A 56,626-nucleotide genomic window follows, 5' to 3' on the forward strand; every position below is an offset into this window, starting at 1 on the left:
GCACGCGGCCGCCGCCACGGGAAAGATCAGAAAATCAAGATCAAAAACCGATCCTTCAGACGTTCCTGACGCCTGCCGTGTCGACCAAGGTCGACACCCACCAGAAGCAGAATGTCGTTCCGACAGCCGCAGGAAACTGTCGAAGGCGGGGCGGGTCCGGTGGCAGCGGCGTGAGCCGCATGGATGCGGCGACCGAGCTTACATGGACGTACTTGCAGCGTCCCCTGCCACCGGACCCACCCCGCCATCCCACGGAATGCCCGCTTTTGACGTTGATGTTGACGTTGATTCAAGCAGGTGCAGGGCTGCAAGCCCTGCCAAGACCTCTCACCCCGCGGGCGTGCCGGCACCGTGCAGGTAATCCAGGCTCACCTGCATCAACGCCCGGAACCCGACATCCAGCGCCTTCTCATCCAGCAGGAACTTCGGCGAATGATTCGCCGGCGCCGTCGCCGGGTCGATGCCCACGCTGGTCGAACCGACGAAGAAGAACATGCCCGGCACTTCCTTCGCGTACAGCGAGAAATCCTCCGCACCCATCTGCAGCGGCGGCTCGTACACATTGTCCTTGCCCACCACCGCCTGCAGGCTCGGCAGCATCTTCGTGGTCAGCGCCGGGTCGTTCACCGTCGCCGGGTTGCCTTCCGACTCGTAGATGTCGGTCACCGCCTTGGCACCGTGCGCGGCCGCGGTGTGCTCGGCCACGTTGCGCAGGTCGGCGAAGATCTGCTGGCGCATGCCCTCGTCAAAGGTGCGGATGGTGCCGACCATCTCCACTTCATCGGGAATGATGTTGTAGCGGATGCCACCGTTGATCGCGCCGAAGGTCACCACCGCCGGCTGCTTGGACAGGTTGGTGCGGCGGCTGACGATGGTCTGCGCGGTGCCGATCAGGTCGGCGGTGGCCACGATCGGGTCCACGCCGTTCCACGGTGCCGAGCCATGGGTCTGGCGGCCGATCACCTTGATGCCGAAACGATCCGACGCCGCCATCAACGGGCCGCCACGCACCGCGATCTGGCCCGCCTGCACGCTGGAGAACACATGCAGGCCGAACACCGCCTCCGGCTTGAAGTCAGCAAACAGGCCTTCCTTCAGCATCAGCGCGGCACCGCCCTCTTCCGGCGGCGGTGCGCCTTCTTCGGAAGGCTGGAAGATCAGCATCACCTGGCCCGGCAGGTCCTTCTTCATCGCCACCAGCGCCTGCGCCACGCCAAGCAGGGTGGCGGTGTGCGCATCGTGGCCGCAGGCATGCATCACGCCCACGGTCTGCCCGCGGTACTGCGCGGTGGCCTTGGACGCGAACGGCAGGCCGGTCTGTTCGGTCACCGGCAGCGCGTCCATGTCCGCGCGCAGGGCGATCTTCGGTCCCGGCTTGCCGCCTTCGATGATCGCCACCACGCCGTGGTGGGCGATGCCGGTCTTCGGCTTCAGGCCCATCGCGCGCAGGCGCTTGGCGACCTCGGCCGAGGTGCGCTCCTCGCGGTTGGACAGTTCCGGATGCGCGTGGAAGTCACGTCGCCACTCCACCACCTGGGCCTGCAGGCGCTGCGCGGCGGCGGTCACCTCCGGGCGCTCGGCCTGCTGGGCGTGGGCAAGGGCCGGCAGGGCCAGCAGCAGGGCGGACAGCAGCAGGGAACGACGCATCGGGGGTCTCCACGGAAGGGGTCTGCACCTGAATGTAGGCCAACACCGCCCCCACGGGAACCTCCTCCGCCGCACCCGGTCTTAGCGCCCGTCCCATACGTCATGCAGGAAACGTAGCGGACCGCAGGTATGCTTTGCGCATTGCCACCCGGGGTCCGCCCCGTCCAGCCCTCTTGGAGTCCTTGAATGTCACGTGTTTGGAAGATCGTGCTGCTGGTCGTGGCAGTGCTGGTGCTGGCGGTGGTGGGCGTACGCATCCTCGGTGGCGGCAAGGACAAGGCCGGTGGCCAGGCCGCAGGCGCGCGCCAGGGCGGTGAGGATCCCGATGCAGGCCCGGTGCCGGTAACCGTGGTCGATGCGACGCGCCAGGACGTGCCGGTGTATGCCAGCGCGCTCGGCACTGTGACCGCGATGAACACCGTCACGGTCAGCCCGCAGGTCGGCGGCCAGCTGATGAGCATCCATTTCCGCGAGGGCCAGGAAGTGAAGCAGGGTGACCTGCTGGCACAGATCGACCCGCGCAGCGCCCAGGCCAGCTACGACCAGGCCGTGGCGGCCAAGCGCCAGAACGAAGCGCTGCTGGCCACCGCGCGTTCCAACTACCAGCGCTCCAACGCGCCGGAGTACCGCCAGTTCGTCGCCAAGACCGATCTGGATACACAGCGAAATCAAGTGGCACAGTACGAAAGCGCGGTGGCCGCCAACGAAGCCGCCGCGCGTGCCGCGCAGGTGCAGCTGCAGTACACCCGCATCACCGCGCCGATCTCGGGCATCGCCGGCATCCGCGCGGTCGACGCCGGCAACGTGGTCAACGCCGGTACCGCGCTGGTCACCCTTACCCAGATCCACCCGATCCACGTACTGTTCAACCTGCCCGAGCGCCAGCTCGGCGACGTGCGCCAGGCGCAGAACGCCGGCGTCGTGCCGGTGGCCGCGCTGGACCGCGCCGACTCGCACGTGCTGTCCGGTGACGGCAAGCTGGACGTGGTCGACAACCTGATCAGCGCCGACAGCGGCACCTTCAAGGCCCGCGCGATCTTCGACAACACCGACAACGGCCTCTGGCCGGGCCAGTTCGTCAACGTGCGCATGCAGCTGCGCACGATCGGCGGCGGCGTGGTCATCCCCACCCAGGCGGTGCTGCGTGGCCCGGACGGCGAGTACGTCTATGTCGTGCAGGGCGACAACACGGTGAAGATGCAGACCGTGCGCAGCGGCGTGGAAGTGGGCGACAGCCAAGTGCAGATCGCCGAAGGCCTGAAGGGCGGCGAGCGCGTTGTCAGCGAAGGCCAGTTCCGCCTGAAGCCGGGCAGCAAGGTGACCGCGCTGAAACCGGGCGAGACCCCGGCCGCGCCGACCGAGGCCGAACTGAAGGCCGCCGAACAGAAGAGTGGCGGCGGTGGCCGTCGTGGTGGTGGCCCGCGCTGAGCGCAGGCCACCCTTTCCTTTCGCGCCGGCCTCGCAGCCGGCGCTGCCATTGAAGCGCAGCAAGGATCAGTCCGTGGGCTTTTCGACGATCTTCATCCGCCGTCCCATCGCGACCTCGCTGTTGATGGCGGGTCTGTTGCTGCTGGGCATCCTGGGTTACCGCAAGCTGCCGGTGTCGGCGCTGCCGGAAATCGATGCGCCCAGCCTGGTGGTCACCACCCAGTACCCGGGTGCCAACGCGACCACCATGGCCTCGCTGGTGACCACGCCGCTGGAGCGCCAGTTCGGGCAGATTTCCGGGCTGGAACTGATGACCTCCGATTCCTCGGCCGGGTTGTCGACGATCATTCTGCAGTTCTCGATGGACCGCGACATCGACATCGCCGCGCAGGACGTGCAGGCGGCGATCCGCCAGGCCACCCTGCCCTCCTCGCTGCCGTACCAGCCGGTCTACAACCGGGTGAACCCAGCCGACGCGGCCATCGTCACCCTGAAGCTGACCTCGGACACGCGCCCGCTGCGTGACGTCAACAACTACGCCGACTCGATCCTCGCCCAGCGCCTGTCGCAGGTGCAGGGCGTGGGCCTGGTTTCGATCGCCGGCAACGTGCGCCCGGCCGTGCGCATCCAGGTCAACCCGGCGCAGCTGTCGAACATGGGCCTGACCATGGAGGAGCTGCGCAGCGCGCTCACCCAGGCCAACGTCAATGCGCCCAAGGGTTCGTTGAACGGCAAGACCCAGTCTTACAGCATCGGCACCAACGACCAGCTGGCCAGCGCCGCCGAGTACCGCGACACCATCATCAGCTACAAGAACGGCCGCCCGGTGCGGTTGTCCGACGTGGCCGACGTGGTCGATGGCGTGGAGAACGACCAGTTGGCCGCCTGGGCCAACGGCAAGCCGGCCGTGCTGCTGGAAGTGCGCCGCCAGCCGGGCGCCAACATCGTGCAGACCGTCGAGCGCATCCGCGCGATCCTGCCGCAGCTGCAGGGCGTGCTGCCGGCCGACGTGCACCTGGAAGTCTTCAACGACCGCACCGAGACCATCCGCGCCTCGGTGCATGAAGTGCAGTTCACCCTGATCCTCACCATCGGCCTGGTGGTGGCGGTCATCTTCGTGTTCCTGCGGCGGTTCTGGGCCACCATCATTCCGTCGGTGGCGGTGCCGCTGTCGCTGGCCGGCACTTTCGCGGTGATGGCCTTCGCCGGCATGTCGCTGGACAATCTCTCGCTGATGGCGCTTGTGGTGGCCACCGGCTTCGTGGTCGACGATGCGATCGTGATGATCGAGAACATCGTCCGCTACATCGAGCAGGGCAAGAGTGGCAAGGAAGCGGCCGAGATCGGTGCGCGCCAGATCGGCTTCACCGTGCTGTCGCTGACCGTGTCGCTGGTGGCGGTGTTCCTGCCGCTGCTGCTGATGCCCGGCGTCACCGGCCGCCTGTTCCATGAGTTCGCCTGGGTGCTGAGCATCGCGGTCGTGCTGTCGATGCTGATCTCGCTGACGCTGACCCCGATGATGTGCGCCTACCTGCTCAAGCCCGATGCCCTGCCCGAGGGCGAGGACGCGCATGAGCGCGCCGCGGCGGCCGGCAAGCAGAACCTGTGGACGCGCACCGTGGGCCTGTACGAGCACAGCCTGGACTGGGTGCTGGGCCACCAGCGCCTGACCCTGGCCGTGGCCGGCGGCGCGCTGGTGCTGACCGTACTGCTGTACGTGCTGATTCCCAAGGGCCTGCTGCCTGAACAGGACACCGGCCTGATCACCGGCGTGGTCCAGGCCGACCAGAACATCGCCTTCCCGCAGATGGAGCAGCGCACCAGGCAGGTGGCCGAAGCCCTGCGCCAGGACCCGGACGTGACCGGCGTGTCGGCCTTCATCGGCGCCGGCAGCATGAACCCCACCCTGAACCAGGGCCAGCTGTCGATCGTGCTGAAGGAGCGCGGCGAGCGTGACGGCCTGGATGAGATCCTGCCGCGCCTGCAGAAGGCCGTGGCCGGCATCCCCGGCGTGGCGCTGTACCTGAAGCCGGTGCAGGACGTGACCCTGGATACCCGTGTGGCCGCCACCGAGTACCAGTACTCGCTGTCGGACGTGGATTCGGCCACCGTGGCCACCCAGGCCACGCGCCTGACCGAGGCGCTGCGCAAGCGCCCGGAACTGGCCGACGTCGACAACAACCTGTCCAACCAGGGCCGCGCCCTGGAGCTGAACATCGACCGCGACAAGGCCAGCGTGCTGGGCGTGCCGATGCAGACCATCGATGACACGCTCTACGATGCGTTCGGCCAGCGCCAGATCTCGACCATCTTCACCGAGCTCAACCAATACCGCGTCGTGCTGGAAGTGGCGCCGGAGTTCCGCACCAGCACCGCGCTGATGGAGCAACTGGCCGTGGCCTCCAACGGTGCCGGCGCGCTGACCGGCACCAACGCCACCAGCTTCGGCCAGGTCACCTCGTCCAACTCGTCCACCGCCACCGGCATCGGCGCGCAGAACACCGGCATCACCGTCGGTGCGGGCAACATCATCCCGCTGTCGGCGCTGGCCGACAGCAAGGTCACCAGCGCGCCGCTGGTGGTCAGCCACCAGCAGCAGCTGCCGGCGGTGACGGTCTCCTTCAACATCGCCCCGGGCTACTCGCTGTCCGATGCGGTCAAGGCCATCGAAGAGACCAAGGACAGCCTGGACATGCCGGCCCACCTGCATGCCGAGTTCATCGGCAAGGCGGCCGAATTCACCGGCAGCCAGACCGACGTGGTGTGGCTGCTGCTGGCCTCGCTGGTGGTCATCTACATCGTGCTGGGCGTGCTGTACGAGAGCTACATCCACCCGATCACGATCATCTCGACCCTGCCGCCTGCCGGCGTCGGTGCGCTGCTGGCACTGATGGTCTGTGGCCTGAGCCTGTCGGTGGACGGCATCGTCGGCATCGTGCTGCTCATCGGCATCGTCAAGAAGAACGGCATCATGATGGTGGACTTCGCCATCGAGGCGCGCCGTGCCGGGGCCAACGCGCATGAAGCGATCCGCCGCGCCTGCCTGCTGCGCTTCCGCCCGATCATGATGACCACCGCCGCGGCCATGCTCGGCGCGCTGCCGCTGGCGCTGGGCACCGGCATCGGTTCGGAGCTGCGCCGTCCGCTGGGCATCGCCATCGTCGGCGGGCTGCTGCTCTCGCAACTGGTCACGCTGTACACCACGCCGGTGATCTACCTGTACATGGAGCGCTTCTCGGAATGGATGGCACGCCGCCGCGAGCAGCGCGCCCTGCGCGACGGCACGCTGCAGGAGCCGCAGGCATGATCCACGCCCCGCTGCTGCGGGGGGCCGCGCGATGAACCTGTCCGGCCCCTTCATCCGCCGCCCGATCGGCACCGCGCTGCTGGCCGTCGGCCTGTTCATGATCGGCGTGATCTGCTATCTGCGGCTGGGCGTGTCGGCACTGCCGAACATCGAGATCCCGGTGATCTTCGTGCATGCCAACCAGGCCGGCGCGGATGCGGCGACCATGGCGTCCACGGTGACCGCGCCGCTGGAACGCCACCTCGGCCAGCTGCCGGGCATCGACCGCATGCGCTCGTCGAGCTCGGAAGGCAGCTCGCTGGTGTTCATGATCTTCCAGAGCGACCGCAACATCGATTCGGCCGCACTGGACGTGCAGACCGCGATCAATTCGGCACAGGCCGACCTGCCCTCGGGGCTGGGCTCGCCGATGTACCAGAAGGCGAACCCGAACGACGATCCGGTCATCGCCATCGCCCTGACCTCGCAGACGCAGTCCGCCGACGAGCTGTACAACGTCGCCGATTCGCTGCTGGCCCAGCGCATCCGCCAGATCAGCGGCGTGGCCTCGGTGGACATCGCCGGTGCCTCGACGCCGGCCGTGCGCGTGGACGTCAACCTGCGCCAGATGAACGCTCTCGGCCTGACCGCCGACGACCTGCGCAATGCGGTGCGCGCGGCCAACGTGACCTCGCCCACCGGCTTCCTCAGCGACGGCAATTCCACCACGGCGATCATCGCCAACGATTCGGTGGCGCGTGCCGCCGATTTCGCCGAGCTGGTGGTCAAGACCCAGGGCGATGGCCGGGTGATCCGCCTGAAGGACATCGCCAACGTCTATGACGGCCAGCAGGATGCCTACCAGGCCGCGTGGTTCAACCACAAACCGGCCGTGGTGATGTACGTGTTCACCCGCGCCGGCGCCAACATCGTCGAGACCGTGGACCGGGTGAAGGCACAGATTCCCGGCCTGCGCGACTACCTGCAGCCCGGCACCACGATGACGCCGTACTTCGACCGTACGCCGACCATCCGCTCGTCGCTGCATGAAGTGCAGATCACCCTGCTGATCAGCCTGGCGATGGTGGTGCTGACCATGGCGCTGTTCCTGCGCCGGCTGGCACCTACCCTGATCGCCGCCGTGACCGTGCCACTGTCGCTGGCCGGCGCCGCGCTGGTGATGTACGCGCTGGGCTTCACCCTCAACAACCTGAGCCTGCTGGCGCTGGTGATCGCAATTGGTTTCGTGGTGGACGATGCGATCGTGGTGATCGAGAACATCATGCGCCACCTCGACGAAGGCATGCCGCGCATGCAGGCGGCCTTCACCGGTGCGCGCGAGATCGGCTTCACCATCGTCTCGATCACCGCCTCGCTGGTGGCGGTGTTCATTCCGCTGCTGTTCGCCAGCGGCATGATGGGTGCGTTCTTCCGCGAGTTCACCGTCACCCTGGTGGCGGCCATCTTGGTCTCGATGATCGTCTCGCTGACCCTGACCCCGGCGCTGTGCAGCCGCTTCCTCAGCGCCCACGACCACACCGCCGCACCATCGCGCTTCGGCCGCTGGCTCGATGCCGGGCATGAACGCATGCTGCGCATCTACACGGTGTTCCTGGACTTCTCGCTACGCCATGCGCTGCTGCTTTCGCTCACCCCGCTGATCCTGATCGGCGTCACCATCTTCCTGTTCGGTGCAGTGAAGAAGGGCGCGTTCCCGCCGCAGGACACCGGCCTGATCTGGGGCCGCGCCAACTCCAGCGCCACGGTGTCCTTCGAGGACATGGTGGCCCGCCAGCGCCGCATCACCGACATGCTGATGGCCGACCCGGCGGTGAAGACCGTGGGCGTGCGGCTGGGCAGTGGCCGCCAGGGCTCCAGCGCGCAGTTCAACGTCGAGCTGAAATCGCGCAAGGATGGCCGCCGCGAGACCACCGCGCATGCGCTGGCCCGCCTGAGTGCCAAGGCCGACCGCTACCCCGACCTGCAGCTGCGCCTGCGCGCGATCCAGGATCTGCCCAGCAACGACGGTGGTGGCAACAGCCAGGGCGCGCAGTACCGCATCTCGCTGCAGGGCAACGACCTGGCCGCGCTGCAGGAATGGCTGCCCAAGCTGCAGGCGGCGCTGAAGAAGAACCCGAAGCTGCGTGACGTCGGCACCGACGTCGACAATGCCGGCCTGCGCCAGAACATCGAGATCGACCGCGCCAAGGCCGCGCGCCTGGGCATCAGCGTGGGTGCCATCGACGGCGCGCTGTACGGCGCCTTCGGCCAGCGCCAGATCTCCACGATCTACTCGGACATCAACCAGTACAGCGTGGTGGTCAACGCGCTGCCGTCGCAGACCGCCACGCCGGCGGCACTGGACGAGGTGTACGTGAAGGCACGCAGCGGCGAAATGGTGCCGATCACCGCGGTGGCCCGCCAGGCCCCGGGCCTGGCGCCGTCGCAGATCACCCATGAAAACCAGTACACGACGATGGACCTGAGCTACAACCTCGCACCGGGCGTCAGCGCCGGCGAAGCCAAGGCGATCATCGATTCGACGGTGGCAGGCATGCGCATGCCGGGCGACATCCGCCTGGCCGACGATGCGGGCTTCGGCTTCAGTTCCGACCCCAGCGACATGCTGATCCTGGTGATGGCGGCGATCCTGACCGTGTACCTGGTGCTGGGCATGCTGTACGAAAGCCTGATCCATCCGGTGACGATCCTGTCGACCCTGCCGGCGGCCGGCGTGGGCGCGCTGCTGGCGCTGTTCGGCACCAATACCGAGCTGTCGGTCATCTCGATGATCGCGCTGGTGCTGCTGATCGGCATCGTCAAGAAGAACGCGATCATGATGATCGACTTCGCCCTGGTGGCGCAGCGCGAGCACGGCCTGGCGCCGCGCGAGGCGGCACGCGAGGCCAGCATCGTGCGCTTCCGCCCGATCATGATGACCACGATGGTGGCAATCCTGGCGGCGGTGCCGTTGGCAATCGGCCTCGGCGAGGGCTCGGAGCTGCGCCGTCCGCTGGGCATCGCGATGATCGGCGGCCTTCTGTTCTCGCAGAGCCTGACCCTGCTGAGCACCCCGGCGCTGTACGTGATCTTCTCGTGCCTGGCCGAACGCTGGCGGGCACGCCGCGCACGCAGGCGCGAAGCGAAGCTGCTGAAGCGCGCGCAGCGCGCGTGATGGGAGGTGCCGGCCAGCGGCCGGCACTACCGGTTCTGGTGGGTGCGGACCGTTGGTCCGCACGCCCCCGGATTTGACGGGCCGTAACGAAAAGAGAACAATTCTCATCCAGCTACGGTCCTGCGCCGCCTCCCCCAGCGACGCCCCGCTGCCGCTTGCCGGCATGCCTGCGTGATCCCAGCCATCGACCCCTTCCCTTCCGCCACCGCGGACGGTCGTGTGCTGTCCGCGAAGGATCCCCCACCGATGCTGCCCACCCGTTCTCCCCGCTTGGCCGTGCTGGCCATGGCCCTGTCCGCCGCCTGTGCCGCCCACGCCGAAGCCCCGGCCGACACCCGCAGTGCCACCGACCTGGATGCGATCAAGGTCACCGCCGAACGCACCCATACTGAAGCCGGCGCCCTCGGCGACCGCGCCCTGCGCGATACCCCGTTCGCCATCACCGCCGTCGGCCGCGAGCAGATCGAGCAGCGCCAGGTTGTTTCGCTGGGCGAAGTCTTCCTGTTCGACCCGTCAGTCACCACCCAGGTCAGCGCCTACGCCAGTGGCTGGAGCTCGCCGATCCGCAACCGCGGCATCGATCTGAACTACGACAGCTACCGCGTCAACGGCCTGCAGGTCTCCTCGTGGGGTACCGAATGGCCGCTGGAAGTGATGGAGCAAGTCGACCTGCTGAAGGGCCCCGGCGGCTTCCTGTACGGCTTCGGCGCACCGGGCGGCATCGTCAACTACATCACCAAGAAGCCCACCGACGTGCCCACCTTCAGCGCCCAGCTGGGCTGGCGCGAACAGGGCATCGTCAGCGGCGGCGTGGATGTCGGCGGCCGCTTCGGCAACGAGCAGATGTTCGGCTACCGCTTCAACGCGTACCAGGAAAAGGGCGAGACCTTCAACGGCGGCCACGTCGACCGCAAGGTCGGTGCGCTGTCGCTGGACGCGCGCCTGAGCGATGCGCTCACCTGGACCTTCGACGGCGTGTTCCAGTCGCGCGACCTCAGCGAGGAATCGCCGCAGTACTACTTCATCGGCCTGACCTCGTTGCCGCGCCCGATCGCCGGTGACGTCGACAACAGCGTACCGGGCACTTACTACGACACCCGCTCCAGCCTGCTGTCGACCGCGCTGAACTGGCAGATCAACAGTGACTGGAAGGCCAGCCTGAGCTACGGCGTCACCACCTCGTGGAACGACGTCAACAAGATCTTCGCCTACATCGACGACGTGAAGGGCGATTACAACGTCAACGTCTACGAGCTGGGCGGCAAGAGCGAATGGAAGCTGGCCCAGGCGCTGATGCAGGGCAGCTTCCGCACCGGCCCGCTGCAGCACCAGCTGGTGGCCGGCGTCAGCCACCAGACCGGGCTGGGGTGGGACCGCCCCTATGAGTGGAACACCATCGGCCGCGCCAACCTCTACCAGCGTTCGGCCATCCGCCACGACGCGGTGGGCTCGCGGGTGCTGAGCCGTGGGGATGAAACCGTGCAGCAGGCGGTCTTCGCCAGCGACACCATCGACTTCGGTGGTGGCTGGTCGGTGCTGGCCGGCTGGCGCTACAACGACTTCGAGACCAAGGGCAGCTACCACACCTACCCGGTCACTCCGACCTACGCGGTGATGTACAAGCCCAGCGACGCAGTGACCCTGTACGCCAGCTACATCGAATCGCTGGAAGCCGGCAGCCGCGTCGGCAACACCTACATCAATGCCGGCGATGTGCTCGACCCGACCATCAGCAAGCAGTACGAGATCGGCGCCAAGGTCGAAGCAGCGCGCTGGAACGCGAACGTGGCCGCCTTCCGGCTGGAACGCGGTGCCAACATCGACCTGCTGACCGACGCCGGCAAGTTCCTCGTGCAGGACGGCATCACCCTGTATGAAGGCGTGGAAGCCAGCGCCGACCTGCACCTGAGCGACGCGCTGACCGTCGGCGGCGGCGTGACCTGGCTGGACCCGACCTACGACAAGCTGTCCCCGGCCAGCGCCTCGCAGGAAGGCAACCGCACCGCCGGCGCGGCCCGCTGGAGCGGCGTGCTGCACGCCAACTACCAGCTGCCGTGGGTGGACGGGCTGGAAGCCTATGCCGCCGTGCGCTACTACGGCGATGTCTGGTACGACGCCGACAACACCCTGAAGCTGCCCGACTACACCCTGGTCAACGCCGGCGTGGGCTACCACCTGGTCGCCTCGGGCCATCCGGTCATCCTGCGCGCCAGCGTGGAAAACCTGGGCAACCGCAAGTACTGGTCGAACGCAGGCGTCGGCCTGCCGCGCACCTTTGCGGTGAGCGTGCGTTGGGAGATGTAACCCGGCGCTACCCAACTCGGTGGGTGCGGACCGGGTCCGCACAACGGCTGCTGAAGATGGGTGGGTGCGGACCGTTGGTCCGCACATCGGCCCCCCATTTCACGCCCACACCGCAATAATGGGGGGCATCCCGCCCCCCGAGCCTGCATGTCCACCCGCGAATCCCGCTTCAGCCGCCTGTGGGCCCACGAAAAGGCCAGCTACGGCCTGCGCGTCTTCATCGCCCTGACCACCGCGCTGGGCCTGTGCTGGCACCTGGACGCGCTGCCGGCGCTGCCCGGCGTGTTCCTCGGCATCATTGCCAGCGCCATCGCCGAGACCGATGACAACTGGTGGGGCCGGACCAAGGCCGTGCTGCTGTCGCTGCTGTGTTTCTGCATCGCCGCCGCCTCGGTCATCTGGCTGTTCCCGCTGCCGTGGGTATACATCGGCGCACTGGCACTGTCGACGTTCTGCCTGACCCTGCTGGGTGCGCTGGGCGAGCGCTACGCATCCATCGCCCAGGCCACGGTGACGCTGGCCATCTACACCATGATCGGCCTGGAGCAGCACGGCGGCGCCGACGACCTGACCCGCGCGGTGGAAGCGGCCAGCCACCTGCTGATCGGCGCGGTCTGGTACGGCCTGCTGTCGATCCTGTGGACGGCACTGTTCGCCAACCGCCCGGTGCGCGAACGGGTGGCCCGCCTGTACGTGGAACTGGGTCGCTACCTGCAGCTGAAGGCCACCCTGTTCGAGCCGGTGCGCGAAGCCGACCTGCAGCGCCGCCAGCTGGATTTGGCCGAACAGAACCGGCGCGTGGTCGGCGCGCTGAACGAAGCCAAGGCCGCGATCCTCGCCCGCTTCGGCCGCTCCGGCCGGCCGGGCGTCAATTCCGGCCTGTACCTGCGCCTGTACTACATGGCGCAGGATTTCCACGAACGCGCCAGCTCCTCGCACTATCCCTACGGCGCGCTGGTCGATGCGTTCTTCCACAGCGACGTGCTGTACCGCTGCCAGCGCCTGCTCGACCTGCAGGGCCAGGCCTGCGCGCGCCTGGGCGAGGCGATCCGCCTGCGCCGCCCGTTCGTGTACGGCGAAAGCAACCAGCAGGCCGGCCGTGACCTGGCCGATGCGCTGGCCTACCTGCGTGACCAGCAGCGCCCGCAGTGGCAGCGCCTGCTCGGCTCGCTCGACCTGCTGGTGCACAACCTGCGCAGCATCGAGCGCCGCCTGCTCGATGCCGAGCGTTCCGAGGCCAGCCTGGACAACGTCGATACGCGCCTGCGCGACAGCAACCCGCATACCCTGCGCGAGATGGGCGTGCGCATCCGCCAGCAGCTCACGCCGGGCTCGGTGCTGTTCCGTCACGGCCTGCGCATGGCGGTGGCGCTGGTCGCCGGCTTCCTCGCCATCCGCCTGTTCGACGCACAGCACGGCTCGTGGGTGCTGCTGACCATCGTCTTTGTGTGCCGGCCCAACTTCGGCGCCACCCGCCAGCGCCTTGCCCAGCGCGTGGTCGGCACCCTCGCCGGCCTGGTGCTGACCTGGGCGCTGCTGCAGCTGTTCCCGCAGCTGCACGTGCAGCTGCTGATCGCCCTGCTGTCGGCGCTGCTGTTCTTCTACAACCGCACCGACCGCTACCTGGTGGCCTCGGCGGCGATCACGGTGATGGCGCTGACCTGCTTCAACCTGATCGGCGATGGCTTCGTGCTGATCGTGCCGCGCATGGTCGACACGGTGCTGGGCTGTGCCATCGCCGCGGCGGCCGCGTTCCTGATCCTGCCCGACTGGCAGGGCCGGCAGCTGCACCTGGTGCTGGCACGCGTGCTGGACACCGCCTCGCGCTACCTCGATTCGGTGCTGGGCCAGTACCGCAGCGGCATGCGCGACGACCTCGCCTACCGCATCGCCCGCCGCGACATGCACAACGCCGACGCGGCGCTGTCCACGGCGCTGTCGAACATGCTGCGCGAGCCCGGCCACGTGCGCCGCAACCTCGACGCCGGCTTCCACTTCCTGGCCCTGTCCAACACGCTGCTTGGCCATCTGTCAGCGCTGGGCGCGCACCGCGACCAGGTGGACAGCTACGCGGGCGACCCGCTGGCCCTGGCCGCCGGTGAGCGCGTGCGCAAGGCCCTGCAGCAGCTGGCCACCGCCCTGACCGCGCGGCAGCCGGTGAGCGAGGAAGACAACGATGCCGACCGCGCGGTGGCCGCCGAGCTGGAACAGATCGAGGAGGCGATGCCGCCGAAGCTGCAGTTGATCCGCACGCAGATGGCGCTGGTGCTGCGGCTGCTGCCGAAGGTGCGTGCGGCGGCGAACCAGGCGGTGGCGACGTTGACCTGATGGGGCGAGGGATGTGCCGACCAACGGTCCGCACCTGCCAATGCCGCACCATCGTGTTGCAGCTGGCGCTGCACCCCGATAACAGCCTCGGGGGGATACTGGCCAATCTCCCCCTTGCTGGATGTTCCCCATGAAGATCGAACTGGGCGGCCGCACTGCGCTGGTCACTGCTTCCACCGCCGGCATCGGCCAGGCCATCGCCGGGGGCCTGGCCACCGCCGGTGCCACGGTGGTCATCAACGGCCGCAGCGTCGACAGCACCGAGCGCGCACGCCAGCGCCTGCTGGCCGCCGTGCCCGGCGCCGAGGTGATCGGCGTGGCCGCCGACCTCTCCGATGTGGCCGGCGTGGAGACCCTGCTGGCCCGTCTGCCGAAGATCGACATCCTGGTCAACAACGCCGGCATCTTCGGCCCGCAGGATTTCTTCGACACCGACGACGCCACCTGGGAACGCTACTGGCAGACCAACGTGATGTCCGGCGTGCGCCTGGCCCGCGCCCTGCTGCCGGCCATGGTCGATGCCGGCTGGGGGCGGGTGCTGTTCATTTCTTCTGAATCGGCGCGCAACATTCCGGCCGACATGATCCATTACGGGGTCAGCAAGACTGCCCAGCTGTCGCTGTCGCGCGGCCTGGCCAAGCGCGTGGCCGGCAGCGGCGTCACCGTCAATGCAGTGCTGCCCGGCCCGACCCTGTCCGACGGCTTCGCGGCGATGTTCGAGGAAGAACGCGCGCGCAGCGGCAAGCCGCTGGAGCAGATCGGCCGTGAATTCGTCATGGCCAACCGCCCCGCATCGGTGATCCAGCGCGCGGCCACCGTCGAGGAAGTGGCCAACATGGTGGTCTACCTGGCGTCGGCGCAGGCCTCGGCCACGTCCGGCGCCGCCCTGCGCGTGGATGGTGGCGTGGTCGACGATATCGTGTGAGCGTTGGTGGGGTGGCTGAGATGTGCGGACCAACGGTCCGCACCCACCGGAGGTAAGAGTCCGCACCTGCCGCATCCCTGCCTGACAGGCAGGGATGCTAGGCTGCGCCGGTCAAGGAGGTTCCATGTCCGGTCACAACCAGTTTGCCCTGCTGCGCCAGCGCCGCTTCCTGCCGTTCTTCATCGTGCAGGCGCTGGGCGCCTTCAACGACAATGTGTACCGGCAAGCCATCATCGGCCTGTTGTTCTACCTGGGCGTATCGGACGAGCAGCGCTCGCTGTACACCACGCTGGCACCGGCCATCTTCATCCTGCCCTACTTCCTGTTCTCCGCCCTGGCCGGGCAGATCGCCGACAAGCTGGAGAAATCGCGGCTGATCGTGATCACCACCACCATGGAGATCGTGATCATGTCGCTGGCGGCCATCGGCTTCATCACCGAGAACCTGCCTTTCCTGCTGGTGGCGCTGTTCTGCACCGGCATGCAGTCGACCCTCTTCGGGCCGGTCAAGTATTCGGTGCTGCCCTCGGTGCTGAAGCCGGAGGAACTGACCGGCGGCAACGGCCTGGTCGAAATGGGCACCTCGATCTCGATCCTGTCCGGCATGATCATCGGCGGCTCGGTGTTCCTGCTGGCCGGCAGCCACGGCCCGGTCGTGGCTGCAACGGCGGTCATCGCGCTGGCGATCTGCGGCAACCTCGCCGCGCGGATGATCCCGCGCGTCGATGCCGGTGATCCGGACCTGAAGATCAACTGGAACCCGCTGCCCGAGTCGCTGGTGGTGCTGCGCATGGCGCGGCAGCAGAAGGCGGTGCGCAACGCCATCCTCGGCGTGTCCTGGTTCTGGTTCGTCGGCACCGTGCTGACCTCGCAGCTGCCCAACTACGCGCTGGTCAACCTCGGCGGCGAGCCCAAGCTGTACCTGTTCGCGCTGGCGCTGTTCTCGGTCGGCACCGGCGTCGGCTCGCTGCTGTGCGAGAAGCTGTCGGCACGCACGGTGGAAATCGGCCTGGTGCCGCTGGGCGCCTTCGGCATGACCGCCTTCCTGCTGGACCTGTACTTCGCCCGCACCGGCGAGGCGACCGTACAGAACCTGGGCGTGCTGGCCTTCCTGCAGCAGCCGGGCAGCGTGCGCATCGTCGTCGACCTGATCGGCATCGGCCTGTTCACCGGCGTGTTCGTGGTGCCGCTGTTCGCGCTGATCCAGAGCCGCACGCCGAAGGCACAGATGTCGCGCGTGTTCGCCGCGCTGAACATCCAGAACTCCGGCTTCATCGTCGCTGCTGCACTGCTGTCGCTGGCCGCGCACCAGCTGCTGCACTGGTCCATTCCGCAGCAGTTCCTGGCCCTGGCCATCGCCAATGCCATCGTGGCGATCTACATTTTCACCATCGTCCCCGAGTTCCTGATGCGCTTCCTCAGCTGGCTGATGGTGCGCACGCTGTACCGGCTGCGCCCGCACGGCATCGAGGCCAACGTGCCCGACGAAGGCGCCGCGCTGCTGGTCTGCAACCATGTCAGCTACATGGATGCACTGATCCTGTCGGCGACGATCCCGCGCCCGGTGCGTTTCGTCATGTACTACAAGATCTTCAACATCCCGGTGATGCGCTGGATCTTCCGCACCGCCAAGGCCATTCCCATTGCTGGTGCACGCGAAGACCCGGCGCTGATGCAGCGCGCGTTCGACGAGATCGATGCGGCGCTGGCCGAAGGCGAACTGGTCTGCATCTTCCCCGAAGGCGCGCTGACCAAGGACGGCACGATGGCGCCGTTCAAATCCGGCGTGGAGAAGATCCTGGAGCGGCGTCCGGTGCCGGTGGTGCCGATGGCGCTGCGTGGCATGTGGTCGAGCATGTGGAGCCGGCGCGACACGCGCCTGGGCCGCATGCGCGTGCCGCGGCGGTTCCGCGCCACGGTGCAGGTGGTGGCCGCACCGCCTGTGGACGGCCACAGTGCCGACGCCGCGACCCTGGAAGTCCAGGTGCGCGCCCTTCGTGGCGACCACGCGTGAGCCTGGCGGCGCTGAACTGCACTGCGACCGGGCAGGCTGGTGTACGCCGCCAACCCAGGCGCGGCGGGCATGTAAACGCATACATAAGGCGTCGCTTGCGGTAGATTACGCAGCCAAAGGGGGGAGGTCAGGTCTGCACACTGCAGCCCAACCGCCAAGGAATGGAGTCTTGCTTTGAATCAACCACCATCGCTCAGCCGTCCGGTCTACATCCCCAACCATCTTGTCTGGGCGATTCTGACGACGCTGTTCTGCTGCCTGCCGCTGGGCGTGGTGTCGATCGTGTATGCCTCCCAGGTCGACGGTCTGCGCGCCGCCGATGATCTGCCGGGGGCCTACGCGGCATCGCGCAAGGCGGGCTGGTGGGCAGTGGCTTCCGCTGTCGCCCTGCCTGTCCTGTTCCTGTTGTGGCTCGGGCTGTTCGGCGGTCTCGCCGTGCTGGGCGCTCTTTCCGAACATTGATTCACCACTACCACCACCACCCAACGAGGCATTCGCACCATGAATACCACCACCCCGTACATCCCGAACAATCTGGTCTGGGCCATCCTGTCCACCCTGCTCTGCTGCCTGCCGGTCGGCATCGTATCGATCGTCTACGCTGCACAGGTCAACGGCAAGCTGGCCGCCGGTGACGTCGCCGGTGCCCAGGAATCGGCGGACAAGGCCAAGAAGTGGGCGATCTGGTCGGCCATTGCCTGGCTGATCATGGTCGTTCTGTATGTGCTGTTCTTCGTTGTCATGGGCGGCATCGGCGCCATGAGCAACAGCGGCTACTGATGCAGTGCACGGGATCCGGCGCAGTGCCGGATCCCGCCCACGCATGTCCCTCGCCCCCGTTCAATCACGCCTGGCCCGCTGGGCGCCGCTGCTGGCCTCGTCCGGGCTGGCTGCCGGTGCTGCCGTGGTCCTGCGCCACGTCAACCCGTATGTCGCCGGCAACCCGTTGCCGGGCTGCCCGCTGTACGCGCTGAGCGGCTTCTACTGCCCCGGCTGCGGCAGCACGCGCTGCCTGTATTCGCTGGTCCACTTCGACCTGCCCGGCGCCATGGCGATGAACCCGTTGCTGGTCATCGCACTGCCCCTTCTCTTCATGATGCTGCTGCACATCGCCGGCGTGCGCCCGAAGGTGCTCGATCCGTTGATGCGGCTGCTGGCCAATCCGAAATTCTGGCTGTGGGTGCTGCCGGGGTATGCGCTGCTGCGCAACCTGCCGTGGGCACCGTTCACCGCGCTGGCACCGGTGTAGTTTTGCAGCCAACGGCAGAGCCACTCGTGGCGGGCGCTGTGCCTGTGTCTCGGGCGTGGCCGAGCGGGTGGGCTGCGCAGGGGACGCTGCAAGTACATCCCTGTAAGCTCGGTCGCCGCATCCATGCGGCTCACGCCCCTGAGCAACCCACCCGCCCGGCTTCTGAAAGTTTCCGTGTGCGTCCACCACGGAAGAAAAAGAAGATCAAAAGCAAGAGCGAAAGCGGAAGCGGGTCGCTTCGCTCGGCTATGCTGGTGCGATGACTGATCGACGTGCTGGATTGATTGCCGCCATGAAGGCGGCAGGCTGTGGCGATCCCCGCAGTTGGGTGAACAGCGAACTGGGCGAGGACCTCCCACAGTTCGCGCGCTTTCTGGTGCTGCGCGATGTGCACGCGCTGGCCGATGATGTGGAGGGCGCGTTGTCGGAGGCGCTGTTTGATCGCCCGGAACTGGAACAGACGCTGGCGGCGCTACGCGGTGCGGTGGACCCGCAGGCCCTGCACGCGCTGCTGCGTGCCTACGGCAAAGCGCTCGGCAACAGCTTCGTGATGGCCGTGGACGAAGGTCCCGCGATGCGCGAAGACGGCATGCCGGGCTGGGTGCTGATGGAAACCGGCGTCGACGACGAGCCGACCGGCCGCGTTGTGCAGGGATTGCACGAGGATTACATGGCTTTCGAGGGCAGCGGCGCGCCGTAGCGCGGCCAGATCCGCATCATCCACGCATGGCGTGGATCTACGTCACCCAGCCGGCAATCACCAGCAGCGCCAGCACCGACAACCACAGCAGCAACATCCGCCACACCAGGCTCATCGCATCGCGCAGGTCCGGCAGCCGCTGCCACACCGGCAACAGGCCCGCATCGGTGTAGTCATGCGCTTCTTCGCGCAGCTCGGCATTCACGCTGGCCCGCGCCACCGCACCGAGGAAGCCGATGTCACCGGCCAGGCGCTCGCCATGGGCCTGCCGCCACGCCTTCCACGCCGTGTCGAAGTTGCCGACCAGCGCCATCGAGAACGCCATCAGCTGGGCCACCGGCCATTCAATCCAGGCCAGCAACCGCTGAGCCAGCGCCAGCGGCTCCACCGGCACCCGCGCACGCATCGGGCTCTCTGCCATCAGCGCCAGCAGGCGATAGGCCAGGGCACCGACCGGGCCCAGCAGCAGGAACCAGAACAGCACCGCGAACCAGCGCCGCAGTGCGTTGAGGACGGTCGCCTCGACCAGCGAGGGCACGTCCTCGCGCAGGCTGCCGCCGGCGGCCTGCAGGTGCCGCACCGCCGCCTGCCGGCTCGCCGCGTCGTCGGCGTCGATGATCGCTTCGATATCGCGGTCCAGGTCGCGCGGGCCCCAGCACCAGGCCAGCACTGCCACGCCCAGCAGCAGGCCAGGCAGGCCGAACAGCACCCCGCGCAGCAGCCAGGCCAGCAGGGTCATCAGCAGCAGCGGCGGCACGATCGCCAGCGCCACGCCGGCCGCTCCCTGCCATGCCCGTCCGCCATGCCCGTCCAACCAGCCCAGCCAGCGCCGGAAGCCGTCAAAACGGCGCAGCGAGGCAGCAGCGGCCGGGGCAACGTGGCCCAGGGCCAGCGCCACCAACACGGCGACCAGGGTGGTGAACATGGCAGGTCTCCCTACGAACAAGCGTTCTGCGCCGCTACCTTACCTGTCGCAGCGGCGCGCTCAGCGGTGAACCGGACTGTAACCCGACGCGTGTTCAGGTGGCGGCAATGCTGCCGCCCGCGCACGCCGGTACAGCCGCAGGGATCAGACCTGCTGCTGCCGGTACCAGTGTTCGATCAGTCCGCGCGAGATCGAGATCGGCGGCGACAGGCGGATGCCGTCCCCATCGTCCTCGACGTCACGCGCCAGCGCCGCCCCCACCTCTTCGGCGGTGAACCAGCGTGCATCTTCCAGCTCGCCATCGACGGTCGGCACGTCGTCCTGCGCCTGCGCGCGGAACCCAACCATCAACGCGCCGGGGAACGGCCACGGCTGCGAGCCCAGGTACTGGCAGGACGTCACCCGCACCTTGCTCTCCTCATGCACCTCACGCGCGACGGTCTGCTCGAAGGTCTCGCCGGGTTCGACGAAGCCGGCCAGCACCGAATAGCGGCGCGGCGCCCAGTTGGACTGGCGACCCAGCAGCAGGCGGCCCTGGTTTTCCACGGCCACGATCACCGCCGGGTCGACGCGCGGGTAATGCTCGGTGGCGCACTGCGCACAGCGGCCGACAAAGCCGCCGCGGGCGAAGGCCACCGCACCACCGCACACGCCGCAGAAGCGCGTGCGCGAATGCCAGTAGGACATGCCGCGGGCATAGCTGAAGGCGGTGGCGTCGGCCACGCTCCACAGCAGTGCCGCCTGGCGCAGGTCGAGCCGGCGCGGTGCGCTCTGGGTGACGTTGGTCGCTTCGACGGAGAACCATGCCTGGCCCGCGCGCAGGCCGAGGAAAATGGCCGAACCGGGGCCACCGCCGATCTCGGCGCCGGTCAGCGCGACCGGCTGGTCGTCCTCACCGGTGAAGGCGGTGCCGTCCTGGTCAAGGACAAGAATGCGCGCATCCGGCCACAGGCGTGCCAGGGCATCGGCATCATCGCGCAGGGCATCGGCGCGCTCGAGCGGCTCCGCCACGAAGGCGAAACCGGAAAGCGGCGAAGGAGTATTGGGCATCCGACAAGCCTGCCGCCAATTGCCGCAGGTGGCAAGGTCGGGGATGTGCGCAATCAGTCGGCGTTGCGCACAAGGGTGGCGCAGGGCATCGGCCCCGCGCCCGGCATTACATGCTGAAGCTGCTGCCGCAGCCGCAGGTGGTCTTCGCGTTCGGGTTGCGGATCACGAACTGCGCACCGGTCAGGCTCTCGGTGTAATCCACCTCGGCGCCCATCAGGTACTGCAGGCTGAGCGGGTCGACCAGCAGGGTGACCCCGCTGGTCTGCACCGCCAGGTCGTCCTCGGCGCGGTTCTCGTCGAACTCGAACCCATACTGGAACCCGGAACAGCCACCGCCCTCGATGTACACGCGCAACGACAGGTCGGGGTTGCCCTCGTCCTGGATCAGTTCCTTCACCTTGGCCGCAGCCGATTCGGTGAAGTTCAGCGGCCGCTCCAGCGACTGGTAGTCGGGAGCGGCGGCCGGCGTGGCGCCGGGCAGGGAAACTAGCGTGCTCATGGACTCAGCATGGGGGCGCCGGGGACGGCTTTCAAGCCATCGCCTCGGCCAGCTTGCGGCGCGCGGCGGTGCCGCCCTTGCCTTCGGTCGCCTCGCCCTCGCCTTCCGGCGCTGGCAGGGCCGCCACCGGGCTGCTGGCGTGGATCAGGCGGCCATTCAGCTGGGCGCCGGCGTTCATTTCCACCACCTGGTAGTGAACGTTGCCGTTCACCCGCGCGCTCGGGGTCAGCTCCACCTTCTCGGTGGCGTGCACGTCCCCGTCCAGGCGGCCGCTGATGACCACCACCTGGGCGCGGATCTCGCCCTCGATGACGCCATGCTCGGCCAGGGTCAGGGTCGCGCCGCTGGCGCCGTCCTGCGCGATCACCTTGCCGTGGATACGGCCTTCCACATACAGGCCACCACTGAATTCCACATCACCACGGATCACCACCTGGTTGCCTATCAGGGCATCCACCACCAACTGGCCATCACGGCTGGATTTGCTGTTTCCGAACATCTGCCTACTCCCCTTTGCTGGCCGGTGCGCCGGCCTGTTTCCAGTCGAATACCTGCGTGGTGCCCCCTGCACCACTCCCCAGTGTCACCCTCACCCGTTGCGGGGTGAAGTCCGTCGGCAGCATCACACTGCCGGTCAGCTGCTGGAAGTACCGGAACGAGTAATCCTGTCCCGGCACCTTGCTGCGCTGGTGCAGCTCATCCCAGCTGATCGTGGCCAGCTTGCCGTTCTTCACGCCTTCCACGGTGAAGCGCATCTGCCCCTGGCTGATGGCCCCGCGGTTGAGGTTCTGGGTCAGCACCACGGCGTACTGCCAGGTGCCGGCCGATTCGGCGCTGAACTCGATGGAATGGGTGTTCAGGCCCTTGCGCTGGCTGGTCGAGCCGACCAGGCGCTCGTAGAACGCCACGTCGGCGCGCAGGCCGGCGATCTCTTCATCGCGCTCGGCCAGCGAGGACTGCACCTCGGTGTTGGCGGCGCGGCTGATGCGGTCGGAGGCTTCCAGCGTGGCCTGCTTCTGGCCCAGTTCGGTCAGCTGCGCCTGCAACATCTCGGCGCGCTTCTCGGCGGCCTGCAGGCGCTGCCCCTGGGCATCGCGCGGCGCGCCCAGCCAGCAGCCGCCCAGCACCGCCAGCACCAGGCTGAGCAGCCAGATGCCACCGATGACCAGCAGGCGGCGACGGTCGAGCGGCGGCGGCTTGGAACCGGGCAGTCGGACCCGTGCACGCATGGGTGGGCGGTTGTTCATGGGTAGTCTCCGTGGACTCGCAATGGCGACACCAGCACGGCCCCTGTAGCAAACGACGGGCTAGTGTATGACAGGAACGGGAGCTTTCCCCGGTGCCGGCCGCCAGGGGCCGGTGGTGTTCAGCCACGTCATCGTCGATAGTGTGGCACCCCGCACAGTTCCGTCGCCGGAGCCCCCCGCCATGACCGAAGCCCACCTGTTCGTGATCGGCATTCTGCTGGCCTGGCTGGCCGGCATCCGCGTCTACCTCACCGTGTTCGGCGTCGGCCTGGCCGGCCTGCTCGGCTGGGTCGACCTGCCCCCGGCCCTGCAGGCCACCGAATCGTGGTGGGTGCTGGGCACTTCGGCCGCGCTGGCCATTGCCGAGTTCTTCGCCGACAAGATCCCCGGCGTCGATTCCATCTGGGATCTCATCCATACCCTGGCACGGGTACCGGCTGGCGCCTTCCTGGCCGCCGCCACGCTCTCGCCCGATGGCCAGCTGGGCACGGGCACCCTGCTGGCCGGCGCCGGCGTCGCCCTGGCCAGCCACGGCCTCAAGGCCGGCACCCGCGCCCTGCTCAACACCTCGCCGGAACCGGCCAGCAACTGGGTCGCCTCGGTCGCCGAGGACACCGTGGTGGTCGGCGGCCTGGCGCTGGCACTGGCCCATCCCTGGATCGCCCTGGTCGTGGTGCTGGCCTGCAGCCTGGCCGGTGCCCTGCTGGTGTGGCTGGTCTGGCGCACGTTGTGGAAGGGCGTGCGCTGGCTGGCACGCGCTGGCGGTACGGCCGCGCCAGGCCAGCCGCGCACCGGTTGAATGGCGGGCTTGGCGCATAATGGCGGCGAACACCAGGAGTTGTGATGTCCGCAAATGAATCCCCCGCGGGCGCACGCCCCGGACGCGCTGAAACCCCACCGGCCGATCATTGGCAGCGCTGGGCAAACACCTCGCCCGCCGCTGCGCCCACGCTTGTCGCGGTCTCCTCCGCACCGGCCGATGCGGGCGGCAGCCTGGGTACGCCGCCGCCGCTGCCTTCCGCGCTGATCGACGCAGGCAACGGCAACGATGCACCCGCCGCCTCCGACTCGCCGTACCGCGTGCTGATCGTCGAAGACGACCGTGCCCAGGCCCTGTTCGCGCAGAGCGTGCTGCACGGTGCCGGCATGCAGGCCGAAGTGCTGTCCGATGCCGATGGCGTGCAGCAGGCGATCCGCGAACTGCGCCCCGACCTGATCCTGATGGACCTGCACCTGCCGGGCCTGGATGGCATGCGCCTGACCGCGATGATCCGCCAGCAGCCGGGCATGCAGCTGCTGCCGATCGTCTTCCTCAGCGGCGACCCGGACCCGGAGCGCCAGTTCGAAGTGCTGGACAGCGGCGCCGACGATTACCTGAGCAAGCCGATCCGCCCGCGCCACCTGATCGCGGCCGTGGCCAACCGCATCCGCCGCGCCCGCGCGCAGGCCGCCACCCTGCCCGGCGCCAGCGGCGCACCGGCCACCAGCAACCCGGAAACCGGCCTGCCGACCCGCCACCACGTGCTGCAGCAGCTCAACGCAGCGCTGCAGCAGCGCGACCGTGGCGGTGTGTTCTTCGTGGAGATCTCCAGCGCGCTGGGTCTGCGCGAGCGCTATGGCTATGCCGCCTTCGAGCGGCTGATGGTGCAGGCCGGCCAGCGCCTGGCCGAAGCCGGCCACCCGCATCTGCTGGCCCGCCTGAACGACAACAGCTTCCTGCTGCTGGCCCGCGGCGCCGACGAGGAAAGCCTGGAGGGCATCGCCGCCGCACTGCGCGAGCAGCTGTCCGCGCGCGCCTTCGTCATCCGCGACGATGAATCGGTGCACCTGCGCGGCGTGGTCGGCTATGCGCCGCTGTCGCCGGGCTTCGACGATGCCAACAGCGCGCTGGAAGCCATCGAACGCACCACCCTGCAGGCCCGCCTGCTGACCGCCGGCGTGGCCGGCCACGTGCATCGCCAGGCGGTGACCGAGCAGGAACACCTGGCCCTGCTGGAAGGCCAGCTGGAACTGGCCTACCAGCCGATCGTGGCCGTGGCAGGCGGCGATACCGCGCAGTACCAGCTGCTGCTGCGCCTGCGCCAGGCCGATGGCACGGTGCTCACCGCCGGCCAGGTCATTCCGGCCGCCGAAGCCGCGGGCCGCATTGCCGATCTGGACCAGCAGGTGCTGGAACACGCGATGGGCCTGCTCGACCTGTACCGCCACGCGACCCAGCCGCTGAACCTGTTCGTCTCGCAGTCGCTGCGCACGCTGCAGCGCGATGCGTTCGCCGACTGGCTGCTGGAATCGCTGCAGCAGCGCGACCTGCCCGGCACCGCACTGGTGATCGACGTGCGCCTGCCCGACGCGCTCATCCACACCGTGCCGCTGCAGCAGTTCTGCCAGCGCATGGCCAGTGCCGGCGTGCGCTTCTGCCTGAGCCAGTTCGAGCCGGGCAGCGAAGCCGATGCCCTGCTCACCCAGCTGCCGCTGTCGTTCGTGCGCATGGCCGCGCGCTTCTCCAGCAGCCACTCCAATCCGGGCACCCGCGAGGAACTGCGGCGGGCGATCGATCGCGCGCATGCCGCAGGCCTGCAGATCATCGGCCAGCAGATCGAGGATCCGCAGGCAGCGGCGGCGATGTGGGTCGGCGGCGTGGACTACATCCAGGGCAACATGGTGCAGTCGGCGGGCAGCGACCTGGACTTCGACTTCCACAACGCGGTGCTCTGAGTGCCGCTGACGGTCGCGCTGCTGGCGGCTCTGGTGCTGGCCGCCGGCGTGGCGCTGGCACTTGGCCTGCGCCTGCGCCAACGCGGCCAGGCGCTGGCGGCCCTGCAGCGCGAACGCACCGTGCTGACCAGCGAGCGCGACCAGCTGCGCCGTACCACCGAGCGCCAGGGCCAGCTGGAACAGCAGTTGCTGCAGGCCAAGCAGGCCGCCGAGGCGGCCGCGCTGGCCAAGGGCGAGTTCCTGGCCACCATGAGCCACGAGATCCGCACGCCGCTCAACGGCATCCTGCCGATGCTGGAGCTGATCGCACGCGGGCCCCTGGGCGAGGACCAGCGGCAGATGCTGGCCACCGCATCGATCAGCTCGCAGCAGCTGCTGCGCATCGTCGATGACATCCTCGATTACTCGCGCCTGGAAGCGCAGGCCCTGGAACTGGAGATCACCAGCTTCAACCTGCGCGAACTGCTGGACGGCGTGGTGCAGCTGCTGCAGCGTGCCGCCGAATCGAAGGGCCTGGTGCTCGGCCTGCAGCTGGACCCGGCCGTGCGCCTGCCGGTGCGTGGCGACCCGGTGCGCCTGCGCCAGGTACTGACCAACCTGCTGGCCAATGCGATCAAGTTCACCGCGCGCGGCCAGGTGCAGCTGCGCGTGCAGCGCCTGGGCGAAAGCCCGACCCAGCACCAGCTGCGGTTTGAAGTGGTCGACACCGGCATCGGCATCGACGCCACCCTGCAGTCACGGCTGTTCCAGTCCTTCAGCCAGGCCGATGCATCGACCACCCGCCTGTACGGCGGCACCGGCCTGGGCCTTGCCATCTGCAAGCGCATCATCGATCTGATGCACGGCCAGATCGGCGTGCAGTCCAGGCCCGGCCAGGGCGCCACGTTCTGGTTCGAGATTCCGCTGCTGAAGATCCCCGGCGACCTGCCGGCACTGGCCCGCGCACCGTCGCCGCTGCTGCTGCACAGTGCCGATGTGGCGCTGCAGGCGCGCGTGGAGCGCATCGCCGCCCACCACGGGCTGCCGGTGCAGGTGCTGGCCGAGCGCGATGTGCTGCTGGAGCGCCTGCGCGCTGCCCCACGCCCGGGCCAGCCGAGCCCGGCCTGGCTGCTGGTGGACGCCCGCCAGCGCCGTGGCGGCGAGGCGACGCTGCTGCGCACGCTGGCCGAGCGCGGCGCGGACGCCACTCTGCAGGTACTGTGGCTCCAGGACGAGCCCGCCCCCGCACAGGCCCGCCAGCAGCAGCTGCCGGCCAGTTTCAACGACGCCCACCTGCATGCCGTGCTGGCCGCGCCCACCGCCAGCGTGCGACCGGCAGCCCTGCTGGCCACCGCCGAACGCGGCCAGGCACCGGCCACGCTGCCGCCGCTGGATCTGCGCGTGCTGCTGGTGGAGGACAACGCGGTCAACCGCATGGTGGCCGAACAGCTGCTGCGGGTCTTCCAGTGCGACGTGCGCAATGCCGCCGACGGCGAGCAGGCCCTGCTGGCGCTGCGCCAGGGCGGCATCGACGTGGTGCTGATGGATTGCCAGATGCCGGTGCTGGATGGCTATGCCGCCACCCGCCAGTGGCGCAGCGAGGAAGCGGCTCAGGGCCGCGCGCGCCTGCCGATCATCGCCATGACCGCCAATGCCATGGCCGGCGACCGCGAGCGCTGCCTGCAGGCCGGCATGGATGATTACCTGTCCAAACCGATCAACCGCGAAACCCTGCATGCGCTGCTGCAGCGCTGGGGCGAAGCGCCTGCGTCTGTGGAGCCGAGCCATGCTCGACTGGAAGCAGGCTCGACGCTGCCTCCCGCGCCCGACGCGGACACTCCGCCGCAGCCTGTGCTCGACCGCAGCGTGCTTGAGGAACTGCAGGATGTGATCGGCCCGGCCGCACTGCAGATCGTCGCCGTGTTCCTCGAGGATGCCCCAGCACTCGTGCAGGCCCTGCAGCAGGCAGCACAGGCCAACGACATAGAGCGCCTGCAGGCGCTGTCGCACACCCTCAAATCGTCCAGCGCCAATGTCGGCGCACTGTCACTGTCGGCCGTGGCCCGGCGCATCGAGCACGAAGCCCGCGCGGGCAGCCTGCAGCGCCCCGCCGTGGCGGTCGCGCTGCTGGTGGCCGAGTTCGCCCGCGCACGCGTGGCGTTGACCGGCTACCTGGCCCAGGAAGGGTAGCGTCGAGCTTGCTCGACGACCTCCTTGTAGAGTCGAGCCATGCTCGACTGCCGTTTTGTAGAGCCGCTGGATCAGTCTTCCAGCTTGCTCAGCAGGTACTTCGGCTCACCGATGCGCTCGACCAGGTCCAGCTGGGTTTCCAGCCAGTCGATGTGCTCTTCCTCGGCATCGAGGATGCTGGTGAACAACGAACGGCTCACGTAGTCGCCCACCGAGTCGGCATGCGCCACGGCGTTGCGCAGCACCGCCACGGCGTCCTGCTCCAGCGAGAGGTCACACTGCAGCATCTCCGGCGGGTTCTCGCCGATGCGCAGCTTGCCCAGCGCCTGGAAGTTCGGCAGGCCTTCGAGGAACAGGATGCGATCGGACAGCGCGTCGGCGCGCTTCATCGCATGGATCGATTCCTTGTACTCGTACTCGGCCAATTCCTTGATGCCCCAGTTCTTGAACATCTTGGCGTGCAGGAAGTACTGGTTGATCGCGGTCAGCTCGTTGAAGAGGACCTTGTTGAGGAATTCGATGACCTTGGTGTCGCCCTTCATGGGAATGCTCCTGCACGCTGAAAACGCAGGCACTGTATCGCTTTGAAAGCGCGCGTGAAGGAACGCGAATCGTGCGCATTGGCCTGTGAGGCCAGCGGCGGAACGTCAGGGGCGCGGCGTCAAAGCGCCGCGGGGTACGGCTCAGGCAGCCTGCAGGCCAAGCACCGGCAGCGGCAGGTCGTGAGTGGCCAGCGCCTTGGCCAGCAGATCGCCAGCCATGTCCAGGCAGGAACCGCAGGTGGCGCCGCAACCGGTACGCATGGTCAGCTCGCCCACCGTGGTGACGCCATGGCTGGCGGCCTCGCGGATCTGGTGGTCGGTGACTCCGTTGCAGATGCAGACGTACACAGGCGGGAACCGGGCTGACAGGCCGGGAGTGGCCTGGTGCCCATTCCAATGGAAACGAGAATGGTTGTCAATCAGAGACCTGAACCATTCTCGCTACCGTTCATCCACTCAGCTGGAAGGCCCGTCGCCCTGCACCTTGCGCGGCCAGTAACCCTTGCTGCGCGGGCGCTTGCGCGGGCGGTCGTGGCCTGCGGTATTGCCCGGCATCCAGGCCTCGGCCGCGGTCTTGGGCATGGCAGTCACGCCCTGCCCGGCCACGCCGCGCGCCAGAGGCGCCAGGTGGCGCAAGGCACGCGCATAGACCCCACGCTTGAACATCACCACGTGCTCGACCGGGTACCAGAAGTCGACCCAGCGCCAGTTGTCGAACTCGGGCGAGTCGGTATGGTCCAGCCGCACATGCGATTCATCGCCGGTGAGGCGCAGCAGGAACCAGACCTGCTTCTGGCCGATGCAGACCTGCCGCTCATTACGGCGGATGGCCCGGGCCGGCAGCTTGTAGCGCAGCCAACCCGGTGTCGCCCCCAGCACTTCCACGTGCTCGGGCAGCAGGCCGGTCTCTTCCTGCAATTCACGATACATGGCCTCGACCGGGGTCTCGTCGGTGTTCATGCCACCCTGCGGGAACTGCCAGCCATCCCGGCGCACGCGTCGTGCCCAGAACACCTGCCCGTCCTGCCGCATCAGCACGATGCCGACGTTCGGTCGATAGCCGTCCGGATCGATCACGATGCGGACTCCTAAGAAAATCTACTGGTCGGGACTATCCCATGCCGTCTGTCGGCCCACAAGCTCGACACAAAAGTGTTGACAGGCCCGATACACATGAGCAGAATAGCGGGCTCACCAAGGCTATGTAGCTCAGCCGGTTAGAGCACAGCACTCATAATGCTGGGGTCGGTGGTTCGAGTCCACCCATAGCCACCACACTGAAAATCAAGTTGTTTTTCAGCGTGAAAAGTGAGAAAATAGTTCCACGTTACATTGCCCCTTAGCCAAGCGGTAAGGCACCTGACTCTGACTCAGGCATCGGTGGTTCGAATCCATCAGGGGCAGCCAAATTAAAAAGAAAAAGGCCTGATCGAAAGATCAGGCCTTTTTCTTTTTAATCTGGTCGCGCAGCCGAACAGCGAGCTCCGGGGGCGGATCCTTTTCCGCAGGGAAAGGCTCTGACCCCCACCCTCTCCCATGCACGACCCCCAAACGACAAAAACCCGGCCGAAGCCGGGCTTTTGCTTTTCCAACCAGCGGGCTCCCGAAGAAGCCCGACCAGGCGCGATGGATCAGCGCTTGGAGAACTGGGTGGCGCGGCGGGCCTTGTGCAGACCGACCTTCTTACGCTCGACTTCACGGGCGTCACGGGTCATGAAGCCAGCCTTGCGCAGCTCGGACTTCAGGGTCTCGTCGTACTCGACCAGAGCACGGGCGATGCCCAGACGGATCGCACCGGCCTGGCCGGTGGTGCCGCCGCCAGCGGCGGTGACCAGGATGTCGAAGCTTTCGGTGTTCTTGGTCAGCTCGAGCGGCTGGCGCACGATCATGCGCGCGGTCTCACGACCAAAGAACTCGTCCAGCGGACGGCCATTGACGGTGATGTTGCCCGAACCCTTGCGCAGGAAAACGCGAGCGGTGGAGGACTTGCGGCGGCCAGTGCCGTAGTTTTGAGTGATAGCCATGATTAGATATCCAGAACCTGCGGCTGCTGTGCGGCGTGCGGATGCTCAGTGCCGGCGTAGACCTTGAGCTTGCGGTACATCTGGCGACCCAGCGGGCCCTTCGGCAGCATGCCCTTCACGGCGATCTCGATCACGCGCTCCGGGTGGCGCTCCAGCGCCTGTGCCAGGGATTCGGTCTTCAGGTTGCCGATGTAACCGGTGAAACGGTGATACATCTTGTCCTGCAGCTTCTTGCCAGTGACGGCAATCTTTTCTGCATTGATGACGACCAGGTAGTCGCCGGTATCAACGTGGGGGGTGTAGACCGGCTTGTGCTTGCCGCGCAGACGGCGGGCCAGCTCGGTGGCGAGACGGCCCAGGGTCTTGCCCTCGGCGTCGACGAGGTACCAGTCGCGCTGGACGGTCTCGTTCTTGGCAGTGAAAGTGCTCATGAAGAACTCTAGGTTAGGTCGGGCTCATTGCGGCGAAAGGCTCGCCGGAACTCTGCCACGCGTTGTGAAAAGGTGAAGCGTAAGAGGCGGGATTGTACTCACCCCGACGGCCGGGTGCAAGCCAGCCCCTGTACCGGGTTGGCAGGGGGCCGGGGCCGGGCGAGAATCGGGGGTCCCCCGCCCCACCCATGCCGCCATGACCGTGCTCCGCCAGACCACTCCGCTGGACCACCTGCTGACCGAGGCGCAGCGCGCCCTGAACACGGTGTTCGGCAACCCGCCGGCATCGCGCCCCTACCCGGCCGCCGATACCGATGAGCCGGGCATGGATACGGCGCAACGCCGCCACGCGGCGGGCCTGATGCGGATCAACCATGTCGGCGAGGTCTGCGCGCAGGGCCTGTACTTCGGCCAGGCCGCGGTTGCCCGCGACCCGTCCACCCGCGAGCACCTGTTGGAAGCGGCCCAGGAAGAGACCGACCACCTGGCCTGGTGCGCCACCCGGCTGGGCGAGCTGGACAGCCGCCCCAGCCTGTTCAATCCGCTCTGGTATGCCGGCAGCTACACCATCGGCACACTGGCCGGGCTGCGCGGCGACGGCTGGAACCTGGGCTTCGTGGTCGAAACCGAGCGCCAGGTGGAAGCGCACTTGGACGAGCACCTGGTCGACCTGCCGGCGGGCGACCTGCGCAGCCGCGCGGTCATCCGGGTCATGAAGGAAGACGAGGCCCGCCACGCGGAGCACGCCGAACAGGCCGGCGCCCGCCGCCTGCCGTTCCCGATTCCGGGCGCGATGGCGCTGGCGTCGAAGGTGATGAAGCACATCGCCTACCGCATTTGAACGGCCGCCCCCACCAACGGTGGGGGCCTACCAAAGAGGTGCGGCGGGGCCCCGACGGTCGGGCCGCCTCAGTTCGGCGAGACCAGCTTCAGGCCGATCACGCCGGCCACGATCAGGCCCACGCAGCCCAGGCGCGCCGGCGAGGCGCTGTCGTTGAACAGGAAGATGCCGAGCACCGCAACGCCCATGGCGCCGATACCGGTCCAGATGGCGTAGGCCGTGCCGACCGGGATGGACTTCATCGCCTGGCTCATCAGGAACAGGCTGATCAGCGCCGCCACCACGGTGGCGACGGTGGGCAGCGGCTTGCTGAAGCCTTCTGAGTACTTCATTCCGAGCGCGAAGCCGATTTCGAACAGGCCGGCCAGCAGCAGGTAGATCCAGGGCATGAGTGGGGGCTCCTCACCTTGTTGAAGAAAAACAAAACGGCCCGGTGTTTTCACACCGGGCCGTGGGTCGGTACATCACCGTGGAACTGCATACTGCGCAAAAAGCGCGTTCCACGGGGCGGGTCGTCCCGCCTGGGTGGCGATGCCGGGGGGCATCGCACACGGGTCTTACTCGGACAGGTTGCGGCCGTGGAACAGCTCTTCGATCTCGCGCTTGAGCAGCGCTTCGATCTTCATGCGTTCCTTGAACGACAGGTTCTTGGCCTTTTCCTCGAACAGGTACTGGTCCAGGTCGAAGTCCTTCAGGTGCATCTTCGTGTGGAAGATGTTTTCCTGGTAGACATTGACGTCGAACATCTCGTAACGCGACTTGATGTTCTTGGCCAGGAAGTTCTGGATCGAGTTGATCTTGTGATCGATGTAGTGCTTCTTGCCCTTCACATCGCGAGTGAAGCCACGGACGCGGTAGTCCATGATCACGATGTCCGATTCCAGGCTCTCGATCAGGTAGTTCAGGGCCTTCAGCGGCGAAATGACGCCGCAGGTGGCGACGTCGATGTCAGCGCGGAACGTCGCGATACCTTCCTGCGGATGGGTCTCCGGGTAGGTGTGGACAGTGATGTGGCTCTTGTCCATGTGCGCGACCACGGCGTCGGAGATCAGCTCCTTGCCGGCCTGCTTCTTGTCGATCACCGGCTCTTCGGAGATCAGGATCGTCACCGACGCACCCTGCGGATCGTAGTCCTGGCGGGCCACGTTCAGGATGTTCGCGCCGATGATCTCGGCAACATCGGTCAAGATTTGAGTCAGCCTGTCGGCGTTGTACTCTTCATCGATGTATTCAATGTAACGCTGACGCTCCTCTTCGGTGCGCGCGTAACACACGTCATAGATGTTGAAGCTCAGCGCCTTGGTGAGGTTGTTGAAACCCTGCAGCCTCAGGCGAGGCAACGGCTTGACCACGGCGGTCGATTCCTGTGTAAGAAGGGAAAGAGTGAATTATGGGGCAAAGTGTCCCCGGGGGGAACGTGAAGAGCTCACGACTCTGGCACACTATTTGCCCTTAACAGGAGCGCTGGTTAAGCTCCGCCATCGATCCTGTGAATCCGTTCATGCGCAGAGGGAGCGCCCCTATCGTGTCAACCGTGCGCCTAGCTAGCAGCCCATTGGCCTTGGACATCGCCACAATCGACCGCTTTCTGGCTCACAGCCACAGGCGGCGGTACCCCACCCGGACTGACGTCTTCCGCCCTGGAGACCCGGCGGGGACCCTGTATTACGTCATCAGCGGCTCGGTTTCGATCATGGCCGAGGAAGATGACGACCGCGAGCTGGTGCTGGGCTATTTCGGCGCAGGCGAGTTCGTCGGTGAGATGGGCCTGTTCGTGGAGTCGGACCGCCGCGAGGTGATCCTGCGCACGCGCACCGCATGTGAACTGGCCGAAATCAGCTACGAGCGCCTGCACCAGCTGTTCCTGGGCCCGCTCTCGGCCGACGCTCCGCGCCTGCTGTATGCGCTGGGCCAGCAGATCTCCAAGCGCCTGCTCGATACCAGCCGCAAGGCCAGCCGCCTGGCGTTCCTGGACGTGACCGACCGCATCGTGCGCACTCTGCACGATCTGGCCCAGGAGCCGGAATCGATGAGCCACCCGCAGGGCAGCCAGCTGCGCGTCTCTCGCCAGGAACTGGCACGCCTGGTCGGCTGCTCGCGTGAAATGGCCGGCCGCGTGCTGAAGAAGCTGCAGACCGACGGCCTGCTGCATGCCCGCGGCAAGACCGTGGTGCTGTACGGCACCCGTTGATCGATGCGTGTCCGCCGGGCATCGCCCGGCGGCTCCGCGGACATGCGACCTGCAATCGCACGCCCCGCACACGCGCATCCGCTAGGCTCGGTGCATGGAACTGAGCAGCGAATTCTGGTGGTTCATCCTCATCGGCCTCGGCGCCCAGCTGGTCGACGGCGCACTGGGCATGGCCTTCGGCCTGGTGTCATCGTCGGTGATGCTGGCGATGGGCATCCCGCCGGCGCAGGCCAGTGCGGCCATCCACACCGCCGAAGTGTTCACCACCGGCGCCTCGGGTGTGTCACATCTGGTCGCCGGCAATGTCGATAAACGCCTGTTCTTCCGCCTCGCCATTCCCGGCGCGGTGGGCGGTGCAGTGGGCGCCTACGGGCTGACCCAGCTGCCGGGTGACGTGATCCGCCCGCTGATCTACCTCTACCTGCTGGTGCTGGCCATCATCATCCTGGCCCGCGCTGCCGGTCGGCTGATGCCCAAGGGCGAGGTCAAGCGGGTGCCCGTGCTGGGCTTCGTGGCCGGCTTCCTCGATGCCAGCGGCGGCGGTGGCTGGGGGCCGGTGGCGACCTCCACCCTGCTCGCCCGGGGCGGCCAGGCACGCACCACCATCGGCACGGTGAACGCGTCCGAGTTCGTGGTGACCCTGACGGTGTCGGCCACTTTCCTGATGTCGATGGGCCTGCATCACCTGCAGATCGTGGCCGGCCTGCTGATCGGCGGCATGATGGCCGCACCGGTGGCGGCGCTGCTGGTGAAGCGGCTGAAGGAGCGCTGGGTGCTGATTGCGGTGGGCGTGCTGGTGCTGGCCATCAGCCTGTTCCAGATCGGCCATGCGCTGACCGGGTATCTGGGGCGGTGATTGATCGCCGGGCATGGCCCGGCGCTACCAATTCGGCGGGGGTAGTGCCGGCCGCTGGCCGGCAGATCCGTCATCGTGCGATGGGGTCAGGCCTTCTCGCCGCCGCGGTCCACGCAACCCCAGTTGAGGATGCGGGTGCCGGCCGGCAGCACGCTGCGGAAGAACGCAACCTTGCCCGGCTTCGGGTTCACCACCACCGGGGCCTTGGCCGCCAGCAGCAGCGGCAGGTCGGCGGTGCTGTCCGAATAGGCAATGTCGATCTGGCCATAGCCGCGTTCGCGCAGCATGCGCATCTTTTCTTCGTTGTGGCAGTGCCGGGTCGGGCCGACCCCGCCCAGGCGCGGGCCGACCTCGGTGCCGATCACCGGCACGTCCTGGTGGGCCACGAAGCCCAGGATGGCGCGCGCCAGTTCCGGCGGTGCGCCGGTGGCGACCACCACGCGGTCCCCCTGGGCCCGGTGCGCGGCGAACACCTCCAGCGCCTGCGGCAGCAGCTTGGCGCGCATCTGCGCCTCGTTGCGCAGCACGTAGGCGTCGATGACCTTGTTGAAGTCACGCGCCCGGTGCAGGCCGAAGCTGCCGATCCACACATAGACCGAAATGCCGGCACGACGGGTCGGCAGCATCGCCACCATCGGCCCGGCGATCGGCGTCACCAGCAGCGCGGCCAGCATGCGCAGGGGATTGCGCTTGATCAGCGAGGCGAACAGGTGGGTGCCCGAATCGCCGTCGTAGAGGGTGTGGTCGAAGTCGAAGACCACCAGCGGCGCATCCTCGCGCGGCGTTGGATAGTGCGTTGTCATGCCGCGAAGAATAGCTGACGCAGGCCCTCGCCCGGCTCTTCCACGCGCATGAAGGCCTCGCCGACCAGGAACGCATGGATGCCGGCGTCGCGCATCAGGGCCACGTCCTGCGGGCCGAGGATGCCGCTTTCGGTCACCAGCAGGCGGTCGCGCGGCACGGCTTTCTGCATGTCCAAGGTGGTCTGCAGCGAGACCTCGAAGGTGCGCAGGTTGCGGTTGTTGATGCCGATCATCGGCGCCGGCACCTGCAGTGCGCGCTCCAGTTCGTCGATGTCATGCACTTCCACCAGCACGTCCATGCCCAGCGACAGCGCCAGTTCGGACAGGGTGGCCAGCTGGGTGTCGTCCAGCGCGGCGACGATCAGCAGGATGCAGTCGGCGCCCAGTACGCGCGCCTCATAGACCTGGTAGGCGTCGATCACGAAGTCCTTGCGCAGCACCGGCAGCGTGCAGGCCTCGCGGGCCTGCTGCAGGTAGGCATCGGCGCCCTGGAAGAAATCGACGTCGGTCAGCACCGACAGACAGCTGGCGCCACCGAACTCGTAGCTGACGGCGATGTCGGCCGGGCGGAAGTCCGGGCGGATGACGCCCTTGGACGGGCTGGCCTTCTTCACCTCGGCGATGACCGCCGGGTCGCCGTTGGCCACGGCCGCCTGCAGGGCGCGTACGAAGCCACGGACCGGCGGGGCAATGGCCAGGGCGGCCTGCAGCGCCTCCAGCGGGCGCTGGGCGCGGCGCTGGGCCACTTCTTCGGCCTTGCGGGCCAGGATCGTCTGCAGGATGTCGCTCATCGTCGTCGGTTCAATGCGGGGGCGGTGAGGACGGCCATTATCGGCCATCGGGTGGGTCAGGCTGAACCGCGCGCTCAGGCAACCAGCGCGCGGGTGGTATCAACGTACTGCTGCAGGCGCTGGCGGGCGCTGCCATTGGCGATGGCGGCGCGGGCGCGGGCCAGGCCGTCGCCGATGTCGCTGGCCACGCCGGCCACGTACAGGGCCGCACCGGCGTTCAGGGCGACGATGTCCAGCGCCGGGCCCGGCATGTTGTCCAGCACCGCGCGCAGCATCTGGATGGACTGCTCGGGGCTGTCCACGCGCAGGTTGCGGCTGGCCGACATGGCGATGCCGAAGTCTTCGGGGTGGATCTCGTATTCGCGCACCTTGCCGTCGCGCAGCTCGCCCACCAGGGTGCCGGCGCCCAGCGAGATCTCATCCATGTTGTCGCGGCCCCAGACCACCATCGCGCGCTCGGTGCCCAGTTCGCGCAGCACGCGCGCCTGGATGCCCACCAGATCGGGATGGAACACGCCCATCAGCACCGACGGTGCGCTGGCCGGGTTGGTCAGCGGGCCGAGGATGTTGAAGATGGTGCGCACGCCCATCTCGCGACGGACCGGCGCCACGACCTTCATCGACGGGTGGTGGATCGGCGCGAACATGAAGCCGATGCCGGTCTTCTCGATCGCCGCGGCCACCTGCGCCGGCTGCAGTTCGATGGCCGCGCCCAGCGCTTCCACTGCATCGGCGCTGCCGGACTTGGACGACACGCTGCGGTTGCCGTGCTTTGCCACGCGCGCACCGGCGGCGGCGGCGACGAACATCGCGCAGGTGGAGATGTTGAAGGTGTGCGAGCCATCGCCACCGGTGCCGACGATGTCGACCAGGTGGGTGGTATCGGCCACCGGCACCGCCAGCGCGAACTCGCGCATGACCGTGGCCGCCGCGGCGATCTCGTCGATGGTCTCCTTCTTCACCCGCAGGCCGGTGAGGATGGCGGCGGTCATCATCGGCGAAACGTCACCGCGCATGATCTGCCGCATCAGGTCGACCATTTCGTCGAAGAAGATCTCGCGATGCTCGATGGTGCGTTGCAGGGCTTCCTGGGGGGAGAAGCTCATCGGAATACTCCTTGGATCAGGCAGCCGGGCGCTGCAGGAAATTGCGCAGCAGCGCGTGACCATGCTCGGTGAGGATCGATTCGGGATGGAACTGCACGCCCTCGACCGGGAACTGGCGATGGCGCAGGCCCATGATCTCTTCGATCGAGCCATCCTCGTTCTCGGTCCACGCGGTCACTTCCAGCGCGTCGGGCAGGCTGTGCTTGTCCACCACCAGCGAGTGGTAGCGGGTGGCCTGGTAACCGTCCGGCAGGCCGGCGAACACGCCCTTGCCTTCGTGCCGGATCGGTGAGGTCTTGCCGTGCATGATGTTGCCGGCGCGGATGACCGTGCCGCCGTAGACCTGGCCGATGCCCTGGTGGCCCAGGCACACGCCGAGGATCGGCGTGGTCGGGCCCAGCCGCTGGATCAGCTCCAGCGACACGCCCGCTTCGTTGGGCGTGCACGGGCCGGGCGAGATGACGATGCGCTCGGGTTTCTGCGCGGCGATCTCGTCCACGCTCATCGCATCGTTGCGCACCACCTTCACCTCGGCGCCCAGCGTCTGCAGGTACTGCACGAGGTTGTAGGTGAAGCTGTCGTAGTTGTCGATCATCCACAACATGGTCAGGTTCCGTCGCTTATCAGGAAAATGGCGTACACGTTTTCGGTGTAGGTGATGGGGCCGGCTTCGATGGATTCGGGCAGGCGCGAGCCCGTGGTCTCAATGCTGTTCATCGGCGCCTCGGGCGAGGGCGGCGAAGGCGGCGTCACCAGATCGCCGCTGCTGGGCCAGCTGCCTGCTTGGATTCCGTAGGCGAAGTTCGGCGCCACATCGGAAATGCTGTACAGACCGCGCAGCTGGGTGCCGTAGGCCTTGGCCAGGCCCTGCGCGGACTCGCGGGTCTTGGCTGCGGCCTCGCCCTTGAGTTCACGGCGCAGCGCCACCTCGCCCGAGTACGTCGGGGCCAGGCTGCTGACCTGTACGTTCTCGTTGGCCTTCAGCGCCCCCAGCACATCCTGCATCGCCTTCACGCTGGCAAAGCTGGCGCGCAGCTGGCGTGACACGCGGGTACCGATGAAGACCTGCCGGCTCTGCTCATAGCGCGTGGCGGGGCCGATGCGCAGGTTGTCCGCGCGCACGCTGCCCTCCACCGCTTTGTGCTGCTTGAACAGCGCCAGTACGCGGGCGACGTTGTCCTGCACGCGGCGACGTGCGGCATCGGCATCCATGTCGGTCTCTTCGATGTTCAACTGCAGGCCGAACCGGTCCGGCATCACCAGCCGGCGCGCCTCGCCCTTCACCAGCAGGTGTGGCTGCGAGGGAATGGTGTTGGCCTGTGCCCACGCAGAGGGGGCCATCGTGGCCAGCAGCGACGACCACAGCAGAACGCTCAGCAGCTTCATGCGGTACTCCTTGTCTTGAAGGGAAACAGCGAAGGGTGCTGCGGCGCAGGCCACAGCACAGGGAAACTCACAGGCCCTTGGCGGCCTGGGCGACGGCGCGGAACAGCGCGCGGCCCTTGTTCATCGTCTCGTCCCATTCCTTGTCCGGGTCGGAGTCGTAGACGATGCCGGCGCCGGCCTGCACATACAGGCGGCCGTCCTTGATCACCGCGGTGCGGATCGCGATCGCGGTATCGGCATCGCCGTGCCAGCCGATGTAGCCGATGCTGCCGGCGTAGACATTGCGCTTGATTGGTTCCAGCTCGCGGATCACTTCGAGCGCGCGGATCTTCGGCGCGCCGCTGACCGTACCGGCCGGGAACGTGGCGCGCAGCACGTCGGCATAGCTCAGGCCCGGCTGCAGCTGCCCGGTCACTTCGCTGACGATGTGCATGACGTGGCTGTAGCGTTCGATCACGAACTGCTCGCCCACTTCGACGGTGCCGGCCTTGGACACGCGGCCGGCGTCATTGCGGCCCAGGTCGATCAGCATCAGGTGCTCGGCGCGTTCCTTCGGGTCGGCCAGCAGCTCGACCTCCAGCGCCTGGTCCAGCTCCGGCGTGGCGCCGCGCGGACGGGTGCCGGCGATCGGGCGCACGGTCACTTCGCCATCCTGCAGGCGCACCAGGATTTCCGGCGAGGAGCCGACCACCTGCAGGTCACCGACATCCAGGAAATACATGTACGGCGACGGATTCAGTGCACGCAGCGCGCGGTACACATCCACCGGGCGCGCCTTGAACGGCACGCTCAGGCGCTGGCTGAGCACCACCTGGAAGATGTCGCCGGCGCGGATGTATTCCTTGCTGCGCTGGACCGCGTCGACGAAGCCTTCGCGGGTGAAACCGGAAACGAAATCGGACTCGTCCAGCACGTCGCTGGTCAGCGGTGCCGGATAGCCTGCACCCGGCGCACGCAGTTTGGCGGTCAGTGCATCCAGGCGGGCCTGGGCCTGCTCGAAGGCGCCTTCGACACGCGGATCGGCATGCACGATCAGGTACAGGCGGCCCTTCAGGTTGTCGAATACCGCCAGCTCATCGGAGTGCAGCAGCAGGATGTCCGGGGTACCAAGTTCGTCACGGCCGGCCGGCGGGGCCAGGCGTGGCTCGATGTAGCCGATGCATTCGAAGCCGAACCAGCCGACCAGGCCACCGGTGAAGCCCGGCAGGCCTTCCAGCTTCGGCACCGAGTGGGCGCTGCGCAGCGCCTCGACCTCGGCAAACGGGTCGGCGACCTCGCGGGTTTCCAGCACCTGGCCGTCCTCACGCACGGTCAGGGTGTGGCCGTGGAAGGCGTACACGCGACGTGCCGGCAGTCCGATGATCGAGTAACGACCAAAGCGCTCGCCGCCTTCGACGGATTCAAACAGGTAGGTATTGGGGCCGTCGGCGAGCTTCAGATAGACCGAAAGCGGCGTGTCCAGGTCGGACAGCACTTCACGGACGACGGGGATATGGGTGTGGCCTTCAGCGGCCTGCTGCTGAAACTGAGCGAGCGAATTCAAGACGACTTTCCTTCCGGAACACAGCGTTATGGGGACGGACGACGGCAACAGGCCACCATCGCCACCAACGGCGTGCGGAAGAAAGGGTATGCGGGGTCGTCAGGCTGGACACCCAGTGACTGTATCGCAGCTTTGGCCGCAGGGAAACCCTTTGGCGACGGGCGGTTTGTCGCCGCCCTAGCCCATCCGCCGCGCCTGTTCCTGGCCTTCCTGCACCTGCTGCTGGGCCAGCGACACCCCCTGCGCCTGCTCGCGACTGGCGTTGATCGCGTCAATCTGGGCGGTGCTCGCGCTCAGCGGCTGGGCCATGCCCGCCGCCACCTCGACGTGGGCATGGCGGCGGTGCGCGGCGTTCAGGTCGGGCGTATCCACCGCGAAGGCGCGGCGGTGATCGTCGCTGAGCACCACGTGGGAAATGGACTCCAGCCCCTCGCGCTTGGCCTGCACGGCCAGTGCACCGGCGAGCTGGTCGCTCTGCACGTTCGGCACGCGGTTGTGGGCGGCATCCAGGGCGTGCACGCCGGTCTGTGCGCCATTGAACAACCGGTAGTCGGTGTGACCAGGGTCGTTGATGCCGGGCGCGCGCGCAGTGGGTTCTGCCGCCACGCCGGCGCGACGACCATCCTCCGGATGCTGCATCCGCTGGTGCTGCTCGACCAGCTTGCGGGCGGCGGCTTCCTGCTTGATCAGTTCCGAATCCAGGCTGGGGATGACGGTCGGATCCATGCCATGGCGGGCAGTCGCCTCGCTGAAGGCCGGCATCATGCCGCGGATGACACGTTCGGACTTGTCGAGGTTGTGCAGCCTCATTGCGTCCAACGGCAGGTTGCCGGTCGGCACGTGGGTCGCTGCGGCAGCCCCGATGCCCACCGCAGCACCACCCAGCGTGGACAGGGTAATCGGCGCCTTGGCGGTGATGCCCTTCAGCTGGGACGCCACCAGGTCATAGCCACGATCGACATGGGCGCCGGCGGTGGCGAACCCGTTCTGCAGCTTGCCGGCCCCCCATTGGCCGTCGTGGCTGATGGCAGCGGCCACGCGTTCACCCGCCGCACGCGTGCTTGCGGCGTCGGCAACGGCCTGTTTCGTCGCGTGCTGCGCATGGTGCTCGCCGTGGTCACGGACAGCTTCGGCCTGCTTGGCAAGCCGGCCGGCGACGTTGTCCGCGCCCACCCGGTCAGCCACCCACGACAGTGCGGACAGGCCATGGGAGCGGGTCTGCGATTCGACGCGGTGCAGCGTGGCTTCGATGCTGCCGGTCAGTTCGCGCCCCGAAGCGATCACCGTACTGGTCGCCCGGGAGCTCACCTGCAGGCTGGTGGACCCCATGTTCACCACCTGGCCGATGACCATGCCTTCGGTCTTCAGTACGCGCTCGACACCATCGCCCACCTTGTCCAGCGCATGGGCAGTGACGGCGCCGGCCCGTTCGACTTGCTCGCCGGCCAGGCGACCGCTGCGCATGCCGTACGCCGTGGCATGCAACACGGTGGACAGCGGGCCCGCCAGTTCCGCCACCTGGCTGGGCGGCGCCACGTGCGGGCGATCGACGAGTGCCCCGTGCGCGTCGCGGGTCTTGGGCTCAAGCAACAGCTCGAGGCGCCCTGCCGCGAGCGGAATATCGCGCAGCGCCTGCTGGCCCGGCTGGCTCGCCAGTTGTTCGATGAACTGTGCAGCGGAGGTCTGCGCACCCGGGGGCAGCATCTCGCGCAGCTTTTCACCGACGACCTTCTGCATGGCCGGATCCTTCAGCACCATGCCCAGTTCGTTGGCAAGCACACCGTAGCCACGACGCTGGTGCTCGCTCAGGCGGTGCATGCCGTTCTGCACATCGTTCAGCACCTCACCGGTGGTCTGGTAGGTGTGCACGGACTGCTGCGTGTCGAAGGTCGGCAGGCCGTTGTCCTTGGCATAACGCGCCGGGGTTGCCGGATGCAGGCCGGCGGCGTTGAACGTGGTGGCACGTGCGCCGGTGACTGCGGACGCGGCGGAAGCCATGCCGCCGCCGAGGGAGTGGCCGGCGATTTCGAAGCCGCCGGGCAGACGACGGTTCATGGCTACGGCAAGTTCCATCGCGCGATCGTAATAATCGCTGCGCATGCCGATGCCCTGCTGACCGTTGTTGAGGAAATCCTCGCCGCCGGATTCACGTTTTCCATTGGGCGCCAGCGGGTCAAGAATTTCACCCGTGGACCCCTTGTAGACCACGACAGGTTTCGCATCCTCCCCGAAGACGCGCTTGTCGGGGATATAGATCTCGGCGCGGAATCCGGACTTCCTCGGCTGCAGCATTTCCTTGAGTTCAGCGTCCGAGATATTGATGCCAGCTTCGCGCAGCGCGTCGGGATCACTACTTGCGCGCACCCATCCTACCGGGGGCTTTCCCTCGTGCTTCGCTGACTTATACACGTCAGCAGCCAATCCTGACATTTCACGCGCATGGTACGTTTCCTGGAGGCGCTCAGCTTCCTTTTCGTTCCCACTGTCGCGCAATTGCTGCACGAGAATATTCTGCTCATTGACTGCGCGGGCACGCGCCTCGCTCTCCGAACCATTCATGGCAAACTCCATTGCACCTTGAAGTGCCGCTTGTTTCGCGGCACCTATGGATTACCAGAACCTTTTGCTAGTGTCACGTCATCAGCGAATAGACAGGAAAAAAATGACCGTCATTTTTCACAATATGACGACAAAATTCCTCACAAGTGTGGCATGGATCACGCTTCTGCTTGTGACAGGGTGCTCTGGAACGTCTGCACACGGTGCCGATGGCTATTTCGAGGGAGCGGCATTACGGCTGGCCATTGCTGCTGAAAGCGGCGACGCCGATGCCATACGTCACCTCGTAAAGGACGAGGGCGTCAACCCGGACAAGGCGTTTTCAACGCGGGACGGAATTCCTCTGATCGCATGGCCGCTGCGGGCCCGCAACATCGAGGGACTCAAAGTATTGCTCGACGTCGGGGCAGACCCCAATGCGCGTGAGTCAAAGCAGATGAATGGAGAGCTGATCAGGTTCGACAACGCGATGGTCTACGCGGCCAAGATGGACGACCCTCGGTTCCTGGAATTGCTGCTGAAGCACGGAGGAGATCCCAACACACGAAACGTCAACAATGAAACGCTTCTCTTCCAAGCCTTCATCAGCGGGAACCAATGGAAGAATGTCCAGACCCTGGTCAAGAACGGCGCAGACGTGAATGGATCCAACCGCAGAAGCCTGGGAGACGACACCGTTCTGAGCTGGTACACGGGAAGAGGCGGATTTGACTACGCCTACTGGTTGCTGGAGCACGGCGCAGACCCCACCATTCCCGAGCAGGTATCGGAAAGTTCGGGCAAATCTGCTCGGCAATTAATGGTCGAGGACATCTACTGGGAAATCACCACACCCGACAACCTGCCGTGGCAGAAGAAATGCCAGCAGTGGCTGATCGAACGCAACATTCCCCGCCCACCGATGCCCGAACACATCCGCAGGAAGCGCGAGGCCTTCAAATTCCCGAGCAAGGAAGAAGATATTCCGCTGCTGTAGGGAGATCAGACATGGACGTTCACCTCCGACGCTTCTTTGTACATCACGCCCTTCTGGCGGCAGCGCTGTTCCTGCTTTCGGGCTGCACACCACAGTCAACGCATGGTGCCAGCGATTACTTCAAGGGAAGGGCACTTGAGCTGGCCGTTGCCAGCGAGCAAGGGGATGCCGAGACGATCACGCGCCTGATAAAGAACGAAGGAGTCAATCCCGACAAAGTCTTCGCTCGTGACGCTGGAATTCCCCTGGTGGCGTGGCCTCTTCGGGCGAAGAATCTTGATGGATTACGCGCTCTCCTGGACAACGGCGCAGATCCGAATGCACGCGCATACAAGACCGTGGATGGACGCAGGCTTGGTTACAACAATGCGATGGTCTACGCGGCAAAGATGGACGACCCTCGCTTCCTTGAGCTGCTGCTGAAGCACGGCGGGGACCCCAACACGCGCAACTCGGCGAATGAAACCCTGCTGTTTCAGGTTTTCGTCAGTGGAAACCAGTGGAAGAACATTCAGGTACTCATTGAGAACGGAGCCAACATCAACGAATCGAACCGACGCCTGGAGGACGACACCGTTCTGAGCTGGTACACAGGAAGAGGCGCATTCGACTACGCCTACTGGTTGCTGGAGCACGGCGCAGATCCCACCATTCCCGAGCACGTATCGGAAAGTTCGGGAAGATCTGCTCGGCAATTGATGGTTGAGGACATCTACTGGGAAATCACCACGCCGGACAACCTGCCGTGGCAGAAGAAATGCCAGCAATGGCTGGCAGAGCGCAACATCCCCCGCCCACCTATGCCCGAACACATCCGCAGGAAGCGCGAGGCCTTCAAATTCCCGAGCAGGGAAGAAGACATCCCGCTGCTGTAGTTTCTGTATCAGCGGCCGGAAAGCAGGACGCAATCCACCGGCAGGTGCATCCGCACCCTGCCCGCCACGCATTCGATGCGGAAGCTGCGTGCCTGCACCGGTTCGCCGTCCAGGTTCAAGGTCAGCGGCTGCGGCGCGTCGATCTGCAGCCACGGCAGCTGCGCGCGTGTAGCCACGCGCTCCAGCGCCGCTTCCTTGCCACCGGTCAGCATCTGCCCAAGGGTGGCGGCGACTTCGCCTTCCAGTTCCGGCACCACGGTGACGTCCAGCAGGCCGTCATCGATCAGTGCCTGCGGGCACAGCTGCTGACCACCACCCGCCTGGCGGCCGTTGCCGATGCCCAGCGCGATGAACCCACCTTCCCACTGGAAATCCGGCCCGCTCAGGCGCGCGGTGATCGGTTCGATGCGCCCGAGCTTGGCGATACCGGTAATGACATACGCCAGACCGCCAAGCATCTTCTTCAAGCCCGCGTCGGTTTCCACCGTGACCTGGGTACCGAAGCCGCCGCTGGCGAGGTTGGCGCACCACCATGGCCTGCCGTCGGCATCGACACGCAGCAGATCCATCGGACGCGGCGTACTGCCGGCAATCAGTGCGAAGGCCTCCTGCGGCTCCACCGGAATGCCCGCAGCGGTTGCGAAATCGTTGGCGGTGCCCATCGGCACCAGCGCCAGCGAAGGCAGCGCCCTGGCCGGCTCGTCACGATGCGCCAACGTCTCGGCCACCGCGCTCAGCGTGCCGTCGCCACCGGCCGCTACGATCACGTCCACGCCGTGGTCGATGGCCTCGGCAACGTAGCGCTCGGCGTCACCGTCTTCCCAGGTCACCCGCACTTCCAAGTGCACGCCGCGTTCGCGCCAGTGGCCCACGGCCTCGCGCAGGTCGTCGTCGCCTGCGGACTTGCCGTTGAGGATCAGGCGCCAGCGCGGTGTGCTCATGCGGTGCTTCCAGGGAAAGGTGGCACAGGCTAGCAACCGCGCGTTCGGGACCAGTGAAAGGCGGTGGCAACCGTTCAGGTCAGGAAGTTGGGCTCGCCAATGTGGGATGTCATGCGGGTGTCATAGTCGGCCCGGAGAATGGAAGGCCATAGCAGGGACGACGGATGGAGGCAGGATCAGCCTCCCACGCATGCAGCAAGGCCACGCCAGTGTTTGGCGTGGCTTTTTTTTATCTGCTGAACGGCGCTGCATATCGGCTTACAGGTAGGCCTCGATGGGACTGTGCAGGAGGCAGCTGTCGAACGTCTCGATACTGCGCAACATCGCTTCATCGACTGCGTGCTGCTGCAGCAGTAGGGTGAGCGCCGGAATTCCAGTCACGAACCTGCGTTCCACCCGCTTCTGCGCGTCCTGCATGGCGTAGTCGTAGTCGAGGCCATGGGTGGTCTCGGTGAAACGTGCGGCATGGGTGATCAAGCGCAGCTCGTAGATCTCTTGTTCGCCGGGAATGAAATGGGCGAAGCAGCGCAACCCGGTGCCCACCGAAGCCAGCCCCGCCGCCATCGGCCATCCCTTTTCGAGCGCTGCGAACGGCTGTGGTGGCGGCAACGGGTGCCGGCGGCGCCAAAGCACGAAGGCGCGCTCGACGTCATGACCGGCAGCCTGAAGATCGATGGCGGCCTCGGCGGCGCCCGATCCTGTGCGGTGCCTGTAGTCGGCCACGAGCTGATCAACCACCAGGGCGTGCGCCTGTAGCAGGTCACCGCCGGAAGCCTGCAGCGCCTGCCTGCAGACAGTAACCGAGGCCGGCAGCCGCTGGCGGAGCGCGGCAATGGCGTATTTCATCGGCAGGCCAGTCACCAGGACACGGTCTACCCGGCGAATGCCTTCAGCGCCTCACCTTCCAGCCGGTACACCGTCCACTCGTCCTGCGGCTTGGCGCCGGCAGCGGTGTAGAAGTCGATGGCCGGCGTGTTCCAGTCCAGCACCGACCACTCGAAGCGGCCGCACCCTTCAGCCACGGCCTGGCGCGCGATGTACTTCAGCAGCGCCTTGCCGGCGCCGACACCGCGCTTTTCCTGGCTCACGTACAGGTCTTCCAGGTAGATGCCCTTGCGGCCCAGCCAGGTGGAATAGTTGTAGAAGTACACCGCATAGCCGATGGCCTCGCCGTCGGCTTCGCAGACCAGCGCGCGGGCGGTAGCGTCGGCGCCGAACAGGCTCTCGGCGATGCCGATCTCATCGGTCTGCACCGAATGCTCGGCCTTCTCGTAGATGGCCAGTTCGCGGATGAAATGCAGGATCAGGCCAGCATCGGCCACGGTGGCCGGACGGATGTTCAACACGGCCACCGTCGCCATGGCTCAGCCCCTCGCTGCGGCGACGTTCGCGCGCATCTGCGCGATCACGTCCTGGTAGCTGGTCTTGGCATTGAAGATGGCCGAGCCGGCGACGAAGGTGTCGGCGCCGGCGGCGGCGATCGCGCCGATGTTGTCGGCCTTCACGCCACCGTCGATCTCCAGGCGGATGTCCTTGCCGCTGGCATCGATCTTCTGGCGGACCACGCGCAGCTTGTCCAGCGCCGAGGGAATGAAGGCCTGGCCGCCGAAGCCCGGGTTGACCGACATCAGCAGCACCAGGTCCAGGTCATCCAGCACCCAGTCCAGGATGTCCACCGGGGTGGCCGGGTTCAGCACCAGGCCCGGCTTGCAGCCCAGCGAGCGGATCAGCTGGATGGTGCGGTGCGGGTGGCGACTGGCCTCCGGGTGGAAGCTGATGTAGGTGGCACCGGCCTCGGCGAAGTCCGGGATGATGCGGTCCACCGGCTCGACCATCAGGTGCACGTCGATCGGCGCGGTCACGCCGTGCTTGCGCAGGGCCTGGCAGACCATCGGGCCGATGGTCAGGTTGGGCACGTAATGGTTGTCCATCACGTCGAAGTGGACCCAGTCCGCACCGGCGGCCAGGACGTTGTCCACTTCCTCGCCCAGGCGGGCGAAATCGGCGGACAGGATGGACGGGGCGATGAGGCAGTTGGACATGGCCGGGGCCTTGGAGACGAGGGAAAAGGGTCAGCGCTTGCGCAGGGTCTTGATGCGGTCGTAGGCGGCGTTGATCCGCCGCGACTTCTGCTCGGCCTGCTGCTGCAGCTCGGGGGCCGCGCCGCCGAGCTTGTCGGGGTGGTACTGGGAAATGAGCTTGCGGTAGGCCCGCTCGACCTCGGCATCGGTGGCCTCGGAGGTCAGCCCCAGCTCCCGGTACGGGTTTTCCTTGTTCAGGCGGAACCAGTCCGAGTCGAAGGCATGGCCGAGCAGCAGGCCGATGACCGCCCCGAACAGCGGATTGGGCCGGAACAGCAGGGCCCCGGCGATGAAACCGAGCAGTTTTCCGTACCAGCGCATGGCGCCCCAGGGTCGGCCGACGAAATGGACGCTCATTTTACGTCACAGCGGGCCCGGACCGCTTTACACTAGGCCGCCCGCTGGTCAGCGGGCCCGCCGGGTCCGCTGGGCAGCCGTATCGACAACGCCCCAGGAGTGCCCGTGCCAACCACGCTGTTGCAATCCGATCTCCCCGGCCTGCCCTTGCGCCATCGCGGCAAGGTGCGTGATGTGTTCGATATCCCGCGTGAGCGGCTGCCTGCAGGGGCCCCACCGGGCGACTACCTGCTGATGGTGGCCACCGATCGCCTGTCGGCGTTCGACGTGGTCCTGCCCGACCCGATCCCGGGCAAGGGCGAGATGCTCTGCCAGGTGTCCAACTTCTGGTTCGCCAAGACCGCGCACCTGATGCCCAACCACCTGACCGGCATCGACGTGGCCAGCGTGCTGCCCGAGGGCGTGGACCCGGCTCTGTACGCCAAGCGCGCGGTGGTCACCCGCAAGCTGAAGCCGGTGCCGGTGGAGGCGATCGCCCGCGGTTACCTGATCGGCAGCGGCTGGAAGGACTACCAGCGCACCGGCAAGGTCAGCGGCATCGACCTGCCCGACGGCCTGCGCCAGGCCGAGCAGCTGCCCGAGCCGATCTTCACCCCGTCCACCAAGGCCGCCGTCGGCGACCACGACGAGAACATCGATTTCGATGCGATGGTCAAGCAGGTGGGCGCGGACCTGGCCGAGCGCGTGCGCGATGCCACCCTGCGCATCTACAAGTTCGCGGCGGACTACGCCCGCGAGCGCGGCATCATCCTGGCCGATACCAAGTTCGAGTTCGGTACCGATGCCGATGGCCGCCTGTACATCATGGACGAGATGCTGACGCCGGATTCCTCGCGTTACTGGCCGGCCGACGAGTACGAAGTGGGCACCAGCCCGCCGAGCTACGACAAGCAGTTCGTGCGTGATTACCTGGAGACGCTGGACTGGGGCAAGACCGCCCCGGGCCCGAACATCCCGGCGGAAATCATAGAGCGCACCCGCGCCAAGTACGCCGAGGCGCTGCAGCGCCTGGCCGGGATCAGCGTCGACTGATTGGCCCAGCGCCCCCGGCCGGAAGGTCGGGGGCGTTCTGCCTGGGGCGACCAGTTCGCCCGGATCCGCTGAACCCCGCGCTGCGCGCGATGGTCGACCCTACTGTGCGGACGTCCCCGCACCGTCCGGCCCGGCCGGAGTATGCTGACGGCATGCAGACCACCACCCAGCTTGCGCGGCCGATCGACCGCTACTTCGCCAGCTATTCAGACGACCACCGCAACGTCATCAACCAGCGCATCCACGTGGTGGCGGTGCCGGCGATCCTGTGGTCGGTGGTGGCCCTGCTGTGGTGCGTGCCGCCGCTGATCACCTGGTTCCAGTACGGCATCTGGTCGGCCTTTGCGATGTTCAGCGCCTGGTGCTTCTACAACAAGCTGTCGCGCCCGCTGGGCATCGGCATGCTCATCCAGTTCTTCGTGTTCGGCTGCCTGTGCCGCCTGCTGGAGGCCGAGATCGGCCTGAACAGCCTGCGCTGGCTGGCGGTGGGCGTGTTCGTGGTGGCCTGGGTGGCGCAGTTCATCGGCCACACGTTCGAAGGCCGCAAGCCCAGCTTCCTGACCGACCTGACCTACCTGCTGATCGGCCCGGCCTGGGTGATGGCCAAGGCCTACCGCAAGCTCGACTGGCGCTACTGACCTCTCCTGCGGCGTCACTCTCCTTCGTTTCCTGAACGGGCACGTCCCGTCACCCCTGCTGCACGAACGACCTGCCAGCCTGCGATGCAAGGGCGGCACACGCCTGCCTGCGCGTCCGCCGTGAAAGCCACAGCCGTTGCCACGCGGGGCGCAGGCCGCCATGCGCGGGCGTAGGGAGCCGATCCGGCAAAACCGGCGACCACACGCCGCAAGGCCCTGGAATGACCATGCCGCACCGCAAAAAAGATGAATAGCGCACGTTACATGCCGTTTGTTGCCGTTACATGGGTTTCGGCGACATTTGGCTGACTGTTAGACTCAATGACCTGCTCGTGAATCATGGATTCCCTGCATGCTCCCCAGCCTGCCCCTGCTGCTGGCCCTGCCGTTCCTGATGGCAGTGGCTGTTGCGGCCTTCCCCCGTAGTTCCCGCTCGACAGCCGCCTGGCTGGCGGCGCTGGCGCCGTTGGGCGGATTGGCCATCCTCGGCTGGCTGACCCCGGCCATCATGGACGGGCAGGTGGTCCGCAGCGTGATGCCATGGCTGCCGCAGATCGGGCTGGACTTCGCCCTGCGCCTGGACGGCCTGGCCTGGATGTTCGCTGGCATGGTGCTGGGCATCGGCGCGCTGGTGGTGCTGTACGCGCGCTACTACCTCAGCAGCCAGGACAACGCGCACCGCTTCTACTGCTACCTGCTGCTGTTCATGGGCGCCATGCTGGGCATGGTGATCTCCGGCAACCTGCTGCTGCTGATGGTGTTCTGGGAAATGACCAGCATCAGCTCGTTCCTGCTGATCGGCTTCTGGTCGCACCGCAAGGACGCTCGCGAGGGTGCGCGGATGGCGCTGGTGATCACCGGTGGCGGCGGCCTGGCCCTGCTCGGTGGCGTGCTGCTGATCGGCCGCATCGTCGGCAGCTTCGACCTGGACGTGGTGCTGGCCGCCGGCGACCAGATCCGCGCCAGCGCGCTCTATCCCTATGCCCTGTTCCTGGTGCTGGCCGGCATCTTCACCAAGAGCGCGCAGTTCCCGTTCCACTTCTGGCTGCCGCACGCGATGGCCGCGCCCACCCCGGTGTCGGCCTACCTGCATTCGGCCACCATGGTGAAGGCCGGCGTGTTCCTGCTGGCCCGCCTGCATCCGGCCCTGGCCGGCACCGACCTGTTCTTCTACACGGTCAGCGGCATCGGCGCGCTGACCCTGCTGATCGGCGCCTGGAACGCGATCTTCCAGCACGACCTGAAGGGCCTGCTGGCCTACTCGACCATTTCCCACCTGGGCCTGATCACCCTGCTGTTCGGCCTGTCCACGCCGATGGCGGTGGTCGCCGGCGTGTTCCACATCCTCAACCACGCCACCTTCAAGGCCTCGCTGTTCATGGCCGCCGGCATCATCGACCACGAGACCGGCACCCGTGACATGCGCAAGCTGGGCGGGCTGAGAAAGCTGATGCCCTTTACCAGCGCGCTGGCGATCATCGCCTCGCTGGCAATGGCCGGCATCCCGCTGCTCAACGGCTTCCTGTCCAAGGAAATGCTGTTTGCCGAGGCGCTGACCGCCGGCGGCCCGGGCACCATGCGCACCGCGGTGTCGATCGCCGCGCTGCTGGCCGGCGTGTTCGGCGTGGCCTACAGCCTGCGCTTCGTGCACGACACCTTCTTCGGCCCCGGCCCGCACGACCTGGACCGCGTGCCGCACGAGCCGCCGCGCTGGATGAAGGTGCCGGTGGAGATCCTGGTGGTGATCTGCGTGGCGGTGGGCATCGCCCCGGCACTGACCGTGGCACCGGTGCTGCATGCCGCGGCCGGCTCCATCCTCGGCAACGCCATGCCCGAGTACAGCCTGTCGGTCTGGCACGGCTTCAACCTGCCGCTGGCGATGAGCGCGATCGGCGTGGTCGGCGGGGTCGCCCTGTACTTCGGCCTGCGCAGGCTGATCAACCTGCACGGCGTGCAGAACACCGCCACCGGCCGCAACGTCTTCCATGCGCAGCTGGACACGGTGTCCGCGCTGGCCATGCGCCTCACCAACGGCATCGCCAACGGCAGCCTGCAGCGCATGCTGCTGGGCCTGGTGCTGGTGGCCATCACCGTGGCCGCCGCGCCCTACATCGCCAGCCCGGCCTCGCCCAACTGGACCAGGCCGCAGCCGATCCCGCTGCTGGGCTGGGCGCTGTGGCTGGTGATGATGGCCTGCGCCGTGGCCACCCTGCGCGTCTACAAGCAGCGCCTGCTGGCCGTGCTGCTGGTCGGTGGCGTCGGCCTGATGGTCTCGCTCACCTTCGTGTTCCTGTCCGCCCCGGATCTGGCCCTGACCCAGCTGCTGGTGGAGATGGTGACCCTGGTGCTGATGCTGCTGGGCATGAACTACCTGCCCGCCCAGTCCGGGCCGGAGCGGCCACGCTGGCGCAAGCAGCGCGATGCGGTCATCGCGATCATCGCCGGTGCCGGTCTCGGTGCGCTGGCCTACAGCGCGATGACCCTGCCGCCAAACACCATGGCCGGCGAGATGCTCGCCCGCGCCCTGCCCGAGGCCTATGGGCAGAACGTGGTCAACGTGATCCTGGTCGACTTCCGCGGCTTCGATACCTTCGGTGAGATCACCGTGTTCGGCATCGCCGCGCTGGTGGTGCATGCCCTGCTGCGGCGCACGCGCATGGCCCCGGAACAGATCATGCCGGGCCCGCCGATCAAGCTGCCGGTGCCGGCCGACCTGGCCCAGATCATGTTCCCTCTCACCCTGACGGTGTCGATCTTCCTGTTCCTGCGCGGCCACAACGCACCCGGCGGCGGTTTCATCGCCGGCCTGGTGCTGGCGGTGCCGCTGCTGATCCAGTACGTGATCCAGGGCACCGCCTCGGTCGAATCGCGCTTCGGCTTCGACTACATCCGCTGCATCGGCATGGGCCTGCTGATCGCCCTGCTCAGCGGCAGCGCCTCGATGCTGTTCGGCGTGCCGTTCCTGACCAGCGGCCACCTCGACCTGCACCTGCCGCTGATCGGTGAGGTGCCGCTGGCCAGCGCGATCGGGTTCGACATCGGCGTGTACCTGGTGGTGTTCGGCGGCGCCATGCTGATGCTGTCGATGATGGCCACCGTGAAGCCCTCGCGTACCCGCAGCGCGCGCAAGGGCGAGATCGACCTGCAACGCCGTTCGGCCCGCACCGGGGAGATGCACTGATGGAACTGGCCCTGGCCACCGCGATCGGCGTGCTGACCGCCATCGGCGTCTACCTGCTGCTGCGTGCGCGCAGCTTCGATGTGATCCTCGGCATGACCTTCCTGTCTTATGCCACCAACCTGCTGATCTTTGCCGGTGGCCGCGTGGTGCAGGGCAAGGCGCCAGTGCTGCAGGAAGGCTTGGAGAGCCACCTGGGCAACTACACCGATCCGCTGCCGCAGGCGCTGGTGCTGACCGCCATCGTCATCGCCTTTGCGATGACCGCGGTGACCATCGTGCTGGCGATGCGCAGCCGCAGCGACAACCACAGCGACCACGTGGATGCGCACGAACCGGATGATGACGCACCGCCGCGTCGGGGCGAGGACCAGGCATGAATCATCTGGTGATCCTGCCGGTCCTGGTTCCGCTGCTCGGCGCCTCGCTGTCCCTGTTCGTCGAACACCGCCGCTATGGCCCGAAGGTGCAGCGCAGCGTCGCCTGGACCGCGATGGCCGCGCTGGCCGTGGTGGTGGGCCTGCTGTTCGCGCAGACCGCCGGCGGTGACATCAACGTCTACCTGCTGGGTGACTGGCCCTCGCGGCTGGGCATCGCGCTGGTGGCCGACCGCCTGTCGGCGTGGATGCTGCTGACCACGTTGCTGCTGGCCATCCCCTGCCTGATGCATGCGTGCTCGGGCTGGGATCGGCGCGCACCGCACTTCCACGCGCTGTTCCAGTTCCAGCTGGTTGGCCTGAATGGTGCGTTCCTGACCGGCGACATCTTCAACCTGTTCGTGTTCTTCGAGGTGATGCTGATCGCCTCCTACGGCCTGCTGCTGAGCGGCGGCCGCGGCCTGCGCATGCGCATCGGCCTGCACTACGTCGTGTTCAACGTCACCGCCTCGACCCTGTTCCTGATCGCGCTGGGCCTGCTGTATGCCTCGCTGGGGTCGCTGAACATGGCCGAGCTGTCGCAGCGCATCGCCGAAGTACCGGCCTCGCAGCTGACCCTGGTGAAGGCGACCATCGGCCTGTTGCTGCTGGTGTTCTGCGCCAAGGCCGCGCTGATGCCGCTGTACCTGTGGCTGCCCGAATCCTATGCGCGTGCGCCGGCGGCGGTGGCCGCACTGTTCGCGATCATGACCAAGGTCGGCCTGTACGCGGTGCTGCGCGTGCAGATGCTGTGGTTTGGCGAGGACGCTGGCGCGCTGGCCGGCTATGGCCGCGACTGGCTGTTGTGGGCCGGCGTGGCCACGCTGGTGCTGGGCGGCCTGGGCGCGCTGGCCGCGGCCCGCCTGCGCGTGCTGATCTCCTACCTGGTCGTCGTCTCGGCGGCGACGCTGTTCATCGCCTTCGCGGTGGGCACGCCGACGGTGCTGTCGGCCGGCCTCTACTACCTGCCGCACAGCAGCTTCGTGGCGGCGGCCCTGTTCCTCATCGCCGATCTGATCCGCCGCCGCCGTGGCGGTGCCAGCGACCGCAAGGAAGTGGTGGCACCGATGCCGGGCAAGGAAACGCCGGCCGTGCTGTTCCTGATCGGCGCGGTGTCGGTGGCGGGCCTGCCGCCGCTGTCCGGCTTCCTGGCCAAGGCCGCGCTGCTGGCCGGCATGCCGGCGCAGTACACCGGCGCGGTGTGGACGGCGGTGCTGGTCAGCAGCCTGCTGGTCATCATGGGCCTGACCCGCGGCGGCATCCGCCTGTTCTGGCGCGTGCCGACGCCCGACCCGGACGCGCCGCCGCCTCGCAAGGCGCGGCTGCGCCGCATCGAGCTGTATGCCGCCTGCCTGCTGCTGGCCTACGGCGTCGGCATGGCCGTGGCCGCGGCGCCGCTGATGCGCCACACCGACGCCATCGCCGCCCAGCTGCTGCAGCCGGGTGACTACGTAGAGCAGTTGCGCGCGACCACGCCGGAGATCCGCCAGCCATGACCGCCAAGCGTCCCTTCCGCCGCCGCGTGTTCCCCTCGCCCGCCCTGAGCATGATGGTGGTGGCGTTCTGGCTGCTGATGTCCGACAGCTTCACCCTCGGGCAGATCGTGCTGGGCCTGGTGCTGGGCGTGGTGGTGCCGCTGTTCGCCGCGCGCCTGGACCGCGAGTTCGCACGCATCGGCACGCTGCGGCCGGTACCCAAGCTGCTGGTCGTCACCCTGTGGGACATCCTGATGTCCAACATCCGCGTGGCCATCCAGGTGCTCGGCCCGGAACGCAACATCCACCCCGGTTTCATCTGGTTGCCGCTGGACATCGCCAACATCCATGGCATCGCCGCGCTGACCAGCATGATCACCCTGACCCCGGGCACCGTGTCGGCCGCGCTGAGCGATGACCGCAAGTACCTGCTGGTGCACGTGCTGCACCTGGAAGACCCGCAGGAACTGATCGACACGATCAAGCGACGTTACGAAGCCCCGTTGATGGAGATCTTCCCATGACTGGATTCCAGATCATCCAGACCACCCTGGTGGTGTGCATGCACGTGGTCGGCCTGGCCATGCTGCTGGGCACCTGGCGCCTGCTGCGCGGCCCGACCGTGCCCGACCGCATCCTCGCGCTGGACACGCTGTCGGTGACCGCCATCGCCGAGCTGATGCTGTTCGGCATGTACCTCAACTCGGCCATCTATTTCGAAGCCGCGCTGGTCATTGCCATGCTCGGCTTCGGCAGCACGGTGGTGCTGAGCAAGTTCGTGCTGCGCCGGGACATCGTCGAATGATCACCTTCATCCAGATCGCCCTGTCGGTGCTGCTGCTGTTCGGCTGCTTCTTCATCCTGGTCGGTGCACTGGGGCTGGTTAAGCTGTCGACGTTCTTCAAGCGCCTGCACGCGCCGACCAAGGCCAGCACGCTGGGCGTGGGCTGCGTACTGGCGTGCTCGGTCTGTTACCACATCTTCCTGGGCCAGGACCCGCAGCCGCGCGAGCTGCTGATCACCGTGTTCCTGTTCATCACCGCGCCGATCAGCGCGCACATGATGGCCAAGGCCGCGCTGTCGCTGCTGATGGAAACCCGCCCCAGCCTGCCCGGCAACGAGCGCGCGAAGGAAGAACAGCTGCCGCCGCCGGAACCGGCGCGGGAAGAGGACGCAACGCAGAACCGGTAGGTGCCGACCGTTGGTCGGCACGCCCCGTCATCCACGCATGGCGTGGATCTACTGTAGAGCCGAGCCTGTGCTCGGCTCTACATCACCAGCGCGATCTCCAGCCCCAGCCACGCCACGAACGCGCCCAGCAGGATCGCGCCCTCGCCGCGGCTGATCTTCAGGTCACCGCGCAGCATCGGGTACAGCACCAGGGCGAAGGCCAGCAGCGCCGGCAGTTCCAGGCGCACGAACGACGCCGGCAGCGCCAGCGGCTGCAGCAGGCCCATCGCACCGATCACCAGCAGCAGGTTGACCACGCTGGAGCCCAGCACGTGGCCCAGCACCATGTCGCCGTGGCCACGCCGCGCGGCTGCGATGGCCGCGGCTACTTCCGGCAGCGTGGTGCCGATGGCTACCGGCAGCAGGCCCACCAGCAACGGGGTCCAGCCCAGCGCCGCGCCGAAATCCGCCGCAGCGCCCACCACCAGGCGCGCGCCCCAGTAGAGCGTCAGCGCGGCAATCAGCACGCGCAGCACGTTCAGCGGCAGGCTGGTGCGGCTCAGCGCGGATTCGGCGATGACCGCCTGCACGTCCGGCGCTTCCAGGCGCCCGCGACGCAGCAGCACGATCTGCACCAGCACGAAGCCCGCCGCCAGCACGCCGGCTTCCCAGCGTTGCAGGCGACCATCCAGGCCGAACACGATCAGCAGCAGGCCGGCGGCCAGCAATGACCACCACAGCACACCCTGCAGG

General features: G+C 67.1%; 53 protein-coding genes and 2 tRNA genes (1 of these 55 cut by a window edge). 29 read left to right on the top strand and 26 right to left on the bottom strand.

The annotated features are described in order from the left end of the window. Positions 1-327: 327 nt before the first annotated feature. Entirely contained in the window at positions 328-1,647 is a 1,320-nt protein-coding gene (locus tag DCO49_RS02990; protein WP_116862753.1) for a M20 family metallopeptidase, read from the bottom strand. 186 nt (positions 1,648-1,833) lie between these two features. On the opposite strand from DCO49_RS02990, the gene DCO49_RS02995 reads away from it, so the two are divergent. From DCO49_RS02995 to DCO49_RS03045, 11 genes are all read left to right on the top strand, one after another. Beyond that, positions 1,834-3,075: an efflux RND transporter periplasmic adaptor subunit gene (locus DCO49_RS02995; RefSeq protein WP_116862754.1), complete on the top strand. Its 1,242-nt coding sequence runs from the start codon at positions 1,834-1,836 to the stop codon at positions 3,073-3,075. A gap of 73 nt (positions 3,076-3,148) precedes the next feature. Beyond that, positions 3,149-6,382: an efflux RND transporter permease subunit gene (locus tag DCO49_RS03000; RefSeq protein WP_116862803.1), complete on the top strand. Its 3,234-nt coding sequence runs from the start codon at positions 3,149-3,151 to the stop codon at positions 6,380-6,382. A 31-nt stretch (positions 6,383-6,413) separates the two neighbouring features. Beyond that, positions 6,414-9,536, top strand: coding sequence for an efflux RND transporter permease subunit (locus DCO49_RS03005; protein ID WP_116862755.1), 3,123 nt, complete (start codon positions 6,414-6,416; stop codon positions 9,534-9,536). 246 nt (positions 9,537-9,782) lie between these two features. Beyond that, a complete protein-coding gene (locus DCO49_RS03010; protein ID WP_116862756.1) occupies positions 9,783-11,840 on the top strand; it encodes a TonB-dependent receptor in 2,058 nt (685 codons plus the stop codon). A gap of 147 nt (positions 11,841-11,987) precedes the next feature. After that, positions 11,988-14,168, top strand: coding sequence for a YccS family putative transporter (yccS, locus tag DCO49_RS03015; RefSeq protein ID WP_116862757.1), 2,181 nt, complete (start codon positions 11,988-11,990; stop codon positions 14,166-14,168). A gap of 130 nt (positions 14,169-14,298) precedes the next feature. Continuing rightward, complete coding sequence (locus DCO49_RS03020) at positions 14,299-15,093, top strand: SDR family oxidoreductase (RefSeq protein WP_116862758.1); 795 nt, start codon at positions 14,299-14,301, stop codon at positions 15,091-15,093. 124 nt (positions 15,094-15,217) lie between these two features. After that, positions 15,218-17,107: an MFS transporter gene (locus tag DCO49_RS03025; protein ID WP_116862759.1), complete on the top strand. Its 1,890-nt coding sequence runs from the start codon at positions 15,218-15,220 to the stop codon at positions 17,105-17,107. Positions 17,108-17,281: 174 nt separating this feature from the next. After that, positions 17,282-17,569, top strand: coding sequence for a CD225/dispanin family protein (locus DCO49_RS03030; RefSeq protein WP_116862760.1), 288 nt, complete (start codon positions 17,282-17,284; stop codon positions 17,567-17,569). Between the two features lie 39 nt (positions 17,570-17,608). Then, positions 17,609-17,887 carry a CD225/dispanin family protein gene (locus DCO49_RS03035; RefSeq protein ID WP_116862761.1) on the top strand — a complete coding sequence of 93 codons (279 nt, stop codon included), beginning with the start codon at positions 17,609-17,611 and terminating at the stop codon, positions 17,885-17,887. A gap of 43 nt (positions 17,888-17,930) precedes the next feature. Continuing rightward, positions 17,931-18,356 (top strand): DUF2752 domain-containing protein, encoded by a 426-nt coding sequence (locus tag DCO49_RS03040; protein WP_116862762.1) that lies wholly within the window; start codon positions 17,931-17,933, stop codon positions 18,354-18,356. Between the two features lie 259 nt (positions 18,357-18,615). Next, positions 18,616-19,056 (top strand): hypothetical protein, encoded by a 441-nt coding sequence (locus DCO49_RS03045; protein WP_133249381.1) that lies wholly within the window; start codon positions 18,616-18,618, stop codon positions 19,054-19,056. Positions 19,057-19,093: 37 nt separating this feature from the next. Here the strand turns inward: DCO49_RS03045 and ampE are convergent, their stop codons facing one another. From ampE to DCO49_RS03070, 5 genes are all read right to left on the bottom strand, one after another. Then, entirely contained in the window at positions 19,094-19,981 is an 888-nt protein-coding gene (gene ampE, locus DCO49_RS03050; RefSeq protein WP_116862764.1) for a regulatory signaling modulator protein AmpE, read from the bottom strand. 144 nt (positions 19,982-20,125) lie between these two features. Continuing rightward, the gene (gene nudC, locus DCO49_RS03055; protein WP_116862765.1) at positions 20,126-21,031 is read right to left on the bottom strand and encodes an NAD(+) diphosphatase; all 906 of its coding nucleotides are present in this window, start codon (positions 21,029-21,031) and stop codon (positions 20,126-20,128) included. Between the two features lie 106 nt (positions 21,032-21,137). Then, the gene (erpA, locus tag DCO49_RS03060; RefSeq protein WP_079223859.1) at positions 21,138-21,530 is read right to left on the bottom strand and encodes an iron-sulfur cluster insertion protein ErpA; all 393 of its coding nucleotides are present in this window, start codon (positions 21,528-21,530) and stop codon (positions 21,138-21,140) included. A gap of 31 nt (positions 21,531-21,561) precedes the next feature. After that, positions 21,562-22,029 carry a polymer-forming cytoskeletal protein gene (locus tag DCO49_RS03065; RefSeq protein ID WP_116862766.1) on the bottom strand — a complete coding sequence of 156 codons (468 nt, stop codon included), beginning with the start codon at positions 22,027-22,029 and terminating at the stop codon, positions 21,562-21,564. A 4-nt stretch (positions 22,030-22,033) separates the two neighbouring features. Then, positions 22,034-22,777: a DUF6776 family protein gene (locus tag DCO49_RS03070; RefSeq protein WP_116862767.1), complete on the bottom strand. Its 744-nt coding sequence runs from the start codon at positions 22,775-22,777 to the stop codon at positions 22,034-22,036. Between the two features lie 181 nt (positions 22,778-22,958). On the opposite strand from DCO49_RS03070, the gene DCO49_RS03075 reads away from it, so the two are divergent. From DCO49_RS03075 to DCO49_RS03085, 3 genes are read left to right on the top strand one after another with little or no spacing between them, the layout of a single operon-like run. Then, positions 22,959-23,576 (top strand): DUF4126 domain-containing protein, encoded by a 618-nt coding sequence (locus tag DCO49_RS03075; protein WP_116862768.1) that lies wholly within the window; start codon positions 22,959-22,961, stop codon positions 23,574-23,576. Positions 23,577-23,620: 44 nt separating this feature from the next. Then, complete coding sequence (locus DCO49_RS03080; RefSeq protein WP_116862769.1) at positions 23,621-25,492, top strand: EAL domain-containing protein; 1,872 nt, start codon at positions 23,621-23,623, stop codon at positions 25,490-25,492. After that, positions 25,493-27,661, top strand: a complete 2,169-nt coding sequence (locus DCO49_RS03085; RefSeq protein ID WP_116862770.1) for a hybrid sensor histidine kinase/response regulator — start codon at positions 25,493-25,495, stop codon at positions 27,659-27,661. It abuts the gene before it with no gap. A gap of 71 nt (positions 27,662-27,732) precedes the next feature. Here the strand turns inward: DCO49_RS03085 and bfr are convergent, their stop codons facing one another. The 3 genes from bfr to DCO49_RS03100 all read right to left on the bottom strand — a co-directional run bounded on the left by bfr (position 27,733) and on the right by DCO49_RS03100 (position 29,280). Then, the gene (gene bfr / locus DCO49_RS03090; protein WP_108770240.1) at positions 27,733-28,203 is read right to left on the bottom strand and encodes a bacterioferritin; all 471 of its coding nucleotides are present in this window, start codon (positions 28,201-28,203) and stop codon (positions 27,733-27,735) included. 141 nt (positions 28,204-28,344) lie between these two features. After that, on the bottom strand, positions 28,345-28,551 hold the full coding sequence (locus DCO49_RS03095; protein ID WP_079223871.1) for a bacterioferritin-associated ferredoxin: 207 nt from the start codon (positions 28,549-28,551) through the stop codon (positions 28,345-28,347). A 108-nt stretch (positions 28,552-28,659) separates the two neighbouring features. Further along, entirely contained in the window at positions 28,660-29,280 is a 621-nt protein-coding gene (locus DCO49_RS03100; protein WP_116862771.1) for an RNA pyrophosphohydrolase, read from the bottom strand. A 121-nt stretch (positions 29,281-29,401) separates the two neighbouring features. On the opposite strand from DCO49_RS03100, the gene DCO49_RS03105 reads away from it, so the two are divergent. Together DCO49_RS03105 and DCO49_RS03110 are read left to right on the top strand one after the other, a co-directional pair. Beyond that, positions 29,402-29,478: transfer RNA gene (locus DCO49_RS03105), tRNA-Met, on the top strand. Between the two features lie 58 nt (positions 29,479-29,536). Further along, a tRNA-Gln gene (locus tag DCO49_RS03110) sits at positions 29,537-29,610 on the top strand. Positions 29,611-29,834: 224 nt separating this feature from the next. Here the strand turns inward: DCO49_RS03110 and rpsI are convergent. Then, a complete protein-coding gene (rpsI, locus tag DCO49_RS03115) occupies positions 29,835-30,227 on the bottom strand; it encodes a 30S ribosomal protein S9 (protein WP_005411311.1) in 393 nt (130 codons plus the stop codon). 2 nt (positions 30,228-30,229) lie between these two features. Further along, on the bottom strand, positions 30,230-30,658 hold the full coding sequence (gene rplM / locus DCO49_RS03120; protein ID WP_005414692.1) for a 50S ribosomal protein L13: 429 nt from the start codon (positions 30,656-30,658) through the stop codon (positions 30,230-30,232). Between the two features lie 196 nt (positions 30,659-30,854). On the opposite strand from rplM, the gene coq7 reads away from it, so the two are divergent. Further along, positions 30,855-31,499 carry a 2-polyprenyl-3-methyl-6-methoxy-1,4-benzoquinone monooxygenase gene (coq7, locus tag DCO49_RS03125; protein ID WP_116862772.1) on the top strand — a complete coding sequence of 215 codons (645 nt, stop codon included), beginning with the start codon at positions 30,855-30,857 and terminating at the stop codon, positions 31,497-31,499. Between the two features lie 68 nt (positions 31,500-31,567). Here coq7 and sugE read toward each other — a convergent pair whose 3' ends face one another. Next, positions 31,568-31,888, bottom strand: a complete 321-nt coding sequence (gene sugE / locus DCO49_RS03130) for a quaternary ammonium compound efflux SMR transporter SugE (RefSeq protein WP_116862773.1) — start codon at positions 31,886-31,888, stop codon at positions 31,568-31,570. A gap of 168 nt (positions 31,889-32,056) precedes the next feature. After that, positions 32,057-32,851, bottom strand: a complete 795-nt coding sequence (gene speD, locus DCO49_RS03135; protein WP_006473908.1) for an adenosylmethionine decarboxylase — start codon at positions 32,849-32,851, stop codon at positions 32,057-32,059. A gap of 149 nt (positions 32,852-33,000) precedes the next feature. Here speD and crp point away from each other — a divergent pair, with 149 nt between their 5' ends. Further along, a complete protein-coding gene (gene crp, locus DCO49_RS03140) occupies positions 33,001-33,690 on the top strand; it encodes a cAMP-activated global transcriptional regulator CRP (RefSeq protein WP_079225401.1) in 690 nt (229 codons plus the stop codon). A 94-nt stretch (positions 33,691-33,784) separates the two neighbouring features. Continuing rightward, on the top strand, positions 33,785-34,546 hold the full coding sequence (locus tag DCO49_RS03145) for a sulfite exporter TauE/SafE family protein (protein WP_116862774.1): 762 nt from the start codon (positions 33,785-33,787) through the stop codon (positions 34,544-34,546). 86 nt (positions 34,547-34,632) lie between these two features. On the opposite strand, the gene DCO49_RS03150 is transcribed toward DCO49_RS03145, so the two are convergent. The 7 genes from DCO49_RS03150 to DCO49_RS03180 form a co-directional block, all read right to left on the bottom strand. Further along, a complete protein-coding gene (locus DCO49_RS03150) occupies positions 34,633-35,349 on the bottom strand; it encodes a haloacid dehalogenase-like hydrolase (RefSeq protein ID WP_116862775.1) in 717 nt (238 codons plus the stop codon). Further along, entirely contained in the window at positions 35,346-36,140 is a 795-nt protein-coding gene (gene trpC, locus DCO49_RS03155; RefSeq protein ID WP_116862776.1) for an indole-3-glycerol phosphate synthase TrpC, read from the bottom strand. The genes DCO49_RS03150 and trpC overlap by 4 nt, the downstream gene beginning before the upstream one ends. A gap of 74 nt (positions 36,141-36,214) precedes the next feature. Beyond that, positions 36,215-37,246 (bottom strand): anthranilate phosphoribosyltransferase, encoded by a 1,032-nt coding sequence (trpD, locus tag DCO49_RS03160; RefSeq protein WP_116862777.1) that lies wholly within the window; start codon positions 37,244-37,246, stop codon positions 36,215-36,217. A gap of 16 nt (positions 37,247-37,262) precedes the next feature. Next, positions 37,263-37,850 carry an aminodeoxychorismate/anthranilate synthase component II gene (locus tag DCO49_RS03165; RefSeq protein ID WP_116862778.1) on the bottom strand — a complete coding sequence of 196 codons (588 nt, stop codon included), beginning with the start codon at positions 37,848-37,850 and terminating at the stop codon, positions 37,263-37,265. A gap of 2 nt (positions 37,851-37,852) precedes the next feature. Next, a complete protein-coding gene (locus DCO49_RS03170) occupies positions 37,853-38,632 on the bottom strand; it encodes an SIMPL domain-containing protein (protein ID WP_116862779.1) in 780 nt (259 codons plus the stop codon). A 67-nt stretch (positions 38,633-38,699) separates the two neighbouring features. Continuing rightward, positions 38,700-40,175, bottom strand: coding sequence for an anthranilate synthase component I (gene trpE / locus DCO49_RS03175; RefSeq protein ID WP_116862780.1), 1,476 nt, complete (start codon positions 40,173-40,175; stop codon positions 38,700-38,702). Between the two features lie 177 nt (positions 40,176-40,352). After that, positions 40,353-42,539, bottom strand: coding sequence for an XVIPCD domain-containing protein (locus tag DCO49_RS03180; RefSeq protein ID WP_243402638.1), 2,187 nt, complete (start codon positions 42,537-42,539; stop codon positions 40,353-40,355). Between the two features lie 298 nt (positions 42,540-42,837). Here DCO49_RS03180 and DCO49_RS03185 point away from each other — a divergent pair, with 298 nt between their 5' ends. Both DCO49_RS03185 and DCO49_RS03190 read left to right on the top strand, forming a co-directional pair. Further along, positions 42,838-43,710, top strand: a complete 873-nt coding sequence (locus tag DCO49_RS03185) for an ankyrin repeat domain-containing protein (protein WP_243402639.1) — start codon at positions 42,838-42,840, stop codon at positions 43,708-43,710. Positions 43,711-43,721: 11 nt separating this feature from the next. Continuing rightward, the gene (locus DCO49_RS03190) at positions 43,722-44,585 is read left to right on the top strand and encodes an ankyrin repeat domain-containing protein (RefSeq protein ID WP_116862782.1); all 864 of its coding nucleotides are present in this window, start codon (positions 43,722-43,724) and stop codon (positions 44,583-44,585) included. Between the two features lie 8 nt (positions 44,586-44,593). Here DCO49_RS03190 and yegS read toward each other — a convergent pair whose 3' ends face one another. The 5 genes from yegS to DCO49_RS03215 form a co-directional block, all read right to left on the bottom strand. Further along, positions 44,594-45,526 (bottom strand): lipid kinase YegS, encoded by a 933-nt coding sequence (yegS, locus tag DCO49_RS03195; RefSeq protein WP_116862783.1) that lies wholly within the window; start codon positions 45,524-45,526, stop codon positions 44,594-44,596. Between the two features lie 258 nt (positions 45,527-45,784). Next, complete coding sequence (locus DCO49_RS03200) at positions 45,785-46,372, bottom strand: hypothetical protein (RefSeq protein ID WP_116862784.1); 588 nt, start codon at positions 46,370-46,372, stop codon at positions 45,785-45,787. Between the two features lie 26 nt (positions 46,373-46,398). Next, positions 46,399-46,878 carry a GNAT family N-acetyltransferase gene (locus DCO49_RS03205; RefSeq protein WP_116862805.1) on the bottom strand — a complete coding sequence of 160 codons (480 nt, stop codon included), beginning with the start codon at positions 46,876-46,878 and terminating at the stop codon, positions 46,399-46,401. 12 nt (positions 46,879-46,890) lie between these two features. Then, positions 46,891-47,568: a ribulose-phosphate 3-epimerase gene (gene rpe, locus DCO49_RS03210; RefSeq protein WP_108770252.1), complete on the bottom strand. Its 678-nt coding sequence runs from the start codon at positions 47,566-47,568 to the stop codon at positions 46,891-46,893. A 30-nt stretch (positions 47,569-47,598) separates the two neighbouring features. Beyond that, entirely contained in the window at positions 47,599-47,928 is a 330-nt protein-coding gene (locus DCO49_RS03215; protein WP_079223907.1) for a DnaJ domain-containing protein, read from the bottom strand. A 141-nt stretch (positions 47,929-48,069) separates the two neighbouring features. On the opposite strand from DCO49_RS03215, the gene DCO49_RS03220 reads away from it, so the two are divergent. From DCO49_RS03220 to DCO49_RS03255, 8 genes are all read left to right on the top strand, one after another. Then, positions 48,070-48,996 carry a phosphoribosylaminoimidazolesuccinocarboxamide synthase gene (locus tag DCO49_RS03220; protein ID WP_165835666.1) on the top strand — a complete coding sequence of 309 codons (927 nt, stop codon included), beginning with the start codon at positions 48,070-48,072 and terminating at the stop codon, positions 48,994-48,996. 152 nt (positions 48,997-49,148) lie between these two features. After that, positions 49,149-49,634 (top strand): Mpo1-like protein, encoded by a 486-nt coding sequence (locus DCO49_RS03225; protein WP_116862786.1) that lies wholly within the window; start codon positions 49,149-49,151, stop codon positions 49,632-49,634. A gap of 352 nt (positions 49,635-49,986) precedes the next feature. After that, positions 49,987-52,815, top strand: coding sequence for a monovalent cation/H+ antiporter subunit A (locus DCO49_RS03230; RefSeq protein ID WP_116862787.1), 2,829 nt, complete (start codon positions 49,987-49,989; stop codon positions 52,813-52,815). Further along, positions 52,815-53,192 carry a Na+/H+ antiporter subunit C gene (locus DCO49_RS03235; RefSeq protein ID WP_116862788.1) on the top strand — a complete coding sequence of 126 codons (378 nt, stop codon included), beginning with the start codon at positions 52,815-52,817 and terminating at the stop codon, positions 53,190-53,192. Before DCO49_RS03230 ends, DCO49_RS03235 begins: the two co-directional genes overlap by 1 nt. After that, complete coding sequence (locus DCO49_RS03240) at positions 53,189-54,724, top strand: monovalent cation/H+ antiporter subunit D (RefSeq protein ID WP_116862789.1); 1,536 nt, start codon at positions 53,189-53,191, stop codon at positions 54,722-54,724. The genes DCO49_RS03235 and DCO49_RS03240 overlap by 4 nt, the downstream gene beginning before the upstream one ends. Beyond that, positions 54,721-55,227, top strand: coding sequence for a Na+/H+ antiporter subunit E (locus tag DCO49_RS03245; RefSeq protein WP_116862790.1), 507 nt, complete (start codon positions 54,721-54,723; stop codon positions 55,225-55,227). Before DCO49_RS03240 ends, DCO49_RS03245 begins: the two co-directional genes overlap by 4 nt. Beyond that, positions 55,224-55,508, top strand: a complete 285-nt coding sequence (locus tag DCO49_RS03250) for a K+/H+ antiporter subunit F (protein WP_079223917.1) — start codon at positions 55,224-55,226, stop codon at positions 55,506-55,508. The genes DCO49_RS03245 and DCO49_RS03250 overlap by 4 nt, the downstream gene beginning before the upstream one ends. Further along, the gene (locus tag DCO49_RS03255; RefSeq protein WP_116862791.1) at positions 55,505-55,894 is read left to right on the top strand and encodes a Na+/H+ antiporter subunit G; all 390 of its coding nucleotides are present in this window, start codon (positions 55,505-55,507) and stop codon (positions 55,892-55,894) included. The genes DCO49_RS03250 and DCO49_RS03255 overlap by 4 nt, the downstream gene beginning before the upstream one ends. A 77-nt stretch (positions 55,895-55,971) precedes the next feature. Here DCO49_RS03255 and DCO49_RS03260 read toward each other — a convergent pair whose 3' ends face one another. Beyond that, a protein-coding gene (locus DCO49_RS03260) for a sodium:calcium antiporter (RefSeq protein WP_116862792.1) crosses the window boundary here: on the bottom strand, positions 55,972-56,626 show its 3' portion. 299 nt of this gene lie beyond the right edge of the window; the window shows 655 of its 954 coding nt (coding positions 300-954); the start codon falls outside the window, past its right edge — the gene reads right to left on this strand; the stop codon is at positions 55,972-55,974.

It is taken from the genome of Stenotrophomonas sp. SPM, from assembly GCF_003105135.1.
GTDB lineage: Bacteria > Pseudomonadota > Gammaproteobacteria > Xanthomonadales > Xanthomonadaceae > Stenotrophomonas.

Excerpts from the sequence above, each read along its gene's own strand:
- crp (WP_079225401.1), top strand. The coding sequence starts at position 33,001 with ATGCGCAGAGGGAGCGCCCCTATCGTGTCAACCGTGCGCCTAGCTAGC.
- trpC (WP_116862776.1), bottom strand. The coding sequence starts at position 36,140 with ATGAGCGACATCCTGCAGACGATCCTGGCCCGCAAGGCCGAAGAAGTG.
- DCO49_RS03065 (WP_116862766.1), bottom strand. The coding sequence starts at position 22,029 with ATGTTCGGAAACAGCAAATCCAGCCGTGATGGCCAGTTGGTGGTGGAT.
- DCO49_RS03225 (WP_116862786.1), top strand. The coding sequence starts at position 49,149 with ATGCAGACCACCACCCAGCTTGCGCGGCCGATCGACCGCTACTTCGCC.
- DCO49_RS03070 (WP_116862767.1), bottom strand. The coding sequence starts at position 22,777 with ATGAACAACCGCCCACCCATGCGTGCACGGGTCCGACTGCCCGGTTCC.
- DCO49_RS03040 (WP_116862762.1), top strand. The coding sequence starts at position 17,931 with ATGTCCCTCGCCCCCGTTCAATCACGCCTGGCCCGCTGGGCGCCGCTG.
- DCO49_RS03190 (WP_116862782.1), top strand. The coding sequence starts at position 43,722 with ATGGACGTTCACCTCCGACGCTTCTTTGTACATCACGCCCTTCTGGCG.
- DCO49_RS03165 (WP_116862778.1), bottom strand. The coding sequence starts at position 37,850 with ATGTTGTGGATGATCGACAACTACGACAGCTTCACCTACAACCTCGTG.
- DCO49_RS03250 (WP_079223917.1), top strand. The coding sequence starts at position 55,224 with ATGACTGGATTCCAGATCATCCAGACCACCCTGGTGGTGTGCATGCAC.
- DCO49_RS03035 (WP_116862761.1), top strand. The coding sequence starts at position 17,609 with ATGAATACCACCACCCCGTACATCCCGAACAATCTGGTCTGGGCCATC.
- DCO49_RS03240 (WP_116862789.1), top strand. The coding sequence starts at position 53,189 with ATGAATCATCTGGTGATCCTGCCGGTCCTGGTTCCGCTGCTCGGCGCC.
- DCO49_RS03230 (WP_116862787.1), top strand. The coding sequence starts at position 49,987 with ATGCTCCCCAGCCTGCCCCTGCTGCTGGCCCTGCCGTTCCTGATGGCA.
- DCO49_RS03080 (WP_116862769.1), top strand. The coding sequence starts at position 23,621 with ATGTCCGCAAATGAATCCCCCGCGGGCGCACGCCCCGGACGCGCTGAA.
- DCO49_RS03255 (WP_116862791.1), top strand. The coding sequence starts at position 55,505 with ATGATCACCTTCATCCAGATCGCCCTGTCGGTGCTGCTGCTGTTCGGC.
- DCO49_RS03170 (WP_116862779.1), bottom strand. The coding sequence starts at position 38,632 with ATGAAGCTGCTGAGCGTTCTGCTGTGGTCGTCGCTGCTGGCCACGATG.
- DCO49_RS03010 (WP_116862756.1), top strand. The coding sequence starts at position 9,783 with ATGCTGCCCACCCGTTCTCCCCGCTTGGCCGTGCTGGCCATGGCCCTG.
- rplM (WP_005414692.1), bottom strand. The coding sequence starts at position 30,658 with ATGAGCACTTTCACTGCCAAGAACGAGACCGTCCAGCGCGACTGGTAC.
- DCO49_RS03235 (WP_116862788.1), top strand. The coding sequence starts at position 52,815 with ATGGAACTGGCCCTGGCCACCGCGATCGGCGTGCTGACCGCCATCGGC.
- rpe (WP_108770252.1), bottom strand. The coding sequence starts at position 47,568 with ATGTCCAACTGCCTCATCGCCCCGTCCATCCTGTCCGCCGATTTCGCC.
- DCO49_RS03045 (WP_133249381.1), top strand. The coding sequence starts at position 18,616 with ATGACTGATCGACGTGCTGGATTGATTGCCGCCATGAAGGCGGCAGGC.
- DCO49_RS03075 (WP_116862768.1), top strand. The coding sequence starts at position 22,959 with ATGACCGAAGCCCACCTGTTCGTGATCGGCATTCTGCTGGCCTGGCTG.
- DCO49_RS02995 (WP_116862754.1), top strand. The coding sequence starts at position 1,834 with ATGTCACGTGTTTGGAAGATCGTGCTGCTGGTCGTGGCAGTGCTGGTG.
- DCO49_RS03245 (WP_116862790.1), top strand. The coding sequence starts at position 54,721 with ATGACCGCCAAGCGTCCCTTCCGCCGCCGCGTGTTCCCCTCGCCCGCC.
- erpA (WP_079223859.1), bottom strand. The coding sequence starts at position 21,530 with ATGAGCACGCTAGTTTCCCTGCCCGGCGCCACGCCGGCCGCCGCTCCC.
- DCO49_RS03005 (WP_116862755.1), top strand. The coding sequence starts at position 6,414 with ATGAACCTGTCCGGCCCCTTCATCCGCCGCCCGATCGGCACCGCGCTG.
- trpD (WP_116862777.1), bottom strand. The coding sequence starts at position 37,246 with ATGAGCTTCTCCCCCCAGGAAGCCCTGCAACGCACCATCGAGCATCGC.
- DCO49_RS03025 (WP_116862759.1), top strand. The coding sequence starts at position 15,218 with ATGTCCGGTCACAACCAGTTTGCCCTGCTGCGCCAGCGCCGCTTCCTG.
- bfr (WP_108770240.1), bottom strand. The coding sequence starts at position 28,203 with ATGAAGGGCGACACCAAGGTCATCGAATTCCTCAACAAGGTCCTCTTC.
- DCO49_RS03185 (WP_243402639.1), top strand. The coding sequence starts at position 42,838 with ATGACCGTCATTTTTCACAATATGACGACAAAATTCCTCACAAGTGTG.
- DCO49_RS03150 (WP_116862775.1), bottom strand. The coding sequence starts at position 35,349 with ATGACAACGCACTATCCAACGCCGCGCGAGGATGCGCCGCTGGTGGTC.
- DCO49_RS03215 (WP_079223907.1), bottom strand. The coding sequence starts at position 47,928 with ATGCGCTGGTACGGAAAACTGCTCGGTTTCATCGCCGGGGCCCTGCTG.
- ampE (WP_116862764.1), bottom strand. The coding sequence starts at position 19,981 with ATGTTCACCACCCTGGTCGCCGTGTTGGTGGCGCTGGCCCTGGGCCAC.
- rpsI (WP_005411311.1), bottom strand. The coding sequence starts at position 30,227 with ATGGCTATCACTCAAAACTACGGCACTGGCCGCCGCAAGTCCTCCACC.
- DCO49_RS03200 (WP_116862784.1), bottom strand. The coding sequence starts at position 46,372 with ATGAAATACGCCATTGCCGCGCTCCGCCAGCGGCTGCCGGCCTCGGTT.
- DCO49_RS02990 (WP_116862753.1), bottom strand. The coding sequence starts at position 1,647 with ATGCGTCGTTCCCTGCTGCTGTCCGCCCTGCTGCTGGCCCTGCCGGCC.
- yccS (WP_116862757.1), top strand. The coding sequence starts at position 11,988 with ATGTCCACCCGCGAATCCCGCTTCAGCCGCCTGTGGGCCCACGAAAAG.
- DCO49_RS03145 (WP_116862774.1), top strand. The coding sequence starts at position 33,785 with ATGGAACTGAGCAGCGAATTCTGGTGGTTCATCCTCATCGGCCTCGGC.
- coq7 (WP_116862772.1), top strand. The coding sequence starts at position 30,855 with ATGACCGTGCTCCGCCAGACCACTCCGCTGGACCACCTGCTGACCGAG.
- sugE (WP_116862773.1), bottom strand. The coding sequence starts at position 31,888 with ATGCCCTGGATCTACCTGCTGCTGGCCGGCCTGTTCGAAATCGGCTTC.
- nudC (WP_116862765.1), bottom strand. The coding sequence starts at position 21,031 with ATGCCCAATACTCCTTCGCCGCTTTCCGGTTTCGCCTTCGTGGCGGAG.
- yegS (WP_116862783.1), bottom strand. The coding sequence starts at position 45,526 with ATGAGCACACCGCGCTGGCGCCTGATCCTCAACGGCAAGTCCGCAGGC.
- DCO49_RS03020 (WP_116862758.1), top strand. The coding sequence starts at position 14,299 with ATGAAGATCGAACTGGGCGGCCGCACTGCGCTGGTCACTGCTTCCACC.